Here is a 57,383-nt window from a genome sequence, read left to right as displayed (position 1 = left end):
CAATATATGGCCCTGCAAAGCTCGACGCCGATCAACGTCACCCTGGTCGCCTCGGGATTGCCGGTGTGGATGATGCTGACCGGCCGGCTGTTCTTCGGCGTGCCCGTCTCGGGGCGCCAGATGGCCGGCGCGGCGCTGTCGATCGCCGGCGTGCTGGTGGTGCTGGCGCGCGGGGAGTGGCGGCACGTGCTGGAGCTGCGGCTGGTGGCGGGCGATCTGTTCATGATCCTGGCCACCATCGCCTGGTCGTTCTACAGCTGGATGCTGATGCGCACCCGGGAACCGGCCGCGATCCGCGCCAACTGGGCCAGTTTCCTGGCGGCGCAGGTGGCGTTCGGCGCGCTGTGGTCGGGCGCTTTCGCGCTGGGCGAACAATGGCTGGGGGCGATTCCGGTGCGATGGAGCTGGTGGCTGGCCGCCGCGCTGGTCTATGTCGCCGTGTTTCCGGCGGTGATCGCCTTCCGTTGCTGGGGCGAGGGCGTGCAGCGCGCCGGCCCCGCCATCGGCGCCTTCTTCGTCAACCTGACGCCGCTGTTTACCGCGCTGCTGTCGTCGGCCTTCCTGGGCGAGGCGCCGCACGCCTACCACGCGGTGGCGTTCGCGCTGATCGTCGCCGGCATCGTGGTATCGGCGCGCAAAGGCTAGGCCGACTGTAAAGTCGCCGCCTTCAGCGCGTCGATGAACACGCGCACCTTGTGCGGCACGTGGGGCGAGGCGGGGTACACGGCGTGGATGTCGGTCGCGGCCTGCGACCAGGCCGGCAGCAGCCGCACCAGCCGGCCGGCGGCCACGTCCTCCTGCGTCAGGAAAGTGGTGGCGCGCAGCACGCCCGCGCCGGCCAGCGCGGCGGCCCGGCTGGCGTAGGCGGTGTTGGTGGAGAACACCGTATTGCGCATGCGTATCTCGCGCGTCTGCCCGGCGCCGTCGTGCAAGGTGAATACCCTCGGCTGCGGCAGCACGGACAGGGCGATGAACGGCAACGCTTCCAGCGCGTCCGGATGCCCGGGCATGCCGTGCCGGGCGATGAAGTCGGGCGTGGCCACCAGCCACCGCTTGAGCGGCCCCACGCGGCTCGCCATATGCCCGGAATCGGCCAGTTTGCCGAGCCGAACCGTGACGTCGATGCCCTCGGCGATCAGGTCGATCACGTGGTCGGCGCACACCAGCTCGATGTGCAGCGCCGGATAGCGTGTGCGCAACTGGGCCAGCACCGGCGCCACCACCATCGCCCCGTAGTCGATCGGCGCGGCCACGCGCAGCGTGCCCTGCGGGCTGTCGAGCCCGGTGCGCGCCTGTTCGATGGCGTGCTCGGCGGACTGCAGCAGCTGGCGGCTGGACGCGTAAAAGGCGCGCCCGGCCTCGGTCAGGCTCAGCTTGCGGGTCGAGCGGACCAGCAACGCCACACCGATTTCCGCCTCCAGCAGCTGCATGTGTTTGCTGACCATGGACTTGGCCAGGCCCAGCCGCTCGGCGGCGGCCGTCAACGAGCCGGCCTCGACGACGGCGACGAAGGTGACCAGGCGGTTCAAGTTGACGGAGTTGAGATTGACCATGCCTTATTATGCCTTGACTGTCCACTTTGAGTGAACTCTGATTCCCTCATTGTCCGACTTATCGGAACGGCTGCGAATTCCTATACTGGAGTTACCCGCTCATCCACATAAGGACTTCCATGAAACTCTACGGTTTCCCGCTCTCCGGCCACTCGCACCGCGCAGAACTGTTTCTCAACCTGCTTGAGTTGCCTTACGAATTCGTGCCCATGTCTTTGGCCGGGGGCAAACACCGCACGCCGGAATTCCTGGCGCTGAACGGCTTCGGCGAAGTGCCGGTGCTGGAGGATGGCGGTGCCGTGCTGTCCGATTCGACGGCGATCCTGGTGTACCTGGCGGCCAAGTACGACGACAGCGGCCGCTGGCTGCCGCGCGATCCGCTGGCCGCAGCCAACGTGCAGCGCTGGCTGTCGGCCGCCTCGGGCAAGATCGCGTATGGTCCGGCCGCCGCGCGCATGGTCACGGTGTTCGGCGCCAGAATCGATCACGAATTTGTCAAGGGCGTGGCGGTGCGCCTGTTCGACGTGATGGAGCGGGAGCTGGAAGGGCGCCGCTATCTGGTGGGGGAGCACGCGACCATCGCCGATGTCGCCGCCTTCAGCTATATCGAGCACGCGCCGGAGGGCGGCGTCCCGCTCAAGCCCTATCCCAACATCCGCGCCTGGCTGGCCAACGTGCGCGCGCTGCCGGGTTTTGTCGCCATGCCCGCCACCCAGGCGGGCGTCGCGCCGGAACAGGTGTAAGCCATGGAAGCCCAGGCCTCTCCATTCCACGCCGGCGAACTGGCGATCCAGCAGCGCGTCGGCATGCGCGAGCGGATCGCCGCCGCCGGCAGCGCCGGTGTGCGCGATCACATGCCGGACCAGCATCGGCTGTTCTTCGAGGAGCTGCCGTTCTTCTTCATCGGCGCGTTGGACGAGGCGGGCCAGCCGTGGGCGACGATGCTGGCCGCCGATCCGGGCTTCATCGGTACGCCGGATGCCCGCACGCTGGATATCGCCGGCGGCATGCTGGCCGGCGATCCGCTGCAAGGGCGCTTGCGCGTGGGCGATCATGTCGGCGGCCTGGGACTGGCGCCGACGACGCGCCGCCGCAACCGCGTCAACGGGGTGGTCACGGCGATCGATGGTGACGGCATGCGCATCGCGGTCACGCAGAGCTTCGGCAACTGCCCGCAGTACATCCAGCACCGCCAGCACAGCGCGGCGCCGGATGCGGTAACCGCTGGCGCCGCGCGGGTAACGCGCGGCACGGCGCTCGGCGACGACGATCGTGCCTTGATCGCGCGCTCCGATACCTTTTTCATCGCCAGTGCCAACCTGGACGCCGATGCCGGCCGTGCCCGCGGTGTCGATGTCTCGCATCGGGGAGGGCGGCCGGGCTTCGTGCGCGTCGACGACGCGCACACGCTGACATCGCCCGAGTTTCGCGGTAATTTTTTCTTCAACACGGCCGGGAATTTGCTGGAGCATCCGCGCGCCGGCTTGCTGTTCATCGACTTCGAGCGCGGCGATCTGCTGCATCTGGCGGTGGAGGCGGAGATCATCTGGGACGGGCCCGAAGTGGCGGCCTTCACCGGGGCCGAGCGCTTGTTGCGGTTCCACGTACGCGACGTGGTGCGCAATGCCGGCGCGTTGCCGTTTCGCTGGACCGAGCCGCAGCCGGCGAACCAGATCGCCCGCACCGGTAGTTGGGGCGACGCGCCGTCACCCTAGCGATTTGATAAAGCGCGGATCGATCTGGGCGCAGTAGGTGGCGCACGCGTGGCGGGCGGCGTTGGCCGCCGCGTGCACCAGCATCTCGGCGTTGGTGTGGAAGCATAGCGAGACGATGATCGACGGCGGCTCCGGCTGCACCGGCAGTTCGATGAACTCACCGCTCTGCAACGACGCCACCACGAACAGGCTGGGAATCGCCGCCACGCCGTAGCCGTCCTTGACCAACTGGACGATCGCCGCCACCGACGGCGAACAGGTGATGCGCGTCTGCTCCAGCGGAATCATCGCCAGGTTGGCCATCTTGCTGACGATTTCCTCCAGCGCGCGCTGCGGCGCGGTGCCGCGTCCGAAGGTCAGGATCGGCAGCTGCAGCAAGCGCAGGTTCAACCCCTCCTTGCGCGTGTCGAGCAAACCACGTCGCGCGATCCAGTGCAGCGGATAGACCGCCAGCGCCTCCGAGACGATGTCATTGCTCTCGACGCCCTCGACCTGGATCACCAGATCGAGCTCGCGCGCCCGCAGCCGGCGCTCCAGCACATTGCTGATGTCGACCGCCAGGTCGACTTCAAGCTCCGGATACAACACATTGAGCTGCCGGATGTACTGGGCCAGCCAGCTGTGGACCACCGATTCGATCACGCCGAGACGCAAACGCCCGCGCACCGCACTATCTTTGTGCGCCGCCGCCTGCAGCCTGCGGGTGGCGTCGACCACCGCTTTCGCATGCCCCAGCAGGTACTCGGCGTTGGCCGTCAGGCGGAACTCCTTGCAGCTGCGGTCGATCAACTCCGTCTGCAATTCCTCCTCTAGGGACTTGATGCGCAGCGAAATCGCGGCCGGGGTCGCGTGCAGCGCGCGGGCGGTGGCGCGGAAGCTGCGCAACTGCGCCAGCGCGACGAAGGTTTCGAGGAATCGGGTATTCATGGAACAAGAATACCTTAACCTTATGCACCGGGATAGCGCACGACGGTAAGAAAAACTATACAACAACAGCAAAAATAACTAGATGGCATGATGTGAAATTCAAGTTTATTCTGAACTCATGCAGTTTTCACATCACTATGAGCGAAACGACCATGACCCCTCTTGAACTCAGGCACAAAGTACGCAGCGGCGAATTCCGCTTGCCGACCGCGGGCTACTGCGGCGACTACGCCCAGGCCAACCTGGTGATCCTGCCGCGGGCGCACGCCGACGCCTTCCTGCTTTTCTGTCAGCGCAACCCGCGCGCCTGTCCGCTGCTGGCGGTCGGCGAACCCGGTCAGTGGAATGTCGCCAGCCTTGGCGCCGACATGGACCTGCGCAGCGATACGCCCGGCTACAACGTCTACCGCGACGGTGTGCTGGCGGCGCAGACGGCGGCGCTGCACGACCTCTGGCGCGACGACCTGGTGGTGTTCGCGATCGGCTGTTCGTTCTCGTTCGAGCAGATGCTGATGGACGCCGGCATCCCGCTGCGCCACATCGCGCAGCGCCGCAACGTCGCCATGTACCGCACCAATATCGCCAACCAGGCCGCCGGCCCGTTCGGCGGCGAGATGGTGGTGTCGATGCGGCCGATGAAGGCGGCCGACGCCATCCGCGCGATCCAGATCACCAGCCGTTTCCCGGCCGTCCACGGCGCCCCGATCCACTTGGGCGACCCCGCGCTGATCGGCATCTCCGACCTCGGTCAGCCCGACTACGGCGACGCGGTCGAGGTCCTGCCGGACGAAATTCCAGTCTTCTGGCCGTGCGGCGTCACACCGCAGGAGGCCATCCGCCACGCGCGCCTGCCGCTGGTGATCACCCACCAGCCGGGCTACATGCTGGTGACCGATATACGCAACGCCTCGCTAGCCGCATTCTGATTTAAACCACATGGCAAGTCCCCGCGATCGGGTCCGCACAGGCACCCGGGGGACCGCCGCATTCAAAAAAAGGGAGAGCACGATGAACACCAAAGTCGCCAGCACCAGCCAGCCGGAAGGATATTTCGCCTGGTTCCACGCATTGACCAGCAAGGAGCGCCGTACCTTCTGGAGCTGCAAGATCGGTTACGCGCTCGACGCGATGGACACGCAGTTCCTCAGCTTCGTGATCCCGACCCTGATCGCCACCTGGGGCCTGTCCAAGGGCGACGCCGGCTTGATCGGCACCGTCACCTTGCTGACCTCCGCCGCCGGCGGCTGGATCGCCGGCATCATGTCGGACCGCATCGGCCGCGTCAAGACGCTGCAGATCACCATCCTGTGGTTCGCCTTCTTCACCGTGTTGTGCGGCCTGGCGCAGAACTTTGAGCAGCTGTTGTGGGCGCGCGGCCTGATGGGCTTTGGCATGGGCGGCGAGTGGACCGCCGGCGCCATCCTGATCGGCGAGGTGATACGCGCCAAGGACCGCGGCAAGGCGGTCGGCATGGTGCAGGCGGGATGGGCGCTCGGCTGGGGCATGTCGGCCCTGCTGTACGCGCTGATGTTTTCGCTGCTGCCGCCGGAATGGGCATGGCGCTCGCTGTTCCTGCTGGGGATACTGCCGGCGTTGTTCGTCATCTTCATCCGCCGCTTCGTCGATGAACCGGAGGTCTTCATCGCCGAGCAAAACAAGGCGCGGGTGAACAGCGGGGACCGCGTCAAGTTCACCGCCATCTTCGCGCCGAAGATGCTCAGCACCACCGCGCGCGCCGTGCTGCTGACCACCGGCGCCCAGGGCGGCTACTACGCCATCACCACCTGGCTGCCGACCTTCCTCAAAACCGAGCGCCATCTGACGGTGCTGGGCACCGGCGGCTACCTGGCGATGGTCATCGTCGGCTCGTACGTGGGCTACATCGTCAGCGCCTTCCTGACCGACTACCTGGGGCGCAAGAAGAACTTCATCCTGTTCGCCACCGGCTCGATGTGCATCGCCCTGGCCTACACCCGGCTGCCGGTCACCGACGGCGTGATGCTGTTCCTCGGCTTCCCGCTCGGATTCTGCGTCTCCGGCGTTTTCAGCGGCATGGGCGCCTTCCTGACCGAGTTGTTTCCCACCTCGATGCGCGGCTCCGGCCAGGGCTTCAGCTACAACATGGGCCGCGCCATCGGCTCGCTGTTCCCGCTGATGATCGGCTTGAGCAGCAATTCGATGGCGCTGGGCGAGGCGATCGGCGTCTTCGCCGGCACCGCCTACGGCGTGATGATCCTGGCCGCGCTGACCTTGCCGGAAACCGCCGGCAAAAAACTCGAATCCTGATTTCACCGTAAAAGTTCAAAGGCATCAACATGAAAAACGACATTCCTACCCAATCCATGCTGTGGCAATTCTGGGTCGACCGTGGCGGCACCTTCACCGACATCGTCGCCCGCCGTCCGGACGGCAAGCTGGTGACGCACAAGCTGCTGTCCGAGTACCCGGAGCGCTACGACGACGCGGTCACCCAGGGCATGCGCGACATGCTGGGACTGAAGACCGGCGATCCGTTGCCGTCGGACCGGATCGAAGTGATCAAGATGGGCACCACCGTCGCCACCAATGCGCTGTTGGAGCGCAAGGGCGCGCGCACCGCGCTGGCGATCACGCGCGGCTTCGCCGACCAGCTGCGCATCGGCTACCAGGACCGGCCCGACATCTTTGCCATGCATATCGAGCTGCCGGACCTGATCTACGAGGAAGTGATCGAGATCGATGAGCGCGTCGGCGCCCACGGCGATGTGCTGCAGGCGCCGGACGAAGCGCTGCTGCGCCGCCAGTTCGCCGGGCTGCGGGACAAGGGCATCGGCGCCATCGCCATCGTGTTGATGCACGCCTACCGCTTTCCGCGGCACGAGCTGCGCCTGCGCGCGCTGGCCGAGGAGGCGGGTTTCACGCAGATCTCGGTGAGCCACCAGGTCAGCCCCCTGATGAAGATCGTCGGCCGTGGCGACACGACGGTGGTCGACGCCTACCTGTCGCCGGTGCTGCGCGACTACGTCTCGCGCGTGTCCGCCGACACCGGCGACACCCGCATCATGTTCATGCAGTCGAACGGCGGCCTGACCGACGCCGGCCGCTTCCAGGGCAAGGACGCGATCCTGTCCGGACCCGCCGGCGGCATCGTCGGCGCCGTCAAGAGCTGCGAGGCGATCGGCCTGAAACAGGTGATCGGCTTCGACATGGGCGGCACCTCGACCGACGTCGCCCACTACGACGGCGCCTACGAGCGCGTGTTCGAAACCGTGGTGGCCGGCGTGCGTGTGCGAGCGCCGATGATGCACATCCACACCGTGGCGGCGGGCGGCGGCTCGATTTGCAGCTTCGAGAACGGCCGCTTCAAGGTGGGGCCGGAATCGGCCGGCGCCAATCCGGGGCCGGCCAGTTACCGCAAGGGCGGCCCGCTGACGGTCACCGACTGTAACGTCATGCTGGGCCGCATCCAGCCGGAGCACTTCCCGCGTGTCTTCGGCCCGAACGGCGACCTGCCGCTCGACCGCGACGCGGTGGTGCGCGCCTTCGGCGAGCTGGCGGCGAAGATCGAACGCGAGACCGGCACGCGCCTGTCGCCGTCGGCGGTGGCGGATGGCTTCCTGGCGGTCGCCGTCGACAATATGGCGCAGGCGATCAAGTCGATCTCGGTGGAGCGCGGCTATGACGTCAGCCGCTACGCCATGTGCTGCTTCGGCGGCGCCGGCGGCCAACACGCTTGCCGCGTGGCCGACGTGCTGGGCATGACCAAGATCGCCATCCATCCGTTCGCCGGCGTGTTGTCGGCCTTCGGCATGGGACTGGCCGACATCCGGGCGATGCGCGAGGGCGCGGTCGAACAGCCGCTGAACGCCGCGTCGCTCGCGGCGTTGCAGCCCCAGTTGGCCGAGCTGGCGCGCCAGGCCCACGCCGAGCTGCTGGCGCAGCAGGTGGCGGCGGACGATATCCGTGTCGAGTTGTGCGCGCGCCTCAAGTATCAGGACAGCGATTCGGCGTTTGTCATCGCGCTGGCCGGCGTCGAGGAGATGGCGGAGGCGTTCGCCGTGCTGTATCGCGGCCGCTTCGGCTTCGTCATGGAAGGCCAGCCGCTGGTGATCGAATCGGTGTCGGCGGAGGCCATCGGCGCCGGCGATGGCGCCGACTTCGTCATCGAGGTGCCCGCCAACGCTGGCGCGGACACCGGTTCCGGCCGCGTCTACAGTTACGTCGACGGCCAGACCGTGCCGATCGCGCTGCACGTGCGCGCCGAACTGGCGGTCGGCAGCCGCGTCGCCGGCCCGGCGCTGATCCGCGAGGAGATCGCCACCACCGTGGTCGATAGCGGCTGGAGCGCCAGCGTGCTGCCGGACCGCACCTTGCTGCTGGAGCGCAGCGGCGCCGCCGGCAGCGCCCACAAGGTGACCACCGCCGCGCATCCGATCCACCTGGAGATCTTCAACAACCTGTTCATGGCCATCGCGCGCCAGATGGGCACCACCTTGGAGAACACCGCCTACTCGGTCAACATGAAGGAGCGGCTGGACTTCTCGTGCGCGATCTTCGACCGCGACGGCAACCTGATCGCCAACGCGCCGCACATTCCGGTCCATCTCGGGTCGATGAGCGACAGTGTGCTGTGCGTGATCCGCCAGCACGCCAAGACCATGGCGCCGGGCGACGCCTATGTGCTCAACGTTCCATACAACGGCGGCACGCACCTGCCGGATATCACCGTGGTGTGCCCGGTGTACGGCGAGACCGGCCGGGGCGCGCCGCTGTTTTACGTCGCCGCGCGCGGCCACCACGGCGATGTCGGCGGCATCACGCCCGGCTCGATGCCGCCCAATAGCACCACCATCGAGGAGGAGGGTGTTTTACTCGACAACGTCAAGATCGTCGACAAGGGCGTGTTCCTGGAGCCGCTGGTGCGCGGCCTGTTCGCCGCCGGCCCCTGGCCGAGCCGTAACATAGACCAGAACATCTCGGACCTGATCGCCCAGCTGGGCGCCTGCGAGACCGGCGCCAACGAGCTGCTGAAGGCCGTGTCGACCTATGGCGAGGACGTGGTGCTGGCCTACATGGGCCACGTGCAGGACAACGCGGAGAAGGCGGTGCGCAAAGCCATCGTCGGCCTGCGCGACGCCAGCTTCGCCTACGAGATGGACGACGGCGCGGTGGTCAAGGTCAAGCTGACCATCGACTATTCCAGCGGCGGCGCGATCGTGGACTTCACCGGCACCAGCGGGCAGCGGCCGACCAACTTCAACGCGCCGCTGTCGGTGTGCAAGGCGGCGGTGCTGTATGTGTTCCGCACCCTGATCGACAGCGACATCCCGATGAACGAGGGCGTGCTCAAACCGCTCAAGCTGATCATCCCGGAAGGCTCGATGCTCAATCCGCGCTACCCGGCGGCCGTGGTGGCCGGCAACGTGGAAGTGTCGCAGACCGTCACCGACGCGCTGTATGGCGCGCTGGGCGTGATGGCGGCCTCGCAGGGCACGATGAACAACTTCACCTTCGGGAACGACGAGCACCAGTATTACGAGACCATCGCCGGCGGTTCCGGCGCCGGTCCCGGTTTCGACGGCACGGCGGCGGTGCAGACCCACATGACCAACTCGCGCATGACCGACCCGGAGGTGCTGGAGTGGCGCTTCCCGGTGCTGGTTGAAACACACGCGATCCGGCGCGGCAGCGGCGGCGCGGGCAAGCACCACGGCGGCGACGGCGCGCTCCGGCGCATCCGCTTCCTGGAGGCGATGACGGCCAACATCCTCGCCGGCCACCGCCGCGTCCCGCCGTTCGGGCTCGGGGGCGCGCAGCCCGGCGCGCTGGGACGCAACTGGGTCGAACGCGGCGACGGCTCGGTGGAGGAATTCGGCGCCACCCACACCACGGACATGCAAGCCGGAGACGTCTTCGCCATTGAAACGCCGGGCGGCGGCGGCTTCGGTTCGAAACCATAACCAACAGGGAGTCACCATGAAAAAAACCATGCTTGCGCTGATGCTCGGCGCCTCGGCGGCGACGGCTGCCGCCCAATCGAATGTGACGGTGTACGGCATCGTCGACATGGCGCTGGTGCGCGAAAGCGGCGGCACCGCCACCACCACCAAATTGACCAGCGGGGTCGAGGCGGGATCGCGGCTCGGCTTCAAGGGCATCGAGGATCTGGGCGGCGGCATGTCGGCCGTCTTCCTGTTGGAGAACGGCTACCAGTCCGATACCGGCGCGATGGGGCAGGGTGGTCTGCTGTTCGGACGCCAGGCCTATGTCGGATTGCAGACGCGCGCCGGCACCATCACCCTGGGGCGCCAGTACACGCCGCAGTATCTGGCCGTGGCGACGGTCGACCCGTTCGGCTCCGGCACGGCGGGCGACACCAAAAACCTGATGGCGTCGACCGGCAATAGCGCCAGCCGCATGGACAACGCGGTCAAATATGTCTCGCCGGTGCTCGGCGGTTTCAACGTGGAGCTGGTGTATGGCGCGGGCGAAGTCTCCGGCGATAGCGCGGCCGGGCGCCAGTTGGGCGGATCGCTGAACTACAATCGCGGCCCGCTGACCTTGCGCCTGGCGACGCACCACCGCGACAACGATACGGCGACGCTCAAGAACACAAGTGCGGCCAACAACACCGTGCTGACGGCGTTGTACGACGCTGGCTTCATGAAGCTGCACGGGGCGTTCGGGATCGACAAGGGGTTGAATAGCGCATTGCCGCGCAATGCGGCCAATCCGTTCGGCTACGCGGTCGCGCCGACGCCAAGCACCGACAGCGACGTGATGCTGGTCGGTGCGACGGTGCCGCAGGGAAGTGGGGTGTGGCTGGCGTCGTACATCCGCAAGAACGACAAGACCAGCTTGAATCAGGACGCGCAGCAGTTCGCTGGCGGGTATCGCTACTACCTATCGAAACGCACGGACTTGTATGGCGTGTACGCGTACATCCGCAACAGGAACGGCGCCGGCTACACGGTGGGCAGTGCCATCGAAGGTGGAACGGGCAACCGGGGCGTCAACCTCGGCATCCGCCACGTATTTTAAAAAGGGGTGGGCATGGCCGAATAGCCCGGCCATGCCCACGCGCCGTCAGGCATATCAACGCTTGATGGTGCTGGTGTCGCAGCCTTGGGCGGTCGACGTGCCGCTATGCGTTGGCGCGGTCGCGTGGCCGTCGGTGTGACCCTGGGCGCAATCGGCGTTCACTTTGGACTGCTGCATCGCCTTGTCGGTCTTGCGCTGCGCGTTGCGCGGCGTGGCGGTGTTTTGGGTGTTGCTGTTATTTTGCATGGTGGTGGCGTTTTGCTCGCCGCTGTTGCTGGTGCTTTGGCCCACGGTTGGCGTGCCGGTGTTGCTGGTGCCCGCCGCCGTCGCCGACTGGCCGGTTGGCGTGGTCGATTGGCCGGCTGGCTGGGTTTGCGCGAACACACTCGCGCTCATGCACATCGCGGCAATCATTGCGGTCAATTTGGTATTCATGGGTGACTCCTCGTTGTTGATTGAATGGAGACCCATTTTTCCACAGCAAGCTGAACGCTTGCGTAGGACGATTTCTCGCGTGGCGGTCGGAATCGACGCGTTGAAAATGCCGTCCCGCATGCTGCTGCGGACGGCAAGTTAGTGCTTATGGGCAGCTACCTACGATGTAGTAGCCGGGGCCGGTTTGCGCCAGGGTCCGCATGAAGAAGATGCTGTACAAGCCCAGCACCTGGTCCGAGCCGTTGGCCAGCGCATAGCCGGCGACATGGTGGGCGCGGCCCGCCTTGACATGCGCATAGTTGCTGGCGGTAGTGGTCGTGCAGGCGAAGCCGGAGGGCGTGGTGACATTGATTGGCGCCGAGATCGCGCTTTCGCCGTCCGGACCGACCGCCGACACGGCGAAGCTGTACGTGGTGCCGGCCGTCAGGCCGCTCGCGGTGTAGGTCAGCGTGGTCACCGGGCTGGCCGTGATCTTGACGCCATTGCGGTAGACGTTGTAACCGGTGGCGCCGTTGACGGCGTTCCAGCTCAGCGGTACAGCGGTGGCGCTCGGGCTGCCGGCGCTCAGGCCAGCCGGCGCCGACAAGGTCGGCGCGTTGCCAACCAGGAACTGCGGAATCGCGCAGGCGGCCGACGCCTGGCCGAGGTTGTCGGTTGCCGTGACGGTGCCGCTGTAGTAGCCGTTGCCCAGGTTATACGTCTTGCTAAAGCTCGGGCCGCTGCCAGCCGCGGTGTCGTTGACCGGGGTCGGCCCGCTCAATGCCACGCTGTAGCTGGTTACGCTGCCGGGTGTGGTGGCGGCGCCGGTGATGGTGGCGCTGGTGGCGCTGACGACGCTGGCCGAGCAAGCGGTCACGGTGGGGCCGGCGACCGTCGAGACGCGCATGTTGTTTTTGTACCAGAAATCCATGACGAATTCCGGGTAGTCGACCTTGGTGGCGTCAACGTAGTTCATGTTTTGCCCGCCGCTGCCGGCTGGCCACGAATGCCCCATGCCGGTCACGGTGATTTCGTGCGTGCGCACCTTGCCGTTGCTGTCGCGGTATTGCACGTTGGTGCCGCCGCCGGGCACGGTCGCCGCCGGGTCCGCCGTGTACGCGCCGCCATACACCTGGCGCATCGCCGCCGCGCCGAGCGGGCCGTATGCCTGCCCCACCGTGTAGTCGAACGTGCCCCAGATGGTGCCGGCGATTTGCGTGGCGAATTTGGCGGCGCTGCCGCCGGCCATCGCCTTGCATTTATTGGCGGCCGTGGTGGCGGAGTAGCCCGACGGCACGGCGCCGATCTGCAAGGTCGTGGTGCCCGGGGTGGGGCCGGCGTTGATGCCGATACCGGCGAACACATCCGGTGCCAGACAGCCCAGCGCCATCGTCTCGCCGCCGCCCGAGGACAGGCCGGTCACATACACCTGGTTGGGGTCGATCGCGTATTTCGGGTCGGCGATGAAGCGGTTGACGACGTCGAGCAGGACGGCGTCGTGGCCGCTGGTGCGGTTGTGGTTGGTGCTGGCGTAGTCCCAGCAATGATTGGCGTAGACGTTGCCGGGGGCGTTGGGGGCGATGACGACGGCGCCGTATTTCTCGGCCACCGTTTTCCAGTTGTAGCCGCCGTCGGTGCTGCTGTTGATGACGTCGTTGGTGGCGGTTTGCTGGCAGCCGTGCAGCACCAGCACCAGCGCCCGCTTGCCGGCCAAGGTCGGTTGCGACGCCGGCCAATAATAGTAACCGGTGAGCTGCCCGCCGTTGACGGTGTCGTTGGCCCAGCTTTGCTGCGTGCTCCACGTACCGGGCCCGGCCGTAGCGGCGTGGGCCATGCAGGCGGACGCCAGCATAATTGTGGCGGCGCATGCCCGCGACACCAAGCGTTTGATGTTGATTGCCATGATTCCTTGTCTCCGTTATGTAAGTTATTCCCGCATCCGATGAGCTCGGGTGAAGAAAATAGTAGTGCAAAAAAATTTGCTTACAAGCGCCCCAGTATTTCTACTGTTGTGTGCGCGATTCGCTTCTGCGAGCGATCGGAGGCGGCAAGTCCGGTCCTGCGCGCGCACCCGCGCGCGCAACGTTATGGTTGCGTTCGCTAGCATGTCGCGTGGGGTGGAAGTCGGTCGCGATGAGGAGGGGGCCGCTTCGGTCCCTCCGCAGTGCGACGAATTGGCCGCTGTGCGCCAACGACAAAGATATCGCTATTGCGCAAGCCCAGCCTCGCTGCTCTCTAAGGCTTTGACACAGATCAAAAGAACTTAGTTCCGCAAGAAAATGGCTTGCCGGCAGGTTTTTTGAGTAGAACTGTGTGCCAGCACACACAATGGCGCGCGATCGCGGAACGCGGTATTAACCGGTAGATACCATTGATTGCACTGGGGAACCGGCACAGGCGGGGAGGGAGCGAATGTGGGATGTGGAGCGGCCCGCCAACCATGGCGGGCATGCGCAAGCCGGACGGGTTTTCCCCGATTCGGCCTCAGCGGTTGGTGGACGTGTCGCTTCGTTCGTCCTTGTTCTTCTTTTTGGGTTGCTTGCCACGAGTCGACGTGGTGGCGTCGTCCCTGTTGCCGCTGCCGCTAGTCCCGGTGGCGCTGCTGCCGCCGCTGGTCGAAGCGGCCGATCCGCCGCTGCCGTACTGGTCGGTGCTGGAGTTGCCGCCGGTCGAGCTGGATTGGCCCGTGGTCGAACCGCCGGATTGGCTGCCGGTCATGCCGGCGCTGCCGGTGGACTGGCTGCCGGCCGAGCCGCCGCCCGTGCCCGATCGGGTTCCACTGCCGCTACCGGCACCGCTGCCGCCGCTGCCGGTGCCGGTCTGGCCGCCGGTGCCGCTGGTGCCGCTTTGGCCACCTTGGCCGGTCCCGCCGCCGGTCGCGCCGCCCGTTTGCGCCACCGCGGCCGCGCTCATCAGGAATGCTATCGTCAACGCTGCGAATTTGGTTTTCATGCTGGCTCCTCGATTCGATGATAGGAGTCGCTATTTTTTCACAGGGACGCGGCGGACAAAGTAGGAGAGGCGCCCGCGTCGCGGTCGGAGACGGGGAAGCGCGGCCGCAAGCAAGCGCCTCGACAAGCGGCGGGAAAGTCAGTGGCGCAGCGAACGGCGCATGACCAGCGGCGGGGTTTCCATCGGATTGGCGTGCGAGTATTCGAGCTCTTCGGCCAGTTCGAATTCAAAGGCCGTGTAAAAATCGATCAGCTTGGGCTGGTCGGCGCGCACCGCCAGGCGCACCTCGTCGAGGCCGCACGCCAGGCCGTGGTGGATCACCGCCTCCAGCAGGTGCTGCGACAGGTTGCTGCCCCGATAACGCGGCAGCACGCCCATGCGGCAGATTTCCCAGACGTCCGGGTCGGCGTCGAGCGGCAGCCAGCGCACCGAGCCGACCGGCTCGCCGTCGACCAATAAAACAAAACCGCCGCCGTCGCGCAGATGGTCTGCAACGACGACGGCGGTTTCGCGGTGTCCGCTGGAGGTGACGCTGACCTTGCCGGCCCACGCGGCGCGCGTGAGTTCGGCAATCAGTTTGGCATCGTCTTCCGTCGCTTCACGCACTACGATGTTCATGCCTGGACTGTCCTTAACGGATGCGCATGCCCGGCTCGGCGCCAGGCCACGGATTCAAGATGTAGATGCCCGGATTGGCCTTCTCATCGGCCGCCGAGGCCGCCAGTACCATGCCTTCGGACACGCCGAACTTCATCTTGCGCGGCGCCAGGTTGGCCACCAGCACCGTCAGCTTGCCGACCAGATCTTCCGGCTTGTACATCGACTTGATGCCGGAGAAGACGTTGCGGTGGCGGCCTTCGCCGACGTCCAAGGTCAGGCGCAGCAGCTTGTCGGAGCCGTCGACGTGTTCGCAGTTGACGATCTTGGCGATGCGCAGATCGATCTTGACGAAGTCGTCGATCTTGATCTCCGGCGCCAGTTCCTCGATGCCGGTGGCGGGCGCCGGGGCGGCGGCGGTGCCGATGGTGGTGGAGGCGGTGGTGGAGGCGGCGGTGGCAGCGGGCGTGGCCGCGGGCGGCGCGTCGAACAGTTCTTCGATCATCTTGGCGTCGACGCGCGTCATCAGATGGCTGTAGGCGCCGATGGTACGGCCCAGCATGGCTTGCGAGACGGCGCCGCTGGCGACATCGGTGTCGGCCCACACCAGTTTTTCGTCGTTGAGGAACTTGGCGACGTTGGCGGCCACACCCGGCAACACCGGCGACAACAGGGTCGTCAGCTGGCGGAACAGGATCAGCGCGGCGGTGCAAACGTCGTGCAGCTCGGCGATCTTCGCCTCGTCCTTGGCCAAAATCCACGGCTTGTTTTCGTCGACATACTGGTTGGTGATGTCGGCGATTTCCATGATTTCACGCAGCGCCTTGCCGAATTCGCGCGCCTCGAAATTGGCGGCGATGCTGGCCTGGCGTTCGACGCCGTCGGCCGTCACCAGCGCGCGCTTGATCCATCCCTGCGCGCCGTCGGACAGCGAAGCGGCCAGCTTGCCGTCGAATTTCTTGGCGATGAAGCCGGCGCAGCGGCTGGCGATGTTGACGTACTTGCCGATCAAGTCGCTATTGACGCGGGCGACGAAGTCCTCGCCGGTGAAGTCCAGGTCTTCCACCTTCGAGTTGAGCTTGAAGGCGATGTAGTAACGCAGCCATTCCGGGTTCATGCCCAGGTTCAGGTAGCGCAGCGGCGAGATGCCGGTGCCGCGCGACTTGGACATTTTTTCGTTGTTGACGGTCAGGTGGCCGTGCACGTTGACCTTGAGCTTGTCGATGACCGGATGGCCGGCGAACTTCAGCATCGCCGGCCAGAACAGCAGGTGGAACGAGACGATGTCCTTGCCGATGAAGTGGATCTGTTCGGTGGCCGGGTCGTTCAACAGTTCGTTGAAGTCGATGCCTTGCTTTTCGCAATAGTTTTTCAGGCTGGCCAGGTAACCGACCGGCGCGTCCAGCCAGACGTAGAAGAACTTGCCCGGCGCGTCAGGAATCGGGATGCCGAAGTAGGGCGCGTCGCGCGAGATGTCCCAGTCGGCCAGCTTTTCGCCGGACTCGCCGAGCCATTCGCTGACCTTGTTGACCATTTCCGGCTGCAAGCGGCCGGGCGTGTTGAGCCATTCCTTGAGGAATTCGTAGCAGCGCGGATCGGACAGCTTGAAGAAGTACTGTTCCGAATCCTTGAGGATGGGCGTGGCGTTGGTGAACACCGAGAACGGATTGATCAGTTCGGTCGGCTGGTAGGCCGCGCCGCACACTTCGCAGTTGTCGCCGTACTGGTCCTTGGCGTGGCACACCGGGCACTCGCCCTTGATGTTGCGGTCGGCCAGGAACATGCCTTTGACCGGGTCGTAGAAGCGCGGCACGATCTTGGTCTGGATCAGGCCGGCGTCGCGCAGCTTGCGGTAGATGCCCTGCGACAACTCGACGTTTTCCGGCGAGTCGGTCGAGTACCAGTTGTCGAAGGCGATGTGGAAGCCGTCGAGGTACTGGGCGCGGCCGGCGGCGATCTTGGCGACGAACGCCTGCGGCGTGATGCCTTCCTTTTCGGCGGCGATCATGATCGGCGTGCCGTGGGTGTCGTCGGCGCCGACAAAGTGCACCGTGCGCGGCGCGAGTTGTCCGTCGACCTCGTCGCGCTGCATTCGCTGGAACCGGACCCAGATGTCGGCCTGGATGTACTCCATCATGTGGCCAATATGGAAAGCGGCGTTTGCGTAGGGCAGGGCAGTGGTGACGAACAGCTTGCGGGTCATGGTTGATGCACTTTGTGGGTGGAAAAGCAGCATTTTAACAGTGGAAGCGGCATGCGGTCACGCCGGCAATGGGGCGCGGCCGGTAATTATGGCGCGATGCGCTAAAATGGGCGCACATTTCACGGAGAGTCACATGAGCATTACTGTAGAAGACGTCAAGGCGGCGCTGTCCAAAATCATTGATCCAAATACAACGAAAGATTACGTCAGCGGCAAGGCCGTCAAGAATTTAAAGGTCGACAACGGTGATATCTCGCTCGACATCGAGCTCGGTTATCCGGCCAGGAGCCAGGTCGACAGCATCCGCGCCAGCGTCATCGCCGGCTTGAAGGCGCTGCCGGGCGCGGGCAACATCAGCGTCGGCGTCGCCACCAAGGTGATTCCGCACACGGTGCAGCGCGGCTTGAAGCTGATGCCGAACGTGAAAAACATCATCGCCGTCGCCTCCGGCAAGGGCGGCGTGGGCAAATCGACCACCGCCGTCAACCTGGCGCTGGCGCTGGCCGCCGAGGGCGCCTCGGTCGGCTTGCTCGACGCCGACATCTACGGCCCGTCGCAGCCGATGATGCTGGGCGTGTCGGGCCGTCCGGAAACCAAGGACGGCAAATCGATGGAGCCGCTGGAAAACCACGGCGTGCAAGTGTCGTCGATCGGCTTCCTGATCGACCCGGACGAGCCGATGGTGTGGCGCGGCCCGATGGTCACGCAGGCGCTGCAGCAATTGCTGGAGCAGACCAACTGGCGCGACCTGGACTACCTGATCGTCGACATGCCGCCCGGCACCGGCGACATCCAGCTTACGTTGTCGCAGAAAGTGCCGGTCACCGGCGCCGTCATCGTCACCACGCCGCAGGACATCGCGCTGCTGGACGCGCGCAAGGGCTTGAAGATGTTCGAGAAGGTCGGCATTCCGATCCTCGGCATCGTCGAGAACATGAGCACGCACATTTGCTCGAACTGCGGCCACGCGGAGGAAATCTTCGGCGCCGGCGGCGGCGCCAAGATGTGCAAGGACTTCAATGTCGAGTTCCTCGGCGCGCTGCCGCTGACGATGGCGATCCGCGAGCAGGCCGATTCCGGCAAGCCGACCGTGGTGGCCGATCCGGACGGCCAGGTCGCCGCCATCTATAAAGACATCGCCCGCAAGATCGCGGTGCAGGTGTCCGAGAAGGCCAAGGACATGACCAGCAAGTTCCCGAGCATCGTCATCAAGAACGATTAAGCGCGGCTTGACGGCGATGGCCGCGTCGTCTCCTTTGCGTCCGCGCAAGGCGCCGCGCCAGCAACGCGCCACCCACACGGTGGAGGCGTTGCTGGAGGCGGCGGCCCAGGTCCTCGAGGCCGACGGGCTGGACGGCTATAACACCAACGCCGTGGCGCGCCGGGCCGGCGCCAGCGTCGGCACCCTGTACCAGTATTTTCCGGGCAAGGATGCGCTGACGCTGGCGTTGCTGCTGCGCGAAGACCGTTTATTCCACGAGGCCGCGGCCGCGACCGTGGCCTTGCCCGGCTTTCAAGCCGCCATGACCGCGTTCATCGACGTCGCCGTGCGTCAGCAGCTGTCCCGTCCCAACCTGGCGCGCCTGCTCGACGAGCAGGAGGGGCGCCCCGAATTCCGCGCCGCGCTCAGCGGCAAGTACCGTTTCCACGATTTGTTGGCGGAGATCCTGTGCAAGCCGGACGCGCCGGCGCAGTGGCAAGCGGAGGCGCCGCGGCGCTTGGCGGCCGACGACCTGCTGGCGCTGATGCGCGGCATGACCGACGCCGCCGGCGAACGCGGCGAGCGCGACGCGGACCATCTCGCCCGGCGCATTCGCGCCGCCGCGCTCGGCTATCTGGCGGCGCTGCCCGGTTGAAATGCGAGCAAGCCAGGCGCGTTTCCCGAACGGCGCGCGCAAGCGCTTGTTTTCGTTGATGTTTTAGGCGGGCCGGGGGCGCGCCAAAGCGAGTTGATGGCGTTGCGCGGCGGCCGTATTCTGTTGCTTTCACAACAGGAGAAACACGATGCTGTTCAATCATCTCAGCTTCCCATCGACCGACGTCGCCGCCACCGTGGCCTTTTTTGTCGAGCATTTGGACTGCTCGGCCGAAAGCTTTGGCACCAGCGTGGTGCTCAAGCGCGCCGGCTTCGACATCGTCATCGAGGACGCCACCGACCGTTTCGACGACGTGGTGTGGCCGGAAAACTTTCATCTTGGCTTCGAACTGCCGTCGGTCGCGGCGTTGCAGGCGCTCCATGCGCGCTTTCTGCATGAGCGGGTGGCCATGAAGACCGGGTTGTTCCAGCATGCGCGCGGTTCGCGCTTCTTTTGCGAGGCGCCCGGCGGCTTGCTGTTCGAGATGAATACCCGGGCCGACGCCGAGCCGCGCTACCGGGCCGGCTTCGCCCAGCGGGTGCCGACGGAGTAGGGGCTGGCGCCGGCCGTGCCGGCGTCGGGCGCGAAACGCTTGCCGACACTGTAAAATAGCGTCTTTTACATCCCGGCTTTGATACTTCGATGACTACCTCCGCTACGCCAGTCCGTACCCCGATCCGTACCCGTTTCGCTCCGAGCCCGACCGGCTTCCTCCACCTCGGCGGCGCCCGCACGGCGCTGTACTCGTGGGCTTTCGCCCGTCACTTCGGCGGCACCTTCGTGCTGCGCATCGAGGATACCGACCTGGAGCGCTCCACGCCGGAAGCGGTGCAAGCCATCATCGAAGGCATGGAATGGCTGGGCCTGAGCCACGACGAAGGCCCGTTCTACCAGATGCAGCGCATGGACCGCTACCGCGAGCTGGTGGGCCAGATGCTGGGCGCCGGCACCGCTTATCACTGCTATTCGTCGCCGGACGAAGTCGAAGCGATGCGCGAGCGCATGCGCGCGGCCGGCGAAAAGCCGCGCTACGACGGCACCTGGCGTCCCGAGCCGGGCAAGACCTTGCCGGCGATCCCGGAAGGCCGCAAGCCGGTGGTGCGTTTCAAGAATCCGCTCGACGGCGAAGTGACCTGGGACGATTTCGTCAAAGGCACGATCACCATCGGCAACAAGGAGCTGGACGATCTGGTCATCGCCCGTCCGGACGGCACGCCGACCTATAACTTCTGCGTGGCCGTCGACGACTGGGACATGCAAATCAGCCACGTGCTGCGCGGCGACGACCACGTCAACAACACGCCGCGCCAGATCAACATCCTGCGCGCGATCGGCGCGCCGCTGCCGCTGTACGGCCATCTGCCGATGATACTCGGCGCCGACGGCCAGAAGATGTCCAAGCGTAAGGACGCGGTCAACGTCATGGAATACCCGGCGCAAGGCTACCTGCCGGAAGCGATCCTGAACTACCTGGCGCGCCTGGGCTGGAGCCACGGCGACGATGAAGTGTTTTCGATGGAGCAGGTGGTCGCGTGGTTCGACGGCTCGCACCTGTCGAACTCGGCGGCGCAGTTCAATATCGAAAAACTGAACTGGCTCAACAACCACTATATCAAGCAGGCCGACAACGCACGCCTGGCCGAGCTGGCCAAGCCGCGCATGCTGGCCGCGGGCGCCCGGTTCGACGGCGCGCCCGAGCTGCCGGCCGTGCTGGCGCTGATGAAGGAGCGCGCCAACACCGTCAACGAGCTGGCCGACGCGGCGATGCTGTTCTACCGCACGCCGCAACCGGACGCGGCGCTGCTGACCCAGCACCTGACCGACGCCGTCAAGCCGGCGCTGGCGCAGTTCGCCGACCGCTGCAAAACGGTGGAGTGGAGCAAGGAAGCGCTGGCGGCGATGATCAAGGAAGTGCTGGCCGCGAACAGCTTGAAGATGCCGCAGATCGCCATGCCGCTGCGGTTGATCGTCACCGGTCAACTGCAGACGCCGGCCATCGACGCGGTGTTGCAACTCTTCGGCCGCGAAGCGATTGTGGCGCGTCTGGCGAAATATCTGTGAGTTTGAATTAAAACCGGAGCAAAGTTGCAAAAGGGTATTTGCATAGTGCGGCTTCTTTGCTATACTCTTGTTTCTGCGCCAACGGGGGTATAGCTCAGCTGGGAGAGCGCTTGCATGGCATGCAAGAGGTCAGCGGTTCGATCCCGCTTACCTCCACCAAGAAATTTTGGTAGGATGCGCGGAATGTAGTGGCAGTTTGGTTGTTCGCGGTCCCCATCGTCTAGAGGCCTAGGACATCACCCTTTCACGGTGAGTACGGGGGTTCGAATCCCCCTGGGGACGCCAAGTTGTAAAGCAGTAGCGTTGTGTGAGTTGTTGACGTTGTTTGTACTGATTTGTTTGATGTTTGGCTTCATGCTGGATAGATACAAGTAGTGAAAACAAAAGTCGCGCAAGCGGCTTTTATTATTTCTGCGCCCGGGGGGTATAGCTCAGCTGGGAGAGCGCTTGCATGGCATGCAAGAGGTCAGCGGTTCGATCCCGCTTACCTCCACCACTGCGCGGAAATGATAGCGGCAAAGTAGTGACCGTAGTGCCGAGGTCCCCATCGTCTAGAGGCCTAGGACATCACCCTTTCACGGTGAGTACGGGGGTTCGAATCCCCCTGGGGACGCCAGCTTCGCCAGGCTGGCGGGTAGTGAGTGGTAAATGTAGTGGCAGCACCGTAGTACGACAGAAGACTTTCTGCGCCCGGGGGGTATAGCTCAGCTGGGAGAGCGCTTGCATGGCATGCAAGAGGTCAGCGGTTCGATCCCGCTTACCTCCACCATTAGCGCAGAGAGCACCGACATGTCCCCATCGTCTAGAGGCCTAGGACATCACCCTTTCACGGTGAGTACGGGGGTTCGAATCCCCCTGGGGACGCCAGTATTTGATTCGATGATGAAGCCGCCTTGTGCGGCTTTTTTGTATTTGCGCCGCCGCGTTTGCTTTCGTGCGCGCCCGTTGCCGGGCTGCCAATCTTGCGGGAATATCGTGCAAAAACAAGGGTTTGCTATTGCGCTCGCCGAATTTGACTGCTATGATTCGCGCCTTGGAAAAGTCCCCATCGTCTAGAGGCCTAGGACATCACCCTTTCACGGTGAGTACGGGGGTTCGAATCCCCCTGGGGACGCCAGGATTTTTCCAGTTTTACCGTAGTTAGGTCGGCAACACGGACAGATCACTGTCCCCATCGTCTAGAGGCCTAGGACATCACCCTTTCACGGTGAGTACGGGGGTTCGAATCCCCCTGGGGACGCCAAACAAGCTGTATACAAAAAGCCGCCTCGTGCGGCTTTTTGCATTGTCCGGCGTATTTTTAACGCATGCTCAGGGTGTCACCAGTGGAACGTCGGATATTGCGGCGGCATCGTCGGCGATATCTGGTACCACGGCCCGGAGCGCGGAATATGCCAGGGCGCCCGCGCCAGCTCCAGCCCGAACGGCTCCATGCCCGGCGCGGCCCCGGCCATAAAGGGCGACAGCATGCCTTGCGGCGCCATCATGCCCGCGATCAGCGGCTGCTGCATGGCGAGCGCCTGCGGCGTCACCGCCGGCTGCTGCAGCGCTTGTCCGCTCGGCGTTTGCAGGCCGACCGCCACCAGCACATCGGGCATGCCGAAACCGGTGCGGCTCTGGTCGGCCAGGCTGACCCGGCGCGCGCTGGCGCGGATGATCTGGAACAGCCGCTCGACTCTTTCGGCGCCGCGCACCTTGTACTGCGGGGTCTGGAAGTCCGGATGGTGCGCCAGCGTCAGCGCGGCCAGGCCGGTGATGTGCGGCGTCGCCATCGAGGTGCCGTCCCAGGCCGCGAAGTTATTCGGCGGCACGCACGATGTGATCGCCACGCCGGGCCCGCATACGCCCACCTGCGGTCCGAAGCAGCTGAACTTGGCGGTGAAATAACCGTAGGCGTCGACGTTGGCATCGAGCGTCTGCGCGTGGTAGCTGTCGGCCGGGAACTCGTCGAGCTTGCCGATGGCCGCCACCGCCAGCACGTTCGGCGACGAGGCGGGGTATTGCACCGGACCGCCCGAGTTGCCGGCCGCGACGATGCAGGCGATGCCGGCCCGCTTGGCGCGCAGGATCTGCTGTTCCAGCGCCTCGGACACCTCGGCGCCGCCCAGGCTCAGGTTGACGACATCGATCTGCTGGTCGATGCAGTACTCGAGCGCGTCGATCAGCTGGCTGACCTGGCCGCCCGGGAACAGCTTGCACGCGTGGACCTCGGCCTCGGGCGCGAAGCCGCGGATGCCGGAGGTGATGTCGGCCGCGGCGATGACGCCGGCGCAATGGGTGCCGTGGCCCATCGCGTCCTGGTCCCAGCCCGCGGGATTGGTTTTCTTGTTCAGCACGTCGAAGCCGGCCTTGATGCCGTGCAGATTGTCGTGCGAGGTGGCCGCGCCCGAATCGACGACGGCGATCTTGATGCCCTGGCCCCGGTAGGCTCCCGGCAACTGGTCGAGCCGCATCGCCTTCTGCCCCCAGCCGAGCGCGCGCTGGCGCGGAAAGCCCGCCAGCGCCGGCCAGTCCGACAAGGCCCGCAGCGCCACCACATTGGCCTCGTCGGTGCTGATATCCGGATCGCGCTGGTAGAAGCTCCAGTAGTCGGCCTTCGGTTTCACGTACAGGCCGGTGATCGACTCCGGCGTCTCGCCGAACAGCGACAAGGTGACCTGGCCGTTGGCGTCGGTCTTGCCGCTGGCCGGCATCATGCCGCCGAACAGCGACACCTCGGCGTCGGCCTGCGGCGCGCCATCCTTGCCGACCACGCTGATGACGGCGTTGACCACCGGGCCGCCGGCGCCGGGCATGACGCCGGTCACCATCTGCGGCTGGCGCAACGCCGGTTCCATCAACGTCAGGTGCTGGTCATGCTCGACCAGCAAACGGCCCTGGCCTTGCTGGTGCAGCAGCGCCGCCTTCTGTTCCGTCATGCGCGCCACCAGCACGCCCTGGCTGCCGCCCATGCCGTCGGCCAGCGCGCCCAGCACCGATTTGGGGCCGACCGTGTCGACCACCTCGATGTCGGCGCTGTTGCGCAGCGCCTGCTCCAAGGCCGAGAACTGCAGCGGCTGGAAGCCCAGCGTGTGCAAGCCCTCCGGCACCTGGCGCGGCGCGACGACATATTGTTTTTTACGCGAGCCGATGGCGCGGCCGACACTGTCGGCCCGGCTGTCGGCCGCCCGCGCGGCATTGCCGTCGACGGCGCCGGCCGGGGCGGTGGTGGCGGGCCCGGCGGCGGCGCCGGCGGCGTCATCGCCGCCGCCGGAGCCGCCGGCCGCCGAGGTGCCGGCCGCCGCGCCGCCGGGCGCGGGGCCGCCCGTGGCGCCGGACGCGGCGGCGCCACGGCCGCCGCCGCGCCCTTCAGTACTGGCGGCCGTTTCGCCGCCGCTCGATGTGGACTCCGGCGGCATCGGTGCGCCGCCGTTGGGATTCTTGGGCATGGGAATTCCTTTCAAATCGGACCGGCCGCGCCGCTGCCGAACATCGACAGCGGGCGGTCCGGTTCTATCGTCAATTGGTGGGTGGGGGCGCTGGCGTCGCTGAACTGCCGCCGTAGCCGTTGCGCGGTGGCCGCGCTGATTTCCAGAACGGCGGTGTGCGGCTGTCCGTGCGGGCCGATCAGATCGACCACCGTGATGTCGGGATCGGTCTCGGCCAACGCCAGAAAGTCCGTCAGCGGCGTGCCGCCGGCGGCGTGGATCAAATACCTGGCCTTGCCTGGCGCGGTGAGCGCGTGGCTCATGGGTTTCTCCTCAAAGCAGCGCCCTTCGCGGCCGCGGCCGTCGAAGGGCAAAGGACGGCGTGCGGCGCCGTCGCCTCGGCGTCGCAGTAACGCATCAGTGCAGCGTTTGCTGACCGCCGTACATCGCGCCGTTACCGCCTTGCTGCTGGGCCAACTGGGCCAGTTGGGCCTGCTGCGCGGCTTGCTGGGCGTAAGCGGCCGTGACCGGGTCGGCGCCGAACGGCAGCATGCCGCCCAGTTGGCCGGCGATGCCGCCGATGGTGTTGCCCAGTCCCGCGTTGCCGAACGCCCCGCCAATGGCGCCGCCCAACGGCTGGGCGACGTTCTTGATCAGGTTGCCGAACCAGCCGCCTTGCGGCGTCAGTCCCTGCCCATCCTGCAGCTGCTGCAGCTGCTGCATCTGGGCTTCCTGCAGCGCGTAGGCTTGCGCCATCGGATCGGCGCCGAACGGCAGCAGATTCGGCGTTTGCCCGATGGGCTGGCTGCCGATGCGCGGGTAGCCGGGGTGGGGCGCGTTGAAGTGGTTGGACAGCCGGTTGCGCCACAGGTTGCCCAGCCAGCCGCTGCCGACGCCAGGCGTCGGCCCGACCAGGCTTTGCAGTTGCATTTGCGCCTCTTGTTGCGCCTGTTGCGCATAGGCTTGCGACACCGGATCGGCACCGAACGGCAGCATGCCGCCCAACTGGCCGGCGATGCCGCCGATGGTGTTGCCGATGCCGGCGTTGCCAAAGGCGCCACCGATAGCGCCGCCCAGCGGCCGCGCCACTTGCTTGACCAGGTTGCCGAACCAGCCTTGCGGCGCCAGGCCTTGCTGCTGCAGTTGCTGCAGTTGCTGCAACTGCGCCTCTTGCTGCGCCTGCTGTGCGTAGGCTTGCGACACCGGGTCGGCGCCGAACGGCAGCATGCCGCCCAGCTGGCCGGCGATGCCGCCGATGGTGTTGCCGATGCCGGCGTTACCGAACGCGCCGCCGATGGCGCCGCCCAGCGGCCGCGCCACCTGCTTGACGAGGTTGCCGAACCAGCCCTGCGCCGACAGGTCGCCCGGCTGCTGCATGCCTGCCTGCTGCATCATCTGTTGCTGCTGTAATTGCTGTTGCAGCTGTTGCAGCTGTTGTTGCTGCGCATAGGCGGCGCTGACCGGATCGGCGCCCAGCGGCAGGAAGGAGCCGCCGATGCCGCCGGCCACCTGGCCGATCTGGTTGCCCAGCTTGGCGTTGCCGAACAGGCCGCCGATGCCGCGCCCGATCAGGCCACCGAGCGGGGCGCCGAACATGCCGCCGAGGAAGCCGCTGGGCGCGAGGCCGCCCATCTGCCCGATCTGTCCCATCGGCCCGAGTTGTTGCGGCGCTAGTTGCTGTCCATAGTATTGTTGAAACTCATTCATGACATCTCCTTGTTATTGGTTCATGTTGTGGATCGCGGGTCCAGCACCAGCGCGCCGCCACCCGCCGCCACCTTTTATTGTTCTCGTTTATTGTTCTCGTTCGTTCCGCAAGGTCGTGTGGCGGTCGTGTGGCGGCGGCCCTGGGCTGGAACGAATTGGACCCGCGGCGGGAAAGGAAGTTTTGGTATTCTTGGTTGTCCTCTCACGTTAATCAGGTATCATCCAGCCTCGTTTGTAAACCGCCACCACACCATGTCCTTGCGCAGTCTCGATCTCTTTTGCCGTGTCGTCGACAACTACGGCGACATCGGCATTTGCTGGCGTCTGGCCCGCCAGCTGCGGCGCGAACACGCGCTCGACGTGCGGCTGTGGGTGGACGACCTGCCCAGCTTCCGGCGCCTGTGCCCGCAGGTGGCCACCGCCGCCGACAGCCAGTCGATCGACGGCGTCACGGTGCGCCACTGGCGCGGCCAGGACGGCGTCTACGGCGCCGCCGACGTGGCCGACATCGTCATCGAGTTCTTCGCCTGCGACATTCCGCCCGGCTACATCGCCGCGATGGCCGAATGCACGCCGCGTCCGGTCTGGTTCAACCTGGAAGGCTTGACGGCGGAGGAGTGGGTCGAGGGCTGCCACCGGCTGACGTCGCCGCATCCGCGTCTGCCGCTGACCAAGCATTTCTTCTTCCCCGGCTTCACCGACAAAACCGGCGGCCTGCTGCGCGAGGCGGCGCTCGAGCCCGAGCGGCTGGCGTTCCAGTCGGACCCGGCGGCGATGGCGGCGTTCCTGGCCGGGCTGGGCGTGACCGAGCGCGAGCGGGCCGCGACCAAGGTCTCGCTGTTCTGCTATCCGCACGCGCCGGTCGCGGCGTTGTTCGACGCCTGGCGCGAGGGCGGCGAGGCCGTCGTTTGCCTGGTGCCCGAAGGCGTGGCCGCCGGGGCGGTGCAAGCGTTCATCGGCGCGGCGGCCACCGTCGGCGCGGCGGCCACGCAAGGCGCGCTGACGGTGCGGGTGCTGCCGTTCGTGCCGCAACCCGACTACGACAAACTGTTGTGGGCCTGCGACCTGAACTTCGTGCGCGGCGAGGATTCGTTCGTGCGCGCGCAGTGGGCCGGCAAGCCGTTCGTCTGGCACATCTATCCGCAGGATGAAAATCTGCACCACAAGAAGTTGCGCGCCTTCCTGCGGCGCTACGCGGGCGCGCTGCCGGCGCTGGAGCGCTTTTCGCTGGACTGGAACGGCGCGCCGACGGCGGCCGGGCAGGAGGGCGATGCGGACAGCTGGCCCGCCTTGCGCGCGGAGATGCCGCAAATGGCCGCGCGGGCGCAAGAGTGGCGGCAACAGATGTTGGCCAATGGCGATCTGGCCGCCAACCTGATGCGTTTTGCCGCCAGCTTGAGATAGGCGGCGCGGGAAAAGCCGGGTATAATGCCGGGTTAATCTCGCACATTTTTACTGGATCAACCGTGAGCTGACGGCTTTTGGCCCGGCGACAGATGATTTTTACGCAACCTACTTTTTACGTACACTCCCTATGAAACCTGCAAAAGAAATTCGTGTTGGCAATATCATCATGGTCGAAGGCAAACCATTCATCGTGCTGCGCTCCGATGTCAACGGTTCGAGCCGCACGGGCTTCACGTACAAATGGAAGATGAAGAATCTTCTGACCAACAGCCCGCTGGAAAACGTCTTCCGCGGCGACGACAAGTTCGACGTGGTCGTGCTGGACAAAAAGCCGGTGACCTACTCGTACTTCGCCGATCCGCTGTACGTCTTCATGGACGCCGACTACGAACAGTATGAAATCGAAGAAGAGAACCTGGGCGAAGCGCTGAACTACCTGAAAGACGGTATGGAATGCGAAGCCGTGTTCTACGACGGCAAGGCGATCTCGGTCGAACTGCCGACCACCATCGCGCGCCAGATCGTGTACTCGGAGCCTGCGGTCAAGGGCAACACTTCGGGCAACGTCCTGAAGGAAGCCAAGATCGAAAACGCCATCGAATCGAAGCAGCACACGGTTCAAGTGCCGCTGTTCGTGAGCCAGGACGACGTCATCGAGATCGACACCCGCACCAACGAATACAAGCGCATCGTTCGCAACTAAGTGTGACGGTTCGAAATTAAGCCGCGATCATCGCCGAACATCGGCGATGTTGTGGCAAAAAAGCACGCCTGCGGCAGCCGGCGTGCTTTTTTTACGTCTAAACGTGTGCCAATTGCAATTAATTGCTGAAATAGAAGTAATTTTTGTGGTGGTGGTGACAACGCGCTGATATATTAATGCGACGCAACAAATTTTGCGTGGCGGCGATCGCCGGATCGTCGGGATCACCATTCACGAGGACGGTATGGATCGCAGGCAGTTTGTTCGAATCGGCGTGGCGGCGGGCGCCGCCGGCGCCACCGGGGCCCAGGCCGCGCCCGCGGCGGCCGGCAAGCATGCCGGCGGCATCCTCGATGCCGGCGTGCGCGAGCAGCAGCAGATGATGGAGGCCGGCAAGCTGACCTCGCACGCGCTGACGTCGCAATACCTGGCGCGCATCCGCACCATCGACAAGGCCGGCCCGCGCATCAACGCCATCATCGAAATCAATCCGGAGGCGCTCAAGATCGCGCTCGAGATGGACCGCGAGCGGCATCTGAAGCGCGTGCGCGGACCGCTGCACGGCATCCCGGTCCTGTTAAAAGACAATATCGCCACCGGCGACCGCATGAGCACCACCGCCGGTTCGCTGGCGTTGTCGAACGTGCGGGCCGCGCGCGACGCCCACGTGGCCGCGCAACTGCGCGCGGCCGGCGCCGTCATCATCGGCAAGACCAATTTGAGCGAGTGGGCCAATATGCGTTCGACGCATTCGGTCAGCGGCTGGAGCGCGCGCGGCGGACTGACGTTGAATCCATATTCGCTCGACCGCAATTGCAGCGGCTCGAGCTCCGGTTCCGGCGCCGCCATCGCCGCCGGCCTGGCCACGCTGGCGGTGGGCACCGAAACCGACGGCTCGATCGTCTCGCCGGCGTCGATCTGCGGCCTGGTGGGCATCAAGCCGACCTTGGGACTGGTCAGCCGCAGCGGCATCATCCCGATCGCCCACTCGCAGGACACGGCCGGTCCGATGGCGCGCAGCGTGGCCGACGCCGCGCTGATGCTGGCGGCGATCTGCGGCGTCGATCCGAAGGACCCGATCACCAGGGAGGGCGCGGGCAAGGGCGGCGACTACCTGGCGTCGCTGCGCACGGGCGGGCTGGAAGGCGCGCGCATCGGCGTGGCGCGCAACTTCTTCGGCGAGAACGACGCCGTCGACGCCGTCATCGAAAAAGCGCTGGCCGAACTGCGCGCGCAGGGCGCGGTGCTGATCGATACCGAGCTGCCGAACGCGAACAAGTACGGCGACAGCGAGACCGAGGTGATGCTCTACGAGTTCAAGGCCGACCTGGCCGCCTACCTGAAAGAGTACGCGCCCAACGCGTCGGTGGCCAACATGGCCGATATCATCGCCTTCAATCAAAAACACCGCCAGCAGGAGCTGCCTTACTTCGGCCAGGAGCAGATGGAACGCGCGCAGCAAAAGGGTGGGCTGGACACGCCGGCCTACCGCGAGGCGCTGGCCAACAACCACCGTTACGCGCGCGCCGAGGGCATCGACCGCGTGATGCGCGAGCACCGGCTGGACGCGCTGGTGGCGCCCACCGGCGGCCCGGCGTGGCTGACGGACTTCGTCAACGGCGATCGTTTCACCGGCAGCTTTTCGTCGCCGGCGGCGGTGGCGGGCTATCCGCACATCACCGTGCCGGCGGGCTATGTGCATGGCTTGCCGGTCGGGCTGTCGTTCGTCGGCGCCGCCTACAGCGACGCGGCGCTGATCCGCATGGCCTATTCGTACGAGCAGGCCACCTTGCACCGGCGCGCGCCGCAGTTCCCGCCCAGCGTGTCGCTGGCGGTGAGATAGGGGCGGGCCCGGGCGCTAGTTGAGGAAGCGGAAGGTCGGTTCGATATTGCGTTCTTGCAGATGCCGCACGATGTCTTCGATGCTGGCGTCCTTGAGCAGCAGGCCGGCCGCCGTGGCGCTGGTGTTGGCCGGCGCCGCCGCCGCGGGTGCCGCTGTCGCCGCGCTTCCGGTGTCGGCGCCGGCGCGCCGGCCAAGCACTTCGAGCGCGTGCTCGAACTCCTTTGCGGTCATTCCGCGCAGCCCCTCCAGGAAGGCCGTTTGCGCACCGACCGGCGGTTGCATGTCCAGCCCCAGATCGTCGGCGAACGACGCCCCCATGCCCGGATTGATGAACGCGGCCCACAGGCCGCTGGCCTGGTGCAGGCATGGCGGCAGCTCGACCACCGATTTGTCCGTGTCGATTTCCTGCTGCGCGAAGTAAGCCTGGTGCAGCAAGGCTTTCAGCTGCCGCAGCCGCGCCGCCGGCACCGGCGTGTCGAGCGACAGCCACAGGCCGTAGCTGTCGCCGCCCGACACGCTCACCGCCGGCGCGGGCAGTCCCAGCTCCGTTTGCAGCGCGTTGGCGGTCTCGCACAACTGGCTCCAGTGGCCTTCGTCTGGCAGCTTGCGGAATTCGATCATCAGCGCCCGCGCCAGGCCTTCGCCGTTGGCCAGATCGACGCTCATGGTCCGTTCGCCGCGCAGGTGCGGTTCCAGGTCGGCGTCGCCGTAGCGGCCTTCGTCGGGTAAATAAAGCCTGCGCAGCTCCGCGATTAACTTCCGCATTGATCTTCCCTTTTAATCTTTAAACTTGTTGGTGCCGCATTATCCATCGCATTATCCTTCTTTTAAAGCCGTCACGCCGACTGCAGCGGCGCGCGCCACTCGGTGAGGTAATGCTGCGGCGTTTTGCCGAGGATGCGGCGGAACATGGCGCTGAAGGCGCTCGGACTGGCGTAGCCCAATGCCGCCGCGATCTCGCCCACGCCTTGTCCGCGCGCCAGGCGGCCGAAGGCCTCGGCCAGGTGCACCTGCTGTAGCCACTGGCGGTAGTGCAGGCCGGTCTCCTTCGGGAACAGGCGGATCAGGGTGCGCGCGCTGGCGCCGACGTCGGCCGCCCAATCCTCGATCGTGCGCTTGCCGCCGGGATCGTCCATGATGGCGGCGCACACCGCCAGCAGGCGGCGGTCGCGCGGCCACGGGATCGCCATCGGCACCGTCTCCGCCGTTGCCAGCTCCGACAGGATCAGCAACGCCAGATGCTCGCCGCGCCCCGGCAGCGGATATTCGACCGGTTCCGCCAGCAGCGCCAGTATCAGCTCGCGCAGCAACGGGCTCACTTCGATCACCCGGCAGTCGTCGCCGAACGCGGTCGCCGCGCCGGCCTCGATGTAGATGGTCCGCATCGTCACCTTGCCGATCGAGGTCCAGTGGTGCACCACGCCGGGCGGTATCATCAGCGCGCGGCGCGGCGGCAGTATCCACACGCCGAATTCGGTCTGCACGCGCATCAGGCCTTCGGTGGCGTACAGCAGCTGCGCGCGCTCGTGGCTGTGCGGCTTGGCCGACACGCCATGGCCGGCGTCGCGCGCCATGGCGGTGACCACGCGCGGCACCCGCTGGTAGTCGCGATGGTCGCTGCTGCGGGCGGGGGATGGCGGTGATTTTGTCACTTGGTCGACGAAAAATGGAATATGTGGCGGTGGGAGCCATCATACACTGGCAGCTTCGACACTCAAGGCGACACGATGACTTCCACCACCTCCGCCGGCGCGCGGACGCCCGCACCCACGCTCCGCCCGCACGGCCAAACCGTCATGGGCATCCTCGGCGCCGTCGCGCTGGTCCATCTGCTTAACGACCTGACCCAGGCCATGCTGCCGTCGATCTATCCGATGCTCAAGGCGCAGTTCGGCCTCAACTTCACGCAGGTTGGCCTGATCACCCTGGTGTTCCAGTGCACCGCGTCGCTGCTGCAACCGTGGATCGGGCTGTACACGGACCGCAAGCCGATGCCGTTCCTGCTGCCGCTGGGGATGTGCGCCACGCTGGCCGGCGTGCTGCTGATGGCGATCGCCGCCAGCTTCGGCGCGCTGCTGGTGGCGGCGGCGCTGATCGGCATCGGTTCGTCGACCTTCCATCCCGAGGCTTCGCGGGTGGCGCGCCTGGCCTCCGGCGGCCGCTTCGGCTTCGCGCAATCGCTGTTCCAGGTGGGCGGCAATATCGGCTCGGCGCTCGGGCCGCTGCTGGCCGCCGGCATCATCGTCGGCCGGGGGCAGGGCAATATCGCCTGGTTCGCGCTGCTGGTGGTGGCGGCGATCGCGGTGCTGGTGCGCGTGAGCGGCTGGCACCGCGACCACCTGGCCGGCTTGCCGCGCAAGGCCGCCGCGGCGGCGCCATCGCCGCTGTCGCAAGGGCGCGTGATCGGCGCGCTGGCGGTGCTGGCGCTGCTGGTGTTCTCCAAGTACATCTACATGTCGAGCCTGACGAGCTACTACACGTTCTATCTGATCGAAAAATTCGGCTTGTCGGTGGCGTCGGCGCAGATGTATCTGTTCCTGTTCCTGGCGGCGGTGGCGGCCGGCACCTTCATGGGCGGTCCGATCGGCGACCGCATCGGCCGCAAGCGGGTGATCTGGATGTCGATCCTCGGCGCCGCGCCGTTCACGTTGATGCTGCCGTACGTCGACCTGTTGTGGACCGCGATCCTGAGCGTGGTCATCGGCTTCGTCATCTCGTCGGCGTTCTCCGCCATCGTGGTGTTCGCGCAGGAACTGATGCCGGGCAAGGTCGGCATGATCGCCGGTATCTTCTTCGGCCTGATGTTCGGCGTCAGCGGCATCGGCGCCGCCGCCATGGGCCACCTGGCCGATGTGGCCGGCATCGCCTACGTCTACAAGCTGTGTTCGTATTTGCCGTTGCTCGGCGTGCTGACCGTGTTGCTGCCGAAAATGCAACGTCGTTAGCGGCGGCGACCGACGCCTGGTTTGCTTACGCTTCGATGAAGCGCATCTTGAAGTTGCGGCCCTTGATGGCGCCGAAGTCGCCGCCCAGCGGATTGTTCTTGCTCAGGCGGTCGAACGCCTCGTAGGCGACGCGGCGGTCGATCGCGACGTAGGTCTGGAACTCGAACACGTTGATCTTGCCCACTTGCTCCTTGCTCAGGCCGGCGTCGCCGGTCAGCGCGCCCAGCAGGTCGCCCGGACGCAGCTTGTCCTTCTTGCCGCCCGAGATCACCAGGGTCATCATCGGCGCCGGATCGACGCCGTAGTCGTCGCCGTCCAGGCTGTCGAGGTCGAACCACTCGGCCTTCGAGCCTTGGTACTCCTCGATCAGCTTGACCCATTTCTTTTCGTTGGGCGCGCACAGCGACAGCGCCAGGCCTTTTTCGCCGACGCGGCCGGTGCGGCCGACGCGGTGGATGTGCACCTCGGTGTCCTTGGAGACGTCGACGTTGATCACCGCCTCCAGGTTGGGGATGTCGAGGCCGCGCGCGGCGACGTCGGTCGCCACCAGCACCGAGCAGCTGCGGTTGGAGAACAGCACCAGGATCTCGTCGCGCTCGCGCTGTTCCAGTTCGCCGAACAGGGCCAGCGCCGAGAAGCCCTTCGCACGCAGGTCGTCGGCCAGCTCGCGGCACTGCACCTTGGTGTTGCAGAAAGCGATCGCCGACGCCGGCTTGTAGTGGCCCAGCAGCTTGCCGACGGCGGCAGTGCGCTGGTCGAAGCCGATCTCGAAGAACAGCTGCTCGATCTTGCTGTTGTCGTGCTGCGCTTCGACCGTCACTTCGACCGGATCGGCCAGGAAGGAATCGGTGGCGCGGCGGATATCGTCCGGGTAGGTGGCCGAGAACAGCAAGGTCTGGCGGCGCTTCGGACAGGCGCTGACGATGCCGGCGATTTCGTCGTAGAAGCCCATGTCGGTCATGCGGTCGGCCTCGTCGAGCACCAAGGTCTCGACCTTGGACAGGTCCAGGGTGGCGCGGCCCAGGTGGTCGCGCACGCGGCCCGGGGTGCCGACGACGATGTGGGCGCCGTGTTCGAGCGAGGCGATTTGCGGGCGCATCGGCGAGCCGCCGGTCAGCACCAGCACCTTGACGTTGCCGGTGCTGCGCGCCAGGCGGCGCAACTCGTTGGCCACCTGGTCGGCCAGCTCGCGGGTCGGGCACAGCACCAGCGCCTGCACCGCGAACCAGGCCGGATTGAGCTTGGCCAGGATGCCGATGCCGAAGGCGGCGGTCTTGCCGCTGCCGGTCTTGGCCTGGGCGATCAGGTCGCGTCCGGCCAGCACCGACGGCAGGCTTTGCGCCTGGATGGTCGTCATCGACTTGTAGCCGAGCGAGTCGAGGTTGGCGAGGAATTCGGCGGTCAGCGGCAGGCTGGCGAAGGCGGTATTGTCGCCTTCCGGCGCGGTGGTGTCGGGGGAGGTCATGATGTCAGGCCTGTTCAAAAAGGACGTAAGCACAGTCTAACAGGCTCCGTTCCGGCCCTGATGCTGTGTGCGGGGTTGATTACGACAGTGATTTAGTTTGGCGCCCACACCGGCAAGCCGGTCAGGTCCAGGGATTCGTCGCGGACCCAGACCGGCAAGCCGCTGGCGTCGGTCGGATCGAGCAGTTCGAGTTGTTCCTGCTTGAGCTGCGCGCGCCGGGCGCGGGGCGCCGGTGGACGCTTCGCTTCCGGTTCGAGCGGCGCGGCCGGGCTGAAACCGGGCAGGTCGAACGTGGCGTTATCTTTTTTATCTCTCATTTCAAAATCTCGTGCCCACGGCGCCATCGAAAATGCGCCGCTCAAAACAAAAGCCCGGCTGCAGGAGTCGGGCTCAGTGAGGTAATAACCGCGATTGTAGCATACCCACGCGGCCCCAAGGGGAATCTCAGCGGAAGCTCAAGGCCCCCGTCAGGTCGCCCGGCGGCGTCGCCTGGCGCGCCGCGAAGGCCTCGTTGCGCACCTTCAGCCCGTGCAGCAGCGGCAGGTCGTGCAGGCGCGTGATGAAGCGCAGGATCGACGTGGTGTCGTAGAAGCTGTGGTCGACCTGGCCCTTCTTGGCGAACGGCGAGACCACGATCGCCGGGATGCGCGAACCCGGTCCCCAGCGGTCGCCCTTGGGCGGCGCCACGTGGTCCCACCAGCCGCCGTTTTCGTCGAAGGTGATCACGACGACCATGTCCTTCCACTGCGGGGATTTTTTCAGGTGCTCGATCACGTTGGCGATGTGGGCGTCGCCGGATTCGATGTCGGAGTAGCCGGCGTGCAGATTCAGGTTGCCCTGCGGTTTATAGAACGTCACGGCCGGCAGCTTGCCGGCGATGGCGTCGGCGATGAATTTGTTCGAGATCGGGCTGTCGCCCATGCCGCCGTCGCGCAGGTGCTCGGCGCGCGCGGCGGTGCCGGGCGCGAACTGCTTGAAGTAGTTGAACGGCTGGTGGTGGTACTGGAAGTTGGGCTTCTCGCCGCCGCCGCGCGCGTCGAGCGCCGCCTGCCACGCGCCGCCGTACCACGCCCAGTCCACCTTCTTGGCCGACAGCAGGTCGCCGATGGTGTCGTAGGTTTGCGGCGGCAGCGTGCCGGCGTCGTCGGGATCGGCCAGCAGCTTGTCGCCGCCGGCGGCCGGGCGGATGTAGCTCGGCTGGTAGGGCGGCGCCATGGTATTGACCGCGTAGCCGTCCGGCGTGATGGCGCCGTTGTTGACGTAGAGCGGCATGCCGTCCATCGCCGACGCCGGGCTGTCCTTGGTCACGCTGAGGCGCATGCCGGTGGGGCCGTCGTCGAGCACCGCGATCTTCTTTTTGGCGGCGGTTTGCGGCGCGTGGAAGTATTCCGGCGTGCGGCCGGTGATCAGGAACTGGTGGTTCAGGTAGGAACCGCCGAAGGCCGCCATGAAGAAGTTGTCGCACAGCGTGAACTGCTCGGCGATCTTCCACAGGCCGAGGTTTTTATTGGTCTCGCCGTAGTAGCCCATGACCATGCCGCCGGTGTTGCCCCACGCGGCGAAGCCATCGTTCGCGCCGCCGTTGATCTGCATCTGGTTCTGGTAGAACAGGTGCCACAGGTCGCGCGTGATGACCGCCTCCGGCAGCGGCTTGCCGTCGGCGTCGGCCAGTTTGAACGGCGCGTTCGGCAGGTTTTTGACGTCGTCTTCTTTCAGCACGTATTTTTTGCCGCCGATGTCCTGCGGCGTCGGCACCATGCCGCCCCAGATTTTCGGCAGCGCCGGCAGCACCGCGCCGTTGCGGTCGCGTTGCTGACAGGCGGCGGCCGGCGCGGCCGACAGCGGCGCGGCGGTGCCGGGGAAGTTGGCGAACAAGTTGTTGAAGCTGCGGTTTTCCAGGTAAATCACCACCACGTTTTTGACGCTGGCCTTGAGTTTGGCGTCGAGCGAGCCTTTGGCCGGCTGTTTGGCGGGCGCGGCCTCGCTCAGGACGGGCAGGGAAGTGGCCAGGCCGGTCGCGGCGGCCGCCTGGAAGATGCGGCGGCGCGCCGGGTTGGCGGGTGCGTCCTGCTGCGCTGGTGGTTCGACCGGGTCCATATCCTTCACTATTGCCTCCTGAGCTGCTCAAAAGCATGATTGTGGCATTTACAGCGGCAATTGGATGTGTCGGAATGTAAAAAAACCCTCGGGGGTCAAGTCTGACATTCGGACACGGCCTCAAAAACCCTCGGGGGTCAAGTCTGACATTCGGACACGGCCTCGGCAGCAGTAAAGTTCAGCACGTGTCCGAATGTCAGACTTGACCCTCCACGCTTGACCCCGCTCGGCAGCAGTAAAGTTCAGCACGTGTCCGAATGCCAGACTTGACCCTCGAGGTGTGACCCTCGACGTTCTCAGCTGTTCGGCATTAACGGCCGGAGCTGCTGGTCCAGTTTCATGAAATCCAGCGGCTTGGTGAAGTGCAGATCGAAGCCGGCCTCGCGCGCGGCTTGTTTGTCCGCTTCCTGGCCCCAGCCGGTCGCCGCGACCAGGGCGATGTTGCTGCCCCAGGGCTCGCTGCGGATTTTTCGCGCCAGTTCATAGCCGTTCATGTCCGGCAGCCCGATGTCCAGGATGGCGGCGTGCGGCAGCGATTCGGCGATCGCGCGCAGGGCCTCGCGCCCGTTGTTGGCCACCACCGTGCGGTAACCGAGCATCTCCATCGCCGCCGCCAGCGTCTCGGCCGCGTCGACGTTGTCGTCGACGATGACGATGCTCGCCGTCGTGGCGGTGCCCGCGGGCGGCGGTGCCGGTTCGTGCACCACCGCGTCCGCCGGCGGCGCGATCAAGGGCAGGCGGACCGTGAAACAGCTGCCATGGCCAACACCGGCGCTGTGCGCCGCGACCTCGCCACCATGCAGCGCGACCAGGCCCTTCACCAGCGACAGGCCGATCCCCAAGCCGCCCTGGGCCCGGTCCAACGCGGGCGTGAGCTGCGAGAACATGTCGAAAATGTTGTCGAGCTGGTTCGGCGGGATGCCCATGCCGTCGTCGATCACCTGGATCACCGCGCTGCCGCCGGAGACCCTGGCGACCAGCTCGATGTAGGCGCCCCGGTGGCTGTATTTGCTGGCGTTGTTGAGCAGGTTGGCGACGATCTGCGTCACCCGCGCCCGGTCGACGTTGCACCATACCGGGTAGGCCGGCAGATCGATGCGCAGCGATTGGCCCGCCGCGTGGATCGACGACATCGCCTCCTCGGCGGCGAACGTGAGCGTTTGCGCCAGGTCGTTCGGTTCCAGCCGCAGGTCGATCTTGCTCTGGCTGATGCGCGATACGTTCATCAGGTCGTCCACCAGCCGCGTCATTTGCGCGACCTGGCGCGCCAGCACGGCGAGCTCGCGCCCGGACTGCGGCGCGCCGGCCCCGCGCAGTTCCATGGTGGCGATGACGTTGGCCATCGGCGCCAGGGGATTGCGCAGTTCGTGCGCCAGCGTGGCGAGGAATTCGTCCTTGCGGCGGTCCGCCGCAGCCATGGCGTCGTTCGCCTCGCGCAGCCGCGCCTGCGCCAGTTCCAGATCGTTTGTGGCCGCCTCGGCCTTGGCGCGCGCCGCCAGCAGCTCGCGTTCGTACAGTTTGCGGTCGGCCGCCATCAACAGCGCGATTTCATCCTGCGGCACGCCGTTGCGTTCGCGCCGGATGGCGCTCAGCATCATCGGGATGCGCCGGCCGTCCTTGTGCAGCAGGTCCAGCTGCACCTCGGACACCGAGCCCTGCATTTGCAGCAGCGGCGTCCAGTGGGTTTGCAGGAACACGCGCGCGCCCATCGGCATCAGGTCCGGCAGGCGCTTGTGGCCGATCAGCTCGGCGAGTTCGTAGCCGAGCCAGCGCGACACGGTGGCGTTGGCGCGCAACAGCGTGCCGTTGGACGCGGCGATCAGCAGGCCGCACGGCGCGTCCTCCCACAGGTCCCAGCCCGAACTGCGGCGCTCGCGCATGGTGTCAGCGCAGCCCGGCGAGGTAGGCGCGCATGGCCTCGATGCTCGCGGCGGGCGCGCTCAGGTGCGGGCAATGGCCGACGTTCTCGATCATCGCCAACTGGCTGCCGGGAATGGCGCGGTGGATGAACTCGCCCACTTCCTTCGGGGCGATCAGGTCGTCGGTGCATTGCAGGACCAATGTCGGCGTCGTCGATTTGGCCAGGTCGGCGCGGTGGTCGGACAGGAACGTGACGCGCGCGAAATGCTTGGCGATGTCCGGATCGGTGCGGCAAAAGCTGTTGGTCAGCTCCACCCCCAGCTGCGGCGACTCGGGCGCGCCCATGATGGCCGGGGCCATGGTGCTCGACCAGCCGAGGTAGTTGCTCTCCATCGTGTCGAGCAGATCGTCGATGTCTTCGCGCGAGAAGCCGCCGCGATAATCGCCGTCGTCGATGTAGCAGGCCGACGGCCCGACCATGATTTGCGCGGCGAACCTGGATGGCGCCGCGTTCGTGGCCAGCAGGCCGATCATGGCGCTGACCGAATGCCCGACCAGGATCGTCGGCCCGGCCGCATACCGGTCGACGATCTCGAGCAAGTCGTCGGCGTAGCCGTGCAGCGTGGAATATTTGGTTCTGTCGTAGGCCGACAGGTCCGAGCCGCCGCTGCCGACCAGATCGAACAACACCAGCTTGTACTGGTCCTGGAAGGCCGGCACCAGGTGGCGCCACATGCTTTGGTCGCAACCGAATCCGTGGACCAGGACCAGGGTCGCGTCGCCATCGCCATGGACGTTGATATTGTTGCGCGCTTTCAGCTGCATAGAATTTGTATCCAGGACATTGATGACGCTTTTGCAAGCTCAAGAGATGGCAAGGATATCATCAAACGCGCACGGCTAGCGACGAGATAGTCGTAGCGCGCCGACGGTGCTGAAAACGGAAAGGCCGTTGATTCCTTTGCAAGAATCAACGGCCTTTTGAATCTGGTTGCGGGGACAGGATTTGAACCTGTGACCTTCGGGTTATGAGCCCGACGAGCTGCCAGACTGCTCCACCCCGCGTCTGAGGCCCGAATTATACACAGGCCTGCTTCGATCCGCAAGGGCTTATTTTTCTCCCGGATTACGCGGCCGCCAGGCGCCACAGCGACGTCACCTCGGCGGCGCGCGCCGCGTGCAGCGGATCGGACGTGTCGGCGGCGCGCGGGTGCGTCGGGCGCACGTCGTGGCGCTCGAGCACCTTGAGGCCGGCGGCGGCGATCCACGCCATCAGCTCCTCGCGCGGACGCAGGCCCAGGTGCTCGGCCAGGTCGGAGAGGATCAGCCAGCCTTCGCCGCCCGGCGTCAGGTGGTCGGCCAGGCCGGCCAGGAAGCCGCGCAGCATGCGGCTGTCCGGATCGTAGACGGCGTATTCGATCGGCGAGCTCGGGCGCGCCGGCACCCACGGCGGGTTGCACACCACCAGCGGCGCGCGGCCCTCGGGGAACAGGTCCACCTGCCGCAGTTCGATTTGGCCGTCCAGATCGAGGCGCGCCAGGTTTTCGCGCGCGCAGCTGAGCGCGCGCGGGTCCTGGTCGGTGCCGATCACGCGGGCCACGCCGCGCCTGGCCAGCACCGCCGACAGCACGCCGGTGCCGGCGCCGATGTCGTAGGCCAGCTTGACGCCGGCCGGCAGCGGCGTGCCGGCCACCAGCTCGACGTATTCGCCGCGCACCGGCGAGAACACGCCGTAGTGCGGATGGATGCGCGCGTCCAGCGCCGGGATCTCGACGCCGGTGCGGCGCCATTCGTGGGCGCCGATCAGGCCAAGCAGCTCGCGCAGCGAGGCGATGAACGGTTCCTCGAAACGGCCATAGGCTTCGTTGCAGGCCAGTTGCACGTCCGGCGCGCGGCGCAGCGGAATGGTGTAGCCCTCGGCGAAAGGGATCAGCAGCATGGCCAGCGTGCGGGCGCGCTGCGATTGCGCCTGGCGGTGCAGGTGGAACGCTTCGGTCGGCGTGGCCGGGGCCTTGGCCGGTTTGGCTTTTTTCGACGGCTTGCCTTTGACGTCGGCGCGGCGCGCCAGCGCTTGCAGCAGCTGGCGGGCGTTCTGGAAGTCGCCGCGCCACAGCAGGGCGGTGCCTTCGCAGGCCATCCGGTAGGCGACATCGGCGTTGGTGCGGTCGTCGGCGATCATCACGCGCTTGGGCGGCGGCATGCCGGCCTCGGAGCGCCAGCGCGCGGAGCACTGCACGCCGTTTTCCTCCCAGTGTATCTGCTGCGGAATCGGGGACGAGGAGGTTTGTACGGGCATGTCGGGCAATCGGTAGGAATAAGCGGATGCTAATGATGGGAAAAAGACAAGCACAAAAAACGCCGGGGATGCGATTCATCCCTGCGGCGTTTGCGTGTGTCGAGGCGCTTATTATACTTGGCGGTCAGCTTGCGCCGGCGGCGGCGCCTTTGCCGTCGTCGGCGGCGACGGTGTCGGCCGGCGCGGCGTCGGCATCGGCCGCGGGCACGGCGGCCGGCTTGGCCGCTTCCAGCGCCGCATCGACGATCCCCGACGGGCCGCCGGTGACCTTGTCGGCGGCGCCGGCCTGGCCGCCGTAGGCCGCCGCCGATTTGGCCTGGTCGGCCTGCGTCGGCGCGATGTAGGTGTTGGCTTCCCTGCTGTCGACCAGATTGAGCAGCCGCAGCGAAAGGCTGCGCAGCGCGTTGCGGTCGACGCCGTCGCCGGTTTGGCTGCCGTCGTCGCCGGTGGTCGCCAGCGCCGTTTGCAGATCGCGGCCGATCAACTCGAACAGGTCGGCCAGGGTGCCGGCGAAGTCGATGTTCGGCAGCCGCACGCTGGGCAGGTCCACGGTTTGCGGCTTGTCCGCGGCGTTGTCGCCGGCGCGGTCGGCGGCCCGCTCGCTGGCGTTGTTGCCGGCCTGGTCGGCCTTCGGCGCGCCGCCGCTGGCCTGGCTGGCGGCGGCGTCGAGCCGGTAATCGTATTTGACTTCGACTTCGAAGTCGAATTTGCGGCCGTCGGCGGTGGTGATGGTGCCCTTGCCGATGAAGTGCGCGCTGTCGTTCAAACTGAAGGCGGCCAGCGAGCGCGTGCCGTCCGGCCCCGAACTTTGCCGCACGCCGAGCGCGTAGCTGGAGGAGGCATCCAGGCTGGCCGAGTCGTAGTCGATGGTGGCGCCTTTGGCGGCGTCGCCGAACAGCGCCTGGGTGAAGCTGTTCATCAGGTCTTCGGCGAAATCGACGGTCGAGGTGCCGATCGAGGCGACACGTTTTTGCATGTCCAGCGCGTTGCTGGACAGGGAAAGCGGCGAGGACGCTGCGCTGTTGCTCTTTTGCGTGGCGGGCGTGCCGGTGGTCTTGCCGTCGGTTTGGGGCGTGGCGGCAGTGTAGGACGCCGGCAAAGCACGGGCGCCGAGTGCGGAGAGAGTGGACATGGCAGTTTCCGTTTAGTAATACTTATATAACGGTCGTGCGCCGGAAAACTTGAGGGCCGACCGCCGATTAGTGGTGGTGGGTCCAGCCTTCCGGGGCGGCCAGGTACGATGCAACCGCGTCTTTTTGGCCGATGGCGTGGTGTTTGACCTCGCCGCACGCGCAAATGCCCAGGTAGGGCTGGATGTGCGAGCAGGCCGAGACTTTTTGCAGGCGGACTTGGACCGCCTTGGCGCATTTCGCGCATTTGAAGGTGAGGGTGCGTGGTGCTTTTAACATGATTGATCCGGAAGCGAGAGGCAAAGGCGGGATTTTATCACCGCCCCCCGAACGCACACTTATGCGGAGACATTCAGCGCGGGCCGGGATGGCGCTTCGGCGCCGTAGGCGCGGCGCATGCGCTCCGACGCGCCCGACAGGTCCTGCTGCCGGGTGGCGCCTGCCGCCTCCTGCGACTGCCGCTGCGCCAGTTCCGCGCGCGCCTCGGTTTCCATTTGCTGCGCCTGGGCGGCCACGGCGCGGTCGGCGCCCGACGGGCCGGCCGGCGCCAGCGCCGCCGCCCGGATGGTCGCCGCGCGGGCGATGGTCTCTTCGGGCGTGGCGCCGGACGCGGTGTCGATCCGCACTTCGCCGCCGGTGGCGTAATTGACGCCATTCGGGCCGCGTTGATAGGTGTAGGACGCGCCGGACAGCGCCAGGCCGCCGGCCGCCGCCATGTGCGCCTGCTCGTGCTGGCGCACCTCGGCGTCGCGCGCTTTGAGCTCGTCGATCAGCTTCAGGGCTTCGGGTGTCAGCGTGGTGGTGGAGGCGCCCTCCGTGGCGGCGGTCTTGGAACCGACCGGCGCGGACGCGTTCTCCCGTGCCTCGGGCGCGGCGCGCTCGGGCGGCTGGGTCGCGGAACTGCTTGATACGGCGCCAATGCTCATGAAAGTAGCTTCCGAACTGATGCATTCATGATAGCAAATTTGTCGCAATTGCTTGCAAATTCGCCGTCAACACCCGTACCAGCCGTGGCGTTATGGTCTCACCAGGGATCATTCCATCAAGAGGCAAAGGCCATGGAAGACAGGAAGCAACCGAGCAAAGAGTCCGTGCGACAGTGGTTGCGGCATCAGATCGAGGAACGGCGCCCGCCGCCGGATCCTGAACAGATCCGGCGCGAGCTGGGTTGGGAGTTGTTAAAGCTCGAGCGGGGAGGGCCGCCCAAGCGGTGACGCCCGCACTACCGCTCAGGTGACGGTGATCGTGCTGCGGCCGCCGGCGGACGGCTGCACCAGGATCTTGGTGGCGATCCGCTCCGTCATCTCCTGCACGTGGGAGATGACGCCGACCTTGCGGCCCATGGCCTGCAAGCCGTCCAGCGCATCCATGGCGACGCGCAGCGTTTCCGCATCGAGGCTGCCGAAGCCCTCGTCGATGAACAGCGATTCGACCCGCACCCGGTTCGACGACAGCGACGCCAGTCCCAGCGCCAGCGCCAGCGACACCAGGAACGATTCGCCGCCGGAGAGCGAATGCACCGAGCGCATTTCGCCGCCCATGTCCTGGTCGCGCACCAGCAGCGCCAGCGACGGGCTGGCCGGATTGTTGATGCGTTCCAGCTGGTAGCGGCGCGCGAGGTGGTTCAGGTGGGCGTTGGCGTAGCCGAGCAACACGTCCAGCGTGAACTGCTGCGCGTAGTTGCGGAACTTCTTGCCGTCGGCCGAGCCGATCAAGTCGCTCATGCGCGACCAGCGCTGTTCGATCGCCTCCTGCCGCTCGATTTCGGCCAGCATCGACTGCGATTGGCGGCGCTTGGCGTCGTCCTGCGCCAGCGCCAGTTGCAGCGCGGTCGCGGCGTCGTGGGCGGCTTTGCGTTCGGCCATCAAGTCATTGAGGGCGGAGGCGAGGGCGGCGACCGGCGACTCGGGCAGGTCGGCCATGCCGGGCGTCGGGCCCTCGGTCGCTGGGGCACGCATTGGCGGCGCCGACAACTGGTGCTGCTCGCGCTGGCGTTGGCGTTCCTTCAAAACGGTGGCGGCGTTGTCGGCGGCGCGGTCGATCGCTTGCAGCGCGTTGCGCCGCGCGTCGATATCGTCGGCGGTGTGGGCCAGCAGCGCGTGCAGGTGGTCGAGATCGCGCAGATTGTGTGCATCGTCGGCGGGTTGGCGCTGCTGGAATGCGGCCAGCCACGCCGCCAGGTCGTTGGCGGCGGCCGTGGTGGACGCGCGCAGCGCGGCCAGCCGGTGGCCCGCCTGCGCCAGCGCCTCGTCCAGCCGCGTTCTGGTTTGCGTCGCCTGCTCGACGGCCTGCTGGCGGCTGGACAGCTGCGATCTGGCGTTGTCGATGGCGGCGGCGAGCGCCTGTTCGACTTCGCGCACCTGTTTGCCGCCCCATAGTTGCATGCGTTGTTCCTGCATGGCGCGCAATGCGGCATCGGCGGCGTTCCAGGCTTCGCGGGCGCTGAGCGCATCCTGGCCGGTCTTGGCCAGGGCGTCGTGCAAGCCTTTCAGCTCGACGTCGATGGTCGCCAGGGCGGCACCGCGTTCATCGTACGCGGCCCGCTGCGCCAGCCATTGCTTGCTTTCGGCCTGGCGCGCGGCGTGGAATCGCGCCGGGCCTGTTTTCCAGTCGTCCTTCCATTCGTCGCTCGGCATGTCGCCGCCGCTGAAGGCCGCGTCCAGGTCCGACAGCAGCGCGCCGAGTGTCAGCGCCACTTCGATGCGCTGGTCTTCCAGCGCCTTGTATTCGGTATTGGCCAGCGCCAGCGCGGTCTGCGCGTTCGACGCCACGCCCTGCAGGCGCGCGTGCTCCGCCGACGCCACGTCCCAGGCCGACTGCGCCTGGTCGCGGGCGTTGCGGGCCGCGTGCAGCGCCAGCTCCTGTCGCTCGGCCGCTTGCAGGGCGCCGCGCGCGGCTTCCAGCTCGGACGTGAACCAGTCGGTCCGTTCGGATTCCGCCGGCAAGCGAGGCTGCGCGGCGCCGCCCGAGACCAGCGGATGGGCGCTCCAGGCGGCGCTGGTTTTTTCCAGCGCCTGCCGCACGCCACGGTCTTCGGTCGCCAGCACCTGCAGCTGATCCAGGCTGGCTTGCACGGTCGCGCGCTGGGCTGCCTGCCGATTGACGTTGTCTTCCATCTGCCGGCGGCAGCGCGTCACTTCGTCCAGCAGCCCGCCGAGCATCGCCTGCAGCGGTCCGTCGTTGTGGCGGTACGGATGTTCATGCGCGCCGCACACCGGGCAGGGCGTATCGTCCTCCAGCGAGGCCCGCAGCGATTCGACGTTCTCCGCGCACGCGGCCTCCGCCAGCTTCAGCGAACGCTCCGCCTGCGAGAACGCGGCCATGATGGCGATGTTTTCCTGCTGCGCCGCCGCCAACTGCTGCTCGGCAGCCGCCATCGCCTGCCGCAGCTGCGCCGATTGCGCCGCGATCTGCGCGCCGCGCTGCTGGCGCGCTTCCAGCTCTATCCATATTTTCTCGGCGCCCGCCAGCAGGTCGCGGCGTTGCTCCCAGCCGCTGCGCGTCGCCTGCAACTGTTCAGGGGAGAACGCGGCCAGCGCCCGGGTCGCGTCCTGGCGCCGCGCCTCCAGCGTTTGCAACACGGCGTTCGATGTCGCCAGCTTGGCGCTGGCATCGGCCTCGTCGTCGCGATGCGCCTTGGCGTTGCGCTGCACGCGGGCGACGGCGTTGCCGAGCTTTTCTGCCTGCGACGCGGCCTGGCCGGCCTGCACGAACAACACGTCCCAGCGTTCCCAAGATTGCGCCAGGGTTTTCCATTGTTTGTGCTGGCCCAGCCAGGTGACGCCGGCCGCTTGCTGCGCGTCCAGGCGCAGGCGCTCGTCCTGCTTGGACTGCATCGCCGCCTTGGCGGCGGCATCGGCTTGATCGGCTTTTTCGCATGCGGCGGACGCCTGACGGTAGGCCGGCAGCATCGCTTCGATGCGCGCGTCCAGCGCCTTGGCCTGGTCGAGCAGCGGGGCGGCGGCGCGTTGCGCGTTCTCCGCCTCCAGTAATTGTGCTGCCGCTTGCGTATGGGCGGCGCCGGCGCGCTCGAGTGCCAGCGCGGCGTCGGCCGCCGCCTGGGTGCTGGCGGCGATGGTGGCGTGGGTGGCGGCGATGTCGGCGTCGATGCGGCGGATGTCGTCGGCCAGCGGGCGCGCCGGCTGCACGGCGAGGATGCGGGCGAGGGCGCCGCGCTGGGGCGCGGCCGCCTGCGCTTCGGCGGCGGCCAGCTCGCTGGCCTGCTGCGCGGCCAGTTCGTCCTCTTTCAGCTTTTCCGCCTGCTTGTGCCAGCGCAGTTCCTGTTCCAGCTCCGCCTTGCGCTGTTCCAGTCCTTGCAGCGCTTCGGCGGCGGCCAGGCCTTGCGCTTCGATCTCGCCACGTTGCTCGGCGCCGAGCGGCTTCTGGTCGGCCAGGCGCGCGTTCAGCTTTTGCAGCGCCAGTTGTTCCAGCTTCGCGCGCTCGAAGGCGCGCATCGAAATCTCGGTGTAGATGGTGCTGCCGGTCAGCGTCTCGAGCAGCTCGCCGCGTTCGTTGTCCTCGGACTTGAGGAAAGCCGAGAATTCGTTCTGCGCCAGCAGCACGGCGCGCGTGAACTGTTCGAACGACAGGCCGATGCGCTTTTCGATCTCCGCCTTCACTTCGGTCTTGGTGCCGCCGATCGGTTGCAGCGCCGGCAGCAACAGCAACGTCATCGCCGTCGGCTGCAACGCGCCTTCGGCCTTGGTGCGCGAGCGCCGCACGCTCCAGCGCGCGCGGTAGGAGGCGCCGTCGTTGCCGACGAAATCGACTTCGGCGTAGCCTTCGGCCGTGCCCCGGCGCAGCAGGGTGCGCGTGTCCTGGGTGGAGACGGTTTCGGCGCCGACGTCGGTCAGGTAGTTGCGCCCCGCGACCTTGAGCAGGCGCGGCGTGGCGTCGTACAAGGCCAGGCAAAGCGCGTCGAGCAGCGTGCTTTTGCCGGCGCCGGTCGGGCCGCTGATGGCGAACAGGCCGGTCGAGGCCAGCGGCTCGCTTTCGAAGTCCACGCCGAATTCGCCGGCCAGCGAGGCCAGGTTCTTGCCGCCGATTTTCAGGATCCTCATGGCAGCATCAACTCCGCGAAGGCGCTCAGTTGTTCGGACGGAGCGTCGTTGCCGAAGCGTTGCTGATAAAGCTGGCGGAAGATGTCGTCCGGCTTGAGCTGTTCCAGCTGGTCGAGCGTCATCACGTCGCTGTCGATCGACGAGGCGCGCGCGGCGCTGGAGGTCTCAATCTTCGCCAGCCTTACCGGCTTGCCTTCCAGCGCGGCTTCGATGCGCGAGCGCAGGCCGGGCTCCGGCGCGTCGAGCCGCACGCGCACCTCCAGGAAGGGTTGCTGGTCGGTCGGGGCGTGCGCCACGTCCAGCGCCGCCAGTTCCTCCAGCACCTGCGCCAGCGGCGCCGGCCTGGCCGGAACGCGCAGCAGCTCCACCGCGCGCGGCACGTGGATCGGCGAGATCGCGCTTACGGCCGCGCCATCGATATCGATGCGCAGGACCTGGTGCTGGTAGCCGATTTCCGCGAACGACAGCGGTATCGGGCTGCCGCAATAGCGGATGTGGTCCTGCTTGCCGACCGCCTGCGCCAGGTGCAGATGCCCCAGCGCGGCGTAGGCGATGGCGGGGTCGAAGATCCCGGCCGGCAGCATCTCGGTGCCGCCGATGACGATGCGGCGTTCGGAATCGTTCGACATCTGGCCGTCGACCATGTGGCAGTGGCCCATCGCCAGTATCGCCTGGCCGTCCCGGCGCTTGGCCAATGCCAGTTCCAGCGCCTGTTTGTACAGCAGGGCGATGCCGGCCAGGTAGGGATCGGCCGCGCCGTCGTTGTCTTCGCCGGCCGGCATTCTCGGCACGTCGCCCGGACGCAGGAACGGCACCGCCAGGCACCAGGCCTCGATGGCGCCGCCGCTGCCGGTCAGCGGCAGCACCAGCGACTCGATGTCGATGGCGCCGTCGGCGTCGCGCTGCACGGCGCCGACCACGCGGGTGCCGTGCGCCTCGAGCAACGGGCCGGGAGCCTCCAGGCGGCCCGGCGAGTCGTGGTTGCCGGCGATGACGATCAGGTTCAGGTGCGGCACGCGTTCCCTGGCCCGCTGCAGGAAGCGGTACAGCTGCTTTTGCGAGGCCGACGACGGATTGGCGTTGTCGAAGATGTCGCCGGCGATCAGCAGGGCGTCGGCACGCTCGCTGACGACGGTGTCGAGCAGCCAGTCGAGGAAGCGCTGGTGTTCGTAGTGACGTTCGAAATTATGCAGGGATTGGCCGAGATGCCAGTCGGAGGTGTGCAGCAGACGCATGGAGATGTGTAGTGGAAACAGCAAAAAACAGCAAAACAGCCGGGAAGCGCACAATATAGCGCAAGACGGCCCGGCACGAGTTGAGAAATGACGAGTCGGCGGTTTTTACGGCGATCGTTACGCCAGCGCCGCGCCGGTGCGGTAGGTGTTGCGGCCGGCCTGCTTGGCCTCGTACAACAACATGTCGGCGCGGTTGAGCAACTCCGCCGGGGTGATGTCCTCGCCTTGATAAAAGGCAAGTCCGATGCTGGCCGACACCGACACCACCGTCCCGCTCAAGTCGAACGGCGCCTGCATCACGCCGACGATCTTGGCGGCCAGCGCGGCGGCGTCCTCGACCCGGTGGATGCGCTCCGTGATGACGGTGAACTCGTCGCCGCCGAGCCGCGCGATGGTGTCGCTGGCGCGCATCGCGTGGGTCAGGCGCGCCGAGAAAATCTTCAGCAGCGCGTCGCCGACGCTGTGGCCATAAGTGTCGTTGACCGGCTTGAAACGGTCGATATCCATGTACATCACCGCCATCATGCCGCCGCCGTCGCGGCTGGCGGCCATGCTCTCGTTGAGCCGTTGCAGGAAGCCGGCGCGGTTGGTCAGGCCGGTCAGCGCGTCCACCTGCGAGAGCTTGAGCAGCCGCTGTTTCTCATGCTTTTGCGCCGTCACGTCCTGGCGCATGACGTGAAAGCCCATTACCGTGACATTGTCCTCGTCGCGCTGCGGAATGTAGTCGACTTCGAAGGTGCGCTCGCCCGCGCCGCTGTTGTCGTCCTCCTCGAACGTCAGCGCCTCCCCGGCCAGCACGCGCCGGATGTAGGGCGCCAGCACCGCGTAGCGCTGCTCGCCGACGGTATGGCGGATGGTCTTGCCCAACACCGTCATGGCGCCGCGGTTGAATTCGCGCTCGTAGGCGATGTTATGGAAGCGGTACACCTCTTCGTAATCGATATAGGCGATCATCGCCGGCAGCGTGTCGGTGATGGTGCGCAGCCGCGCCTCGCTTTCGCGCAGCGCCATGACCGATTTGCGCACGTGGGTGATGTCGTCGACCGTGCCCACGTAGCCGTACACCCGGCCGTCGACGACCATGGGGGCGGCCTTGAACGAGATCCAGATCATCATGCCGTCCGGGTGGATGCAGCGCAGCGTGTCCTGGTACGGCAGCCGCGTTTTGACCATGCGCCGCAGGGCCGTCTTGAGCACCGGGCGGTCGCTCGGATGGACCGCGCGCATCCAGGCGTCGCCCAGCGCCTCCTCGCGCCGCAGGCCGGTGATGAATTCGAAGGTGCGGTTGACATACGTGCATTTGCCGGCGGCGTCGGCGCGGATCAGGCCCAGTGGCGAGGCGTCGTTGACGGCGGCGAGCTCCGCCTGGTTCTTGCGCATTGCCAGCTCGGCCTCCTTGTGCGGCGTGATGTCGCGCGTGGTCACGGCCACGCCGTTGTCGATCGCGACGATCTGGCGGTGCAGCCAGCGCTCGCCCGACGCTCCGGTTTCGGCCACGTCGCGCTCGACTTCCTCCTCCAGCGGCCGGCCGGTGGCCATCACCTGCTTGAATTTTTCCACCAGCCCGCTGCTGTGCAGGTGCGGCGCCACCTCGCGCAGCGGCCGGCCCTTGATCTCGCGGCCCTGGTAGCCCAGCCGCTCGGCGGCGTGTTCGTTCAGGTCGGCGATGACGAAATCGGTGATCTGGCCCGCCGCGCCGGGCGCGCGCCGGGCCTTGAGCAGGTACAGCGCGTCGAGGCTGGCGTCGGCGGCCGCGCGCAGCAGCAACTGGGCCTCGATGACCTGCCGCGCGCTGTCGCGCACGCGCCGCGCCTGGCGCATCAGCAGTCCGACCACGGCCAGCACCAGCAGCGACGCCACCGTCACCGCGCCGTAGTACAACGTGCGCCGTTTGGTGAAACCGGCCATGGCGCTGGGGACCGGATTGCCGACCGCCGCCATCAGCAGGTAGCGCGGCATCTCCGCATAGCCGTAGATGCGGTCGACGGCGTCGAACGGGCGTTTGAGCATCAGTTCGTCGGCGGGGCGCGTGGGGCTGCGCGGCACCACGCGAAAGTCGATGGCGTCGCCGATCACCAGTTGCTCGTCGATGCGGGCGGTGGCCAGGCCGTTCTCGCGGCTGAGCAAGATCACCGCGCCGCCGTTGTCGACGCTGACGCGGTCGTGGTCGTCGACCAGGTCGGCCGGGTCGAGCAGCGCCAGGACCACGCCGGCGAACTGCCCGCGCGGCCCGTCGAGGCGGCGCGAAATCTGGATCTGCCATTTGTTGGTGCGCGGCTCGACCACCGGCGTGGCCACCACGGTGCGTTGCTCGGCGCTGGCGGCGTGGCTTTTGAAGAAGGCCTGGCCGCTCAGGTCCTGCGCGAAATAGCCGTTGCTGCTGTCGACCACCTTGCCGGCGGCGTCCAGGCGTGCGAACGGCAGATTGAATTTGGTCGGCATCAGCGTGTCGAGCATGCCGTCATCGCTGGTGAATTCGGCCAGCCGCAGCGCGCCGCCGGAAGCCTCGTACTGGAGCTTGAACAGCTGCGTGGCGTGCTCGGTCTGGCGCAGCAGGTGGTTGGCGTGTTCGGCCAGCGTGTGCGCCAGCGATTGACTGTGCAGCACGGCCTCGAAGCGGGCGCTTTTCTTTTCCTGCCGCACCTGGTAGACCACCGCCGACCACATGAGCGCGAGCACCAACAGCGCAAAGGCCGGCAGCAGCATCGAACGATACAGCGTGCGCAAGGAATCGAGCGTCGGGCTATCTGTGTGTGCGGTCATCGAGTCAACGGTAGCGGGAACAGGCGCCATGAGTGGATATTCTGCACGGAAATACGCGCTTTGTATCCCGTTTCCTGTTGGCCCGGCCAAAAAAAATGCATTCCGTTCACAGGTGGTAGTGATTTCCTTATTAAAATAGCGGCTGATTTCAGTCCCACATTCAGTGCCGCGCTGGTGCGCGAAGGAACAAACTTGATCGAATTGATAACGCCGCCGATGTCGCCGACCGCCTTGCGGGGCGTGGCATGAGTTTGCCCGCCGCGCCCGCCGGCCTGGTCGGTCCCGACGGTCAGCCGCTGTTCGGCCGCTACGCCGGTCAGACCGGTCCCATCGACTGGACCCGCCTGGCCGCGCCGTTCGCGCGCGGGCCGCTGTGGCGGCGCTTCCACCACAAGCGCTGGCATTACGTGGCGCTGTGCACCGAGCGGGTGTTCTGCGCGGTCGCCATCGTCGATGTGGGCTGGGCCTGCACCGCGTTCGCCTACGCCTTCGACCGCAACGACGGCGACATGCTGGCCAATTTCTCGCAGGACGGCCTGCCGGGCCGCTCGGCGCGGCTGGCCGGGCACGCCGGGGGCGGCAGCTGGTTCCAGCGCGGCGGCGACCGCATCGCCATCGACAGCGACGGCGCGGGCCGCTACGAACTGTCGCTGCGCTGCGATTTCCTGGAGATCGACGCCGCGTTCGGACCGGGCGCCGCGCCGCTGCTGCTGGCGACCGGGCCGGTGGCGCGCGGGTCGGTGCACGCGACGCAAAAATCGTCCGGCATGCCGCTGACCGGCGAGGTGCGCACCTGGCGCGAGGACTACGACCTGGCCGGCGGCGTGGCCAGCTTCGATTATTCGAACGGGCTGCTGGCGCGCGAGACCGCGTGGCGCTGGGCCTCGGCGCATACGCTGGAGATGGGGTTCAACCTGCAGGCCGGCTATTTTCGCGGGCACGAGAACGCGCTGTGGCTCGATGGCGACGTGCACGCGCTGGCGCCGGCGCACTTCCTGTACGATAGCAGCGATCCGTTGTCGCAATGGCATATCTTCACCGAAGACGATTTGCTGGAGCTGTACTTCACGCCGGAGGGCGCGCGCCGCGACAACAAGAAGACGCTGTTCGCGGCCAGCCGCTATCTGCAGCCGGTCGGCACCTTCAGCGGCTGGGTGCGCAGTGCGCCGGATCAGCCGAAACGCATCGTCACGCAAATGATGGGCGTGACCGAGGATCACGCGTCGCGCTGGTAAGCTACGCTGTAATCTGCGCCGTAGTCGACGCCGTAGTCCACGCCGTACTCCACGCTGGTAAGCTGGACCAACCCTGGGAACGCCCGCCATGAGCATCAGGAATCTCGACCGACTGTTTCAACCGCGCTCGGTGGCCGTGATCGGCGCGTCGGACAAGCCCGATCGCATCGGCACGCGCGCGCTGGACAATCTGCTGCAAGGATCGTTCATCGCCGCTGGCGGCGCGGTGTGGCCGGTCAATCCCAAGTACGCCCAGCTGCGCGGCATGCCTTGTTACGCCAGGGTGTCGGCCCTGCCGGCGGCGCCGGAGCTGGCCATCATTTGCACGCCGCCGACCGGCATCCCCGGGCTGATCGCCGAGCTGGGGGCGCGCGGCACCAAGGCGACGATCGTCATGACGGCCACCGACGGCCGTTCCGGCACCTTGCGCCAGGCGATGCTGGACGCGGCCAAGCCGCACCTGCTGCGCATCCTCGGGCCGGGCAGCATCGGCGTGCAGTCGCCGGCGCTGGGCCTGAACGCCAGCTTCAACCACCTGCCGGCCGGCGACGGCAAACTGGCTTTCGTTTCGCAATCCGGCGCGCTGGCGGCGGCCGTGCTGGATTGGGCGGCGTTGCGCGGCATCGGCTTCTCGCGCTGCATCGCCATGGGCGAGGGCGCCGACGTCGACTTTGGCGACCTGCTCGACTATCTGGCCGCCGACAACAGCACCCACGCGATCGTGCTGTGCATCGAGCATCTGAGCTCGGCGCGCAAGTTCATGTCGGCCGGGCGGCTGGCCGCGCGCGGCAAGCCGGTCATCGTGCTCAAGGTCGGGCGCGATCCGGCCCCCGGCGCCGACCTGGTGTTCGACGCCGCGATCCGCCGCGCCGGCATGCTGCGCGTGCGTTCGACCGAGGATTTGTTCGACGCCGTCGAAACCCTGGCGCGGCGCCGCCCGCAGCGTGGCGAGCGGCTGGCCGTGCTGACCAACAGCGCCGGGCTGGGACTGATCGCGGCCGACGCCCTCGATGCCGGTGGCGCGCGGCTGGCGCCGTTGTCGGCCGAGTCGCTCAAGCAGCTGGCGCAGGCCGGCGCGCCGCCGGCCAATCCGGTCGATTTGCTGGCCGACGCGCCCGTCGAGCGCTACGCGGCCGCCGTCGCGACCTTGCTGCGCGAATCGCAGGCCGACGCGCTGCTGTTCCTGCACGCGCCGACGGCGATGGTGTCGAGCCAGCTGATCGCCGAGGCGGTGGCGCCGTTGATGCGCTCGGTCGGCAAGAACGTGCTGTCGTGCTGGCTCGGCGGCAGTTCGGTGACGGCCGCGCGCCAGGTCTTCGCCGACGCCGGCCTGCCCACCTACGACACGCCCGAGAAGGCGGTGCACGGCTTCGTGCAGATCGCCCAGTACCGCCGCAACCAGGAGTTATTGATGGAGGTGCCGGCCGGCCTGCCGACGACGTCGGCGCCGGAACGGGCGGCGGCGCGCGCGCTGGTCGCGGCGGCGCTGGCGGCCGGCCGCGCCGGGTTGGCCGACGATGAAGCGCGGGCGCTGCTGGCCGCGTACGGCATCGCGCTGGCCACGCCGCAACAGGCGGCGTTGTCGGCCCACACGCTGGCGGCGGCGCGCATCCAGATCGGCGCCGATCCGGTGTTCGGGCCGGTGGTGTTCTTCGGCCAGGGCGGCATCGCCGCCGATGTCGCGGCCGACCGCGCCGCCGGCCTGCCGCCGCTGAACATGGTGCTGGCGCGCGACATGGTCGGCCGCACGCGGGTGGCGCGCCTGCTCGGCCATGGACCGGGGCGGACGGCGGCCGACACCGACGCCATCGTGCGCACCCTGGTGCAGGTGGCCGACATGGTGACCGAGTTGCCGGAGCTGGCCGAGCTGGACCTCAATCCCTTGCTGGCCGCCGGCGGCGCGGTGGTGGCGCTGGGCGCGCACCTGCGGCTGGCGCCGCCACGCGGCAAGACCGCGTTGGCGATCCGGCCCTATCCGCAGGAGCTGGAGCAGGAGCTCGCGTGGGACGGCGGCCGCATCCTGCTGCGGCCGATCCGGCCCGAGGACGGCCCGCAGCACCAGGCGTTCTTCCACGCGCTCGATCCGGACGACGTGCGGCTGCGCTTTTTCTCGGCCATGCGCGAGCTGCCGCCGGCGCAGCTGGCGCGCCTGACGCAGATCGACTACGACCGCGCGATGGCCTTCATCGCCACCCGCGACGGCGCCGACGGCATGCCGGAAACCCTGGGGGTGGCGCGGGCCGTCACCGATCCCGACAATCAGCACGCTGAATTCGCCATCATCGTGCGCTCCGACCTCAAGGGGAAGGGCCTGGGCACCATCCTGTTCGGCAAGCTGGTCGACTACTTCCGCGCCCATGGTACGGCCGAAATCGTTGGCGACGCGCTGTCGGAGAACTTCGGCGTGCAAAAACTGGTGCGCCAATTCGGCGGTGTGGTATCGGCGCATCCAGAACCGGGAATGGTGCGTCTCCAACTGCCTTTGCGATAGTGTTCGTTGTCGGGTTGATATATATTTGCTGTTCCAAATGAAATAAAACGCGGGGTCCTATTTGTTCTAGCTCAAGGCGTCCGTGTCGGGTTTATTTACACTTTCACTTCCGCTCTTGCCGCCCGTTCCGGGTGAGCGCAACTTTAGTCTTGGGAGTCAGAATGTTAACGGCCACATATACCCTGGTAGCGCTGTCGGTCGAACAGTCCAGCGTTCGCCTCAGTTTGTTATCCTTTCAAAAGTATGTGCGCTCGACGCTGATGCAGCAGAACAGCATAACCCTGTCCCAGCTGGAATACGCGTGCGAGAACCTCAATAGCCTGTATCAGGCCTGTCATTGGCGCAAGACCGAGATGTACCTGATTCCGGCGCTGCGCGAAACGACCCAGCGCGCCGACGCGCTGCTCGACGAGCTCAACCATCTGAACCAGGCCGCGCTGGCCGCCATCCGCACCTTGCAGGAGCGCATCGGCATCATCGCCGACGTGCGCGATTTCCGCGTCGAGCAGGTGTGCGAGAGCATCGAGACCTGCTGCACGTCGCTGCTCAAGCGGCTCGAAAAAGAAGAGCAGGAACTGTTTGCCATGGCGCGCGGTCTGATCGGAGGCGAGACCTGGTTCTCGATCGCCAACCAGCTGATGATGCATGACAAGCACCTGGAGGAGATGAAGCGCTCCGGCGTGGCCTTGGGCGACCAGGCGCCGCCGGCCGTGGCGGCCAAGGCCAAGGCCACGGCGCAGGCGCAGGCGCAGGGGCAACCGAGCGGGGGCCGCCGCGCCGCCGGCGCCCGGATCGACGACGACCGCATCAGCATTCCGGGCCTGCAAGTGATACCGACGGTGGCGCTCGACGACGCCGACGCGGCATCGTCCCCGGCGCCTTTATATACCGCCCGGCAGCAGCCGCTGGACGATGTCATCACCAAATAGCCGCTAAATAGCACGCGCGCCGGGCAAATTCCCCCTGCTTTGCTATGATGGTGGTTTTCTCCATCACATAGCGCACCATGTTCGATTTCATCTTCAAGCGCACTACCGACCAGCCGGCAGCCGCCGCCGCCGCTCCGGCGGCCCCGGAGCAGGCCGCCGCCGCCGCGTTGTCGGCCAGCCGCCGCGACGAGCAGGCGCAGCGCGCCGCCGCGCTGGCCGGCGATGAAGCGGCCGCCGTCGAACTGATTCTGCAAAGCGAATTCGCCGGCGTGCGCCTGGCCGCCGCCGAGCATGTGCAATCGCAGCCGTATCTGGAGCAGGTGCAGCAGGCGATGCGCAACACCGACCGCCGCGTCGCCAAGCTGATGCAGGGACGGCTCGACGCCATCCGCTACCGGCAGGCCGAATTGCAAAAGGCGCAAGCCTGCCTCGACCTTGCGAACCGCCTGTTACAGGACGAGAAGTTGACGCCGAACCAGGTCGCCGAGCTCGATCGCCAATGGAAGATCACCTCGGCCGTGCCGGAGCTGGCCGTGCCGTACGACGCCGCCCGCGCGGCGTTGGCCGCCCGCCTGGAGGCGCAGGTCGATCTGCAGCGCGCCATCATCGATGCGATGGCCGCCGTGCGTCAGTTGCCGGCCGCCGCCCCGGCGCCGGAAGAGGCGGCGCAGGCGCTGGAACGCCACGCGGCCGCGCTGGCCGACTACCAGCAGGCGCCCGAGCACAACGCGCTGCCCAAGCATTTGCTGAGCGACTTCGCGCAGGCGATCGAGCAGGCGCGCGCCGCGCTGTCGGCCGCCGCGCAGCGTCCGGCGCAGCCGCAGCCGCAGCCACAGCCGTCTCTGGCGTCCGGCGCCGAGCCGGAGTCCGCAGGCGCCACCGCCACGGATGCGGCGTCCGAGGCGGGCGCGCCGGGTGACACCCCGCCGACGTCCGACGCCCAGGCGCAGCCGAAGCCGGCCAAGGGACCCAAACCCGCCAAGCCGGCGCAGCCGCCCAAGGAAACCGACAAGAAGTTCCTGGAAACCCTGGATGCGCTCGAAGCCGCGCTCGAACAAGGCTCGCTGCACGATGCCGCCGAGCACGACAAATGGTTGAAAGAACATAAAACCCGCCTGACGCCCGCGCAGACCGATAGGCTGAACCATGTGCGCGCCGAGCTCAAGCGCTTGGGCGACTGGGCCCGCTGGGGCGGCAACGTCTCGCGCGAGGAACTGGTCAAGGCGGTCGAGGAACTGCCGGCGCTGGGCCTGCCGATGAGCGAGCTGGCCAAGAAGGTCGGCAGCATGCGCGAGCGCTGGAAGTCGCTCGACAACGTCTCCGGCCACGCGCCGAAAAGCCTGTGGGAGCGTTTCGACGCCGCCTGCACCACGGCCTACGCGCCGGCGGCGGCCCACTTCAAGCAACTGGCCGACGAGCGCCACGCCAACGCCGCCAAGGCGCAGGCGCTGATCGACGAGACCCATGCGATGGCCGCGGCCGCCGCCAGCGATAACGCCGACTTGAAGAACG

General features: G+C 66.7%; 43 protein-coding genes and 9 tRNA genes (2 of these 52 cut by a window edge). 27 read left to right on the top strand and 25 right to left on the bottom strand.

Annotated elements, in window-relative coordinates; genetic code table 11:
* A protein-coding gene (locus BMX85_RS03885) for a DMT family transporter (RefSeq protein WP_090314340.1) crosses the window boundary here: on the top strand, positions 1 to 645 show its 3' portion. It extends 258 nt beyond the left edge of the window; 645 of the gene's 903 nt are visible here — the last part of the coding sequence; its start codon lies off the left edge, out of view; the stop codon is at positions 643 to 645.
* Here the strand turns inward: BMX85_RS03885 and BMX85_RS03880 are convergent.
* Positions 642 to 1,553, bottom strand: a complete 912-nt coding sequence (locus tag BMX85_RS03880; RefSeq protein ID WP_090314339.1) for a LysR family transcriptional regulator — start codon at positions 1,551 to 1,553, stop codon at positions 642 to 644. The two genes, BMX85_RS03885 and BMX85_RS03880, sit on opposite strands and share 4 nt — an antisense overlap.
* A 119-nt stretch (positions 1,554 to 1,672) precedes the next feature.
* Between BMX85_RS03880 and BMX85_RS03875 the strand changes: the two genes are divergently transcribed.
* The gene (locus tag BMX85_RS03875; protein WP_090314338.1) at positions 1,673 to 2,296 is read left to right on the top strand and encodes a glutathione S-transferase family protein; all 624 of its coding nucleotides are present in this window, start codon (positions 1,673 to 1,675) and stop codon (positions 2,294 to 2,296) included.
* Positions 2,297 to 2,299: 3 nt separating this feature from the next.
* Positions 2,300 to 3,268 carry a pyridoxamine 5'-phosphate oxidase family protein gene (locus tag BMX85_RS03870; protein ID WP_090314337.1) on the top strand — a complete coding sequence of 323 codons (969 nt, stop codon included), beginning with the start codon at positions 2,300 to 2,302 and terminating at the stop codon, positions 3,266 to 3,268.
* On the opposite strand, the gene BMX85_RS03865 is transcribed toward BMX85_RS03870, so the two are convergent.
* Positions 3,260 to 4,195, bottom strand: a complete 936-nt coding sequence (locus tag BMX85_RS03865) for a LysR family transcriptional regulator (RefSeq protein ID WP_090314336.1) — start codon at positions 4,193 to 4,195, stop codon at positions 3,260 to 3,262. The two genes, BMX85_RS03870 and BMX85_RS03865, sit on opposite strands and share 9 nt — an antisense overlap.
* Positions 4,196 to 4,332: 137 nt before the next feature.
* Here BMX85_RS03865 and BMX85_RS03860 point away from each other — a divergent pair, with 137 nt between their 5' ends.
* From BMX85_RS03860 to BMX85_RS03845, 4 genes are all read left to right on the top strand, one after another.
* On the top strand, positions 4,333 to 5,121 hold the full coding sequence (locus BMX85_RS03860) for a putative hydro-lyase (protein ID WP_255372369.1): 789 nt from the start codon (positions 4,333 to 4,335) through the stop codon (positions 5,119 to 5,121).
* Between the two features lie 82 nt (positions 5,122 to 5,203).
* A complete protein-coding gene (locus BMX85_RS03855; RefSeq protein WP_090314335.1) occupies positions 5,204 to 6,481 on the top strand; it encodes an MFS transporter in 1,278 nt (425 codons plus the stop codon).
* Positions 6,482 to 6,510: 29 nt separating this feature from the next.
* A complete protein-coding gene (locus BMX85_RS03850) occupies positions 6,511 to 10,134 on the top strand; it encodes a hydantoinase B/oxoprolinase family protein (RefSeq protein ID WP_090314334.1) in 3,624 nt (1,207 codons plus the stop codon).
* Between the two features lie 16 nt (positions 10,135 to 10,150).
* Positions 10,151 to 11,215: a porin gene (locus BMX85_RS03845; RefSeq protein ID WP_090314333.1), complete on the top strand. Its 1,065-nt coding sequence runs from the start codon at positions 10,151 to 10,153 to the stop codon at positions 11,213 to 11,215.
* A 54-nt stretch (positions 11,216 to 11,269) separates the two neighbouring features.
* Here the strand turns inward: BMX85_RS03845 and BMX85_RS03840 are convergent, their stop codons facing one another.
* The 5 genes from BMX85_RS03840 to metG all read right to left on the bottom strand — a co-directional run bounded on the left by BMX85_RS03840 (position 11,270) and on the right by metG (position 17,381).
* Positions 11,270 to 11,650 (bottom strand): hypothetical protein, encoded by a 381-nt coding sequence (locus BMX85_RS03840; RefSeq protein ID WP_143067892.1) that lies wholly within the window; start codon positions 11,648 to 11,650, stop codon positions 11,270 to 11,272.
* Positions 11,651 to 11,795: 145 nt separating this feature from the next.
* Positions 11,796 to 13,532: an extracellular catalytic domain type 1 short-chain-length polyhydroxyalkanoate depolymerase gene (locus BMX85_RS03830; RefSeq protein ID WP_090314330.1), complete on the bottom strand. Its 1,737-nt coding sequence runs from the start codon at positions 13,530 to 13,532 to the stop codon at positions 11,796 to 11,798.
* A gap of 581 nt (positions 13,533 to 14,113) precedes the next feature.
* Positions 14,114 to 14,581: a hypothetical protein gene (locus BMX85_RS03825; protein WP_090314329.1), complete on the bottom strand. Its 468-nt coding sequence runs from the start codon at positions 14,579 to 14,581 to the stop codon at positions 14,114 to 14,116.
* A 138-nt stretch (positions 14,582 to 14,719) separates the two neighbouring features.
* Positions 14,720 to 15,199, bottom strand: coding sequence for a GNAT family N-acetyltransferase (locus BMX85_RS03820; RefSeq protein ID WP_090314328.1), 480 nt, complete (start codon positions 15,197 to 15,199; stop codon positions 14,720 to 14,722).
* 13 nt (positions 15,200 to 15,212) lie between these two features.
* On the bottom strand, positions 15,213 to 17,381 hold the full coding sequence (gene metG / locus BMX85_RS03815; protein ID WP_090314327.1) for a methionine--tRNA ligase: 2,169 nt from the start codon (positions 17,379 to 17,381) through the stop codon (positions 15,213 to 15,215).
* A gap of 133 nt (positions 17,382 to 17,514) precedes the next feature.
* Here metG and apbC point away from each other — a divergent pair, with 133 nt between their 5' ends.
* The 12 genes from apbC (at position 17,515) to BMX85_RS03755 (ending at position 22,541) form a co-directional block, all read left to right on the top strand.
* Positions 17,515 to 18,603, top strand: coding sequence for an iron-sulfur cluster carrier protein ApbC (gene apbC, locus BMX85_RS03810; protein WP_090314326.1), 1,089 nt, complete (start codon positions 17,515 to 17,517; stop codon positions 18,601 to 18,603).
* A 16-nt stretch (positions 18,604 to 18,619) separates the two neighbouring features.
* A complete protein-coding gene (locus BMX85_RS03805; RefSeq protein ID WP_090314325.1) occupies positions 18,620 to 19,237 on the top strand; it encodes a TetR/AcrR family transcriptional regulator in 618 nt (205 codons plus the stop codon).
* A gap of 148 nt (positions 19,238 to 19,385) precedes the next feature.
* Positions 19,386 to 19,790 (top strand): VOC family protein, encoded by a 405-nt coding sequence (locus BMX85_RS03800; RefSeq protein ID WP_090314324.1) that lies wholly within the window; start codon positions 19,386 to 19,388, stop codon positions 19,788 to 19,790.
* An 89-nt stretch (positions 19,791 to 19,879) separates the two neighbouring features.
* Positions 19,880 to 21,298 (top strand): glutamate--tRNA ligase, encoded by a 1,419-nt coding sequence (gltX, locus tag BMX85_RS03795; protein WP_090314323.1) that lies wholly within the window; start codon positions 19,880 to 19,882, stop codon positions 21,296 to 21,298.
* An 83-nt stretch (positions 21,299 to 21,381) separates the two neighbouring features.
* Positions 21,382 to 21,457 (top strand) — tRNA-Ala (locus BMX85_RS03790).
* Between the two features lie 50 nt (positions 21,458 to 21,507).
* Positions 21,508 to 21,583, top strand: a tRNA-Glu gene (locus tag BMX85_RS03785).
* 135 nt (positions 21,584 to 21,718) lie between these two features.
* Positions 21,719 to 21,794, top strand: a tRNA-Ala gene (locus BMX85_RS03780).
* A gap of 44 nt (positions 21,795 to 21,838) precedes the next feature.
* A tRNA-Glu gene (locus tag BMX85_RS03775) sits at positions 21,839 to 21,914 on the top strand.
* 77 nt (positions 21,915 to 21,991) lie between these two features.
* Positions 21,992 to 22,067: transfer RNA gene (locus tag BMX85_RS03770), tRNA-Ala, on the top strand.
* 22 nt (positions 22,068 to 22,089) lie between these two features.
* Positions 22,090 to 22,165 (top strand) — tRNA-Glu (locus BMX85_RS03765).
* Between the two features lie 174 nt (positions 22,166 to 22,339).
* Positions 22,340 to 22,415, top strand: a tRNA-Glu gene (locus tag BMX85_RS03760).
* Positions 22,416 to 22,465: 50 nt separating this feature from the next.
* Positions 22,466 to 22,541 (top strand) — tRNA-Glu (locus BMX85_RS03755).
* Positions 22,542 to 22,617: 76 nt separating this feature from the next.
* Here the strand turns inward: BMX85_RS03755 and BMX85_RS03750 are convergent.
* From BMX85_RS03750 to BMX85_RS03740, 3 genes are all read right to left on the bottom strand, one after another.
* Entirely contained in the window at positions 22,618 to 24,726 is a 2,109-nt protein-coding gene (locus BMX85_RS03750; protein WP_090314322.1) for a S8 family serine peptidase, read from the bottom strand.
* An 11-nt stretch (positions 24,727 to 24,737) separates the two neighbouring features.
* Entirely contained in the window at positions 24,738 to 25,028 is a 291-nt protein-coding gene (locus BMX85_RS03745; RefSeq protein WP_090314321.1) for a hypothetical protein, read from the bottom strand.
* Positions 25,029 to 25,122: 94 nt separating this feature from the next.
* The gene (locus BMX85_RS03740; protein WP_090314320.1) at positions 25,123 to 26,412 is read right to left on the bottom strand and encodes a hypothetical protein; all 1,290 of its coding nucleotides are present in this window, start codon (positions 26,410 to 26,412) and stop codon (positions 25,123 to 25,125) included.
* A 252-nt stretch (positions 26,413 to 26,664) separates the two neighbouring features.
* Here BMX85_RS03740 and earP point away from each other — a divergent pair, with 252 nt between their 5' ends.
* The 3 genes from earP (at position 26,665) to BMX85_RS03725 (ending at position 30,365) form a co-directional block, all read left to right on the top strand.
* Complete coding sequence (gene earP, locus BMX85_RS03735) at positions 26,665 to 27,816, top strand: elongation factor P maturation arginine rhamnosyltransferase EarP (protein ID WP_090314319.1); 1,152 nt, start codon at positions 26,665 to 26,667, stop codon at positions 27,814 to 27,816.
* Between the two features lie 130 nt (positions 27,817 to 27,946).
* Positions 27,947 to 28,522 carry an elongation factor P gene (locus BMX85_RS03730; protein WP_090314318.1) on the top strand — a complete coding sequence of 192 codons (576 nt, stop codon included), beginning with the start codon at positions 27,947 to 27,949 and terminating at the stop codon, positions 28,520 to 28,522.
* 244 nt (positions 28,523 to 28,766) lie between these two features.
* The gene (locus BMX85_RS03725; protein WP_090315201.1) at positions 28,767 to 30,365 is read left to right on the top strand and encodes an amidase; all 1,599 of its coding nucleotides are present in this window, start codon (positions 28,767 to 28,769) and stop codon (positions 30,363 to 30,365) included.
* Between the two features lie 15 nt (positions 30,366 to 30,380).
* Here BMX85_RS03725 and BMX85_RS03720 read toward each other — a convergent pair whose 3' ends face one another.
* Together BMX85_RS03720 and BMX85_RS03715 are read right to left on the bottom strand one after the other, a co-directional pair.
* Complete coding sequence (locus tag BMX85_RS03720; protein WP_090314317.1) at positions 30,381 to 31,130, bottom strand: hypothetical protein; 750 nt, start codon at positions 31,128 to 31,130, stop codon at positions 30,381 to 30,383.
* Positions 31,131 to 31,201: 71 nt separating this feature from the next.
* On the bottom strand, positions 31,202 to 32,017 hold the full coding sequence (locus BMX85_RS03715; RefSeq protein WP_229210265.1) for an AraC family transcriptional regulator: 816 nt from the start codon (positions 32,015 to 32,017) through the stop codon (positions 31,202 to 31,204).
* Between the two features lie 75 nt (positions 32,018 to 32,092).
* Between BMX85_RS03715 and BMX85_RS03710 the strand changes: the two genes are divergently transcribed.
* Entirely contained in the window at positions 32,093 to 33,310 is a 1,218-nt protein-coding gene (locus BMX85_RS03710; protein ID WP_090314316.1) for an MFS transporter, read from the top strand.
* A 25-nt stretch (positions 33,311 to 33,335) separates the two neighbouring features.
* Here BMX85_RS03710 and dbpA read toward each other — a convergent pair whose 3' ends face one another.
* The 13 genes from dbpA to BMX85_RS03645 form a co-directional block, all read right to left on the bottom strand.
* Positions 33,336 to 34,775, bottom strand: coding sequence for an ATP-dependent RNA helicase DbpA (gene dbpA / locus BMX85_RS03705; protein WP_090314315.1), 1,440 nt, complete (start codon positions 34,773 to 34,775; stop codon positions 33,336 to 33,338).
* A gap of 92 nt (positions 34,776 to 34,867) precedes the next feature.
* Positions 34,868 to 35,092 (bottom strand): hypothetical protein, encoded by a 225-nt coding sequence (locus BMX85_RS03700; RefSeq protein ID WP_090314314.1) that lies wholly within the window; start codon positions 35,090 to 35,092, stop codon positions 34,868 to 34,870.
* Positions 35,093 to 35,219: 127 nt separating this feature from the next.
* The gene (locus BMX85_RS03695) at positions 35,220 to 36,872 is read right to left on the bottom strand and encodes an acid phosphatase (RefSeq protein ID WP_090314313.1); all 1,653 of its coding nucleotides are present in this window, start codon (positions 36,870 to 36,872) and stop codon (positions 35,220 to 35,222) included.
* A 296-nt stretch (positions 36,873 to 37,168) separates the two neighbouring features.
* Entirely contained in the window at positions 37,169 to 38,752 is a 1,584-nt protein-coding gene (locus tag BMX85_RS03690) for a hybrid sensor histidine kinase/response regulator (RefSeq protein ID WP_090314312.1), read from the bottom strand.
* A gap of 4 nt (positions 38,753 to 38,756) precedes the next feature.
* Positions 38,757 to 39,557 (bottom strand): alpha/beta fold hydrolase, encoded by an 801-nt coding sequence (locus BMX85_RS03685; protein WP_090314311.1) that lies wholly within the window; start codon positions 39,555 to 39,557, stop codon positions 38,757 to 38,759.
* Positions 39,558 to 39,720: 163 nt separating this feature from the next.
* Positions 39,721 to 39,797 (bottom strand) — tRNA-Met (locus BMX85_RS03680).
* Positions 39,798 to 39,858: 61 nt separating this feature from the next.
* Positions 39,859 to 41,028 carry a methyltransferase gene (locus BMX85_RS03675; RefSeq protein ID WP_090315196.1) on the bottom strand — a complete coding sequence of 390 codons (1,170 nt, stop codon included), beginning with the start codon at positions 41,026 to 41,028 and terminating at the stop codon, positions 39,859 to 39,861.
* A 124-nt stretch (positions 41,029 to 41,152) separates the two neighbouring features.
* Positions 41,153 to 42,160: a hypothetical protein gene (locus BMX85_RS03670; RefSeq protein ID WP_090314310.1), complete on the bottom strand. Its 1,008-nt coding sequence runs from the start codon at positions 42,158 to 42,160 to the stop codon at positions 41,153 to 41,155.
* A 67-nt stretch (positions 42,161 to 42,227) separates the two neighbouring features.
* Positions 42,228 to 42,437: a hypothetical protein gene (locus BMX85_RS03665; RefSeq protein WP_008449977.1), complete on the bottom strand. Its 210-nt coding sequence runs from the start codon at positions 42,435 to 42,437 to the stop codon at positions 42,228 to 42,230.
* 59 nt (positions 42,438 to 42,496) lie between these two features.
* Positions 42,497 to 43,084: a putative metalloprotease CJM1_0395 family protein gene (locus BMX85_RS03660; RefSeq protein WP_090314309.1), complete on the bottom strand. Its 588-nt coding sequence runs from the start codon at positions 43,082 to 43,084 to the stop codon at positions 42,497 to 42,499.
* 303 nt (positions 43,085 to 43,387) lie between these two features.
* Complete coding sequence (locus tag BMX85_RS03655) at positions 43,388 to 47,218, bottom strand: AAA family ATPase (RefSeq protein ID WP_090314308.1); 3,831 nt, start codon at positions 47,216 to 47,218, stop codon at positions 43,388 to 43,390.
* Positions 47,215 to 48,453 carry an exonuclease SbcCD subunit D C-terminal domain-containing protein gene (locus BMX85_RS03650; protein WP_090314307.1) on the bottom strand — a complete coding sequence of 413 codons (1,239 nt, stop codon included), beginning with the start codon at positions 48,451 to 48,453 and terminating at the stop codon, positions 47,215 to 47,217. Before BMX85_RS03650 ends, BMX85_RS03655 begins: the two co-directional genes overlap by 4 nt.
* A 117-nt stretch (positions 48,454 to 48,570) precedes the next feature.
* Positions 48,571 to 51,216 carry a diguanylate cyclase domain-containing protein gene (locus tag BMX85_RS03645; RefSeq protein WP_090314306.1) on the bottom strand — a complete coding sequence of 882 codons (2,646 nt, stop codon included), beginning with the start codon at positions 51,214 to 51,216 and terminating at the stop codon, positions 48,571 to 48,573.
* 245 nt (positions 51,217 to 51,461) lie between these two features.
* Here BMX85_RS03645 and BMX85_RS03640 point away from each other — a divergent pair, with 245 nt between their 5' ends.
* From BMX85_RS03640 to BMX85_RS03625, 4 genes are all read left to right on the top strand, one after another.
* Positions 51,462 to 52,451 carry a DUF2804 domain-containing protein gene (locus BMX85_RS03640; RefSeq protein WP_090314305.1) on the top strand — a complete coding sequence of 330 codons (990 nt, stop codon included), beginning with the start codon at positions 51,462 to 51,464 and terminating at the stop codon, positions 52,449 to 52,451.
* Between the two features lie 88 nt (positions 52,452 to 52,539).
* Positions 52,540 to 54,942, top strand: a complete 2,403-nt coding sequence (locus BMX85_RS03635; RefSeq protein WP_090314304.1) for a bifunctional acetate--CoA ligase family protein/GNAT family N-acetyltransferase — start codon at positions 52,540 to 52,542, stop codon at positions 54,940 to 54,942.
* Positions 54,943 to 55,103: 161 nt separating this feature from the next.
* On the top strand, positions 55,104 to 55,871 hold the full coding sequence (locus BMX85_RS03630) for a hypothetical protein (RefSeq protein ID WP_090314303.1): 768 nt from the start codon (positions 55,104 to 55,106) through the stop codon (positions 55,869 to 55,871).
* A 77-nt stretch (positions 55,872 to 55,948) separates the two neighbouring features.
* Positions 55,949 to 57,383: the 5' portion of a DUF349 domain-containing protein gene (locus BMX85_RS03625; protein WP_090314302.1), read on the top strand. The gene runs 1,088 nt beyond the window's last position; only the first 1,435 of its 2,523 coding nucleotides appear in the window; the start codon lies at positions 55,949 to 55,951; the stop codon falls past the right edge of the window.

The sequence above is a fragment of the Duganella sp. CF517 genome (genome assembly GCF_900110275.1).
Lineage (GTDB): Bacteria > Pseudomonadota > Gammaproteobacteria > Burkholderiales > Burkholderiaceae_D > Rugamonas.
Note: the sequence above shows the minus strand (reverse complement) of the source record. Positions and strands in the feature narration are given on the sequence as shown.

Bases quoted from the DNA above. Each gene is read 5' to 3' on its own strand.
- BMX85_RS03880 (WP_090314339.1), bottom strand. From the start codon at position 1,553: ATGGTCAATCTCAACTCCGTCAACTTGAACCGCCTGGTCACCTTCGTC.
- BMX85_RS03875 (WP_090314338.1), top strand. From the start codon at position 1,673: ATGAAACTCTACGGTTTCCCGCTCTCCGGCCACTCGCACCGCGCAGAA.
- BMX85_RS03870 (WP_090314337.1), top strand. From the start codon at position 2,300: ATGGAAGCCCAGGCCTCTCCATTCCACGCCGGCGAACTGGCGATCCAG.
- BMX85_RS03865 (WP_090314336.1), bottom strand. From the start codon at position 4,195: ATGAATACCCGATTCCTCGAAACCTTCGTCGCGCTGGCGCAGTTGCGC.
- BMX85_RS03860 (WP_255372369.1), top strand. From the start codon at position 4,333: ATGAGCGAAACGACCATGACCCCTCTTGAACTCAGGCACAAAGTACGC.
- BMX85_RS03855 (WP_090314335.1), top strand. From the start codon at position 5,204: ATGAACACCAAAGTCGCCAGCACCAGCCAGCCGGAAGGATATTTCGCC.
- BMX85_RS03850 (WP_090314334.1), top strand. From the start codon at position 6,511: ATGAAAAACGACATTCCTACCCAATCCATGCTGTGGCAATTCTGGGTC.
- BMX85_RS03845 (WP_090314333.1), top strand. From the start codon at position 10,151: ATGAAAAAAACCATGCTTGCGCTGATGCTCGGCGCCTCGGCGGCGACG.
- BMX85_RS03840 (WP_143067892.1), bottom strand. From the start codon at position 11,650: ATGAATACCAAATTGACCGCAATGATTGCCGCGATGTGCATGAGCGCG.
- BMX85_RS03830 (WP_090314330.1), bottom strand. From the start codon at position 13,532: ATGGCAATCAACATCAAACGCTTGGTGTCGCGGGCATGCGCCGCCACA.
- BMX85_RS03825 (WP_090314329.1), bottom strand. From the start codon at position 14,581: ATGAAAACCAAATTCGCAGCGTTGACGATAGCATTCCTGATGAGCGCG.
- BMX85_RS03820 (WP_090314328.1), bottom strand. From the start codon at position 15,199: ATGAACATCGTAGTGCGTGAAGCGACGGAAGACGATGCCAAACTGATT.
- metG (WP_090314327.1), bottom strand. From the start codon at position 17,381: ATGACCCGCAAGCTGTTCGTCACCACTGCCCTGCCCTACGCAAACGCC.
- apbC (WP_090314326.1), top strand. From the start codon at position 17,515: ATGAGCATTACTGTAGAAGACGTCAAGGCGGCGCTGTCCAAAATCATT.
- BMX85_RS03805 (WP_090314325.1), top strand. From the start codon at position 18,620: ATGGCCGCGTCGTCTCCTTTGCGTCCGCGCAAGGCGCCGCGCCAGCAA.
- BMX85_RS03800 (WP_090314324.1), top strand. From the start codon at position 19,386: ATGCTGTTCAATCATCTCAGCTTCCCATCGACCGACGTCGCCGCCACC.
- gltX (WP_090314323.1), top strand. From the start codon at position 19,880: ATGACTACCTCCGCTACGCCAGTCCGTACCCCGATCCGTACCCGTTTC.
- BMX85_RS03750 (WP_090314322.1), bottom strand. From the start codon at position 24,726: ATGCCCAAGAATCCCAACGGCGGCGCACCGATGCCGCCGGAGTCCACA.
- BMX85_RS03745 (WP_090314321.1), bottom strand. From the start codon at position 25,028: ATGAGCCACGCGCTCACCGCGCCAGGCAAGGCCAGGTATTTGATCCAC.
- BMX85_RS03740 (WP_090314320.1), bottom strand. From the start codon at position 26,412: ATGAATGAGTTTCAACAATACTATGGACAGCAACTAGCGCCGCAACAA.
- earP (WP_090314319.1), top strand. From the start codon at position 26,665: ATGTCCTTGCGCAGTCTCGATCTCTTTTGCCGTGTCGTCGACAACTAC.
- BMX85_RS03730 (WP_090314318.1), top strand. From the start codon at position 27,947: ATGAAACCTGCAAAAGAAATTCGTGTTGGCAATATCATCATGGTCGAA.
- BMX85_RS03725 (WP_090315201.1), top strand. From the start codon at position 28,767: ATGGATCGCAGGCAGTTTGTTCGAATCGGCGTGGCGGCGGGCGCCGCC.
- BMX85_RS03720 (WP_090314317.1), bottom strand. From the start codon at position 31,130: ATGCGGAAGTTAATCGCGGAGCTGCGCAGGCTTTATTTACCCGACGAA.
- BMX85_RS03710 (WP_090314316.1), top strand. From the start codon at position 32,093: ATGACTTCCACCACCTCCGCCGGCGCGCGGACGCCCGCACCCACGCTC.
- dbpA (WP_090314315.1), bottom strand. From the start codon at position 34,775: ATGACCTCCCCCGACACCACCGCGCCGGAAGGCGACAATACCGCCTTC.
- BMX85_RS03700 (WP_090314314.1), bottom strand. From the start codon at position 35,092: ATGAGAGATAAAAAAGATAACGCCACGTTCGACCTGCCCGGTTTCAGC.
- BMX85_RS03695 (WP_090314313.1), bottom strand. From the start codon at position 36,872: ATGGACCCGGTCGAACCACCAGCGCAGCAGGACGCACCCGCCAACCCG.
- BMX85_RS03690 (WP_090314312.1), bottom strand. From the start codon at position 38,752: ATGCGCGAGCGCCGCAGTTCGGGCTGGGACCTGTGGGAGGACGCGCCG.
- BMX85_RS03685 (WP_090314311.1), bottom strand. From the start codon at position 39,557: ATGCAGCTGAAAGCGCGCAACAATATCAACGTCCATGGCGATGGCGAC.
- BMX85_RS03675 (WP_090315196.1), bottom strand. From the start codon at position 41,028: ATGCCCGTACAAACCTCCTCGTCCCCGATTCCGCAGCAGATACACTGG.
- BMX85_RS03670 (WP_090314310.1), bottom strand. From the start codon at position 42,160: ATGTCCACTCTCTCCGCACTCGGCGCCCGTGCTTTGCCGGCGTCCTAC.
- BMX85_RS03665 (WP_008449977.1), bottom strand. From the start codon at position 42,437: ATGTTAAAAGCACCACGCACCCTCACCTTCAAATGCGCGAAATGCGCC.
- BMX85_RS03660 (WP_090314309.1), bottom strand. From the start codon at position 43,084: ATGAGCATTGGCGCCGTATCAAGCAGTTCCGCGACCCAGCCGCCCGAG.
- BMX85_RS03655 (WP_090314308.1), bottom strand. From the start codon at position 47,218: ATGAGGATCCTGAAAATCGGCGGCAAGAACCTGGCCTCGCTGGCCGGC.
- BMX85_RS03650 (WP_090314307.1), bottom strand. From the start codon at position 48,453: ATGCGTCTGCTGCACACCTCCGACTGGCATCTCGGCCAATCCCTGCAT.
- BMX85_RS03645 (WP_090314306.1), bottom strand. From the start codon at position 51,216: ATGACCGCACACACAGATAGCCCGACGCTCGATTCCTTGCGCACGCTG.
- BMX85_RS03640 (WP_090314305.1), top strand. From the start codon at position 51,462: ATGAGTTTGCCCGCCGCGCCCGCCGGCCTGGTCGGTCCCGACGGTCAG.
- BMX85_RS03635 (WP_090314304.1), top strand. From the start codon at position 52,540: ATGAGCATCAGGAATCTCGACCGACTGTTTCAACCGCGCTCGGTGGCC.
- BMX85_RS03630 (WP_090314303.1), top strand. From the start codon at position 55,104: ATGTTAACGGCCACATATACCCTGGTAGCGCTGTCGGTCGAACAGTCC.